This is a genomic window from Mycobacterium sp. 852002-51971_SCH5477799-a (genome assembly GCF_001667145.1).
GTDB lineage: Bacteria > Actinomycetota > Actinomycetes > Mycobacteriales > Mycobacteriaceae > Mycobacterium.
Genome location: NZ_LZIF01000106.1, coordinates 113845 through 161878 on the forward strand (window position 1 = coordinate 113845; position 48034 = coordinate 161878).

At 67.4% G+C, this 48034-nt stretch carries 44 protein-coding genes and 2 pseudogenes (1 of these 46 cut by a window edge); 23 read left to right on the forward strand and 23 right to left on the reverse strand.

Annotation, left to right across the window (positions count from 1 at the left end):
• From ag85A to glf, 6 genes are all read right to left on the reverse strand, one after another.
• Nucleotides 1-244, reverse strand: the 5' end (the start) of a protein-coding gene (gene ag85A, locus A5753_RS16215; RefSeq protein WP_067130043.1) for a diacylglycerol acyltransferase/mycolyltransferase Ag85A. The gene continues 800 nt to the left of window position 1, outside the view; only the first 244 of its 1044 coding nucleotides appear in the window; its start codon is at nt 242-244; its stop codon lies off the left edge, out of view.
• Nucleotides 245-635: 391 nt separating this feature from the next.
• On the reverse strand, nt 636-2609 hold the full coding sequence (gene aftB, locus A5753_RS16220; protein WP_304441439.1) for a terminal beta-(1->2)-arabinofuranosyltransferase: 1974 nt from the start codon (nt 2607-2609) through the stop codon (nt 636-638).
• A complete protein-coding gene (locus A5753_RS16225) occupies nt 2596-3504 on the reverse strand; it encodes a decaprenyl-phosphate phosphoribosyltransferase (RefSeq protein WP_067130049.1) in 909 nt (302 codons plus the stop codon). The genes aftB and A5753_RS16225 overlap by 14 nt, the downstream gene beginning before the upstream one ends.
• Entirely contained in the window at nt 3501-4043 is a 543-nt protein-coding gene (locus A5753_RS16230) for a phosphatase PAP2 family protein (protein ID WP_197694713.1), read from the reverse strand. The genes A5753_RS16225 and A5753_RS16230 overlap by 4 nt, the downstream gene beginning before the upstream one ends.
• Entirely contained in the window at nt 4036-5946 is a 1911-nt protein-coding gene (locus A5753_RS16235) for a glycosyltransferase (protein ID WP_067130052.1), read from the reverse strand. Before A5753_RS16235 ends, A5753_RS16230 begins: the two co-directional genes overlap by 8 nt.
• Complete coding sequence (glf, locus tag A5753_RS16240; RefSeq protein WP_067130054.1) at nt 5943-7154, reverse strand: UDP-galactopyranose mutase; 1212 nt, start codon at nt 7152-7154, stop codon at nt 5943-5945. Before glf ends, A5753_RS16235 begins: the two co-directional genes overlap by 4 nt.
• 255 nt (nt 7155-7409) lie before the next feature.
• Here glf and A5753_RS24905 point away from each other — a divergent pair, with 255 nt between their 5' ends.
• Both A5753_RS24905 and A5753_RS16250 read left to right on the forward strand, forming a co-directional pair.
• The gene (locus A5753_RS24905) at nt 7410-8510 is read left to right on the forward strand and encodes a PirG (protein WP_231990091.1); all 1101 of its coding nucleotides are present in this window, start codon (nt 7410-7412) and stop codon (nt 8508-8510) included.
• A gap of 126 nt (nt 8511-8636) precedes the next feature.
• Complete coding sequence (locus tag A5753_RS16250; protein ID WP_369829324.1) at nt 8637-10280, forward strand: N-acetylmuramoyl-L-alanine amidase; 1644 nt, start codon at nt 8637-8639, stop codon at nt 10278-10280.
• A gap of 6 nt (nt 10281-10286) precedes the next feature.
• On the opposite strand, the gene A5753_RS16255 is transcribed toward A5753_RS16250, so the two are convergent.
• The 4 genes from A5753_RS16255 to A5753_RS16270 are packed head-to-tail and all read right to left on the reverse strand — an operon-like array spanning nt 10287 to nt 13466.
• A complete protein-coding gene (locus A5753_RS16255; protein ID WP_067130063.1) occupies nt 10287-11102 on the reverse strand; it encodes a Cof-type HAD-IIB family hydrolase in 816 nt (271 codons plus the stop codon).
• A 34-nt stretch (nt 11103-11136) separates the two neighbouring features.
• A complete protein-coding gene (locus tag A5753_RS16260; protein ID WP_067130066.1) occupies nt 11137-11922 on the reverse strand; it encodes a 1-acyl-sn-glycerol-3-phosphate acyltransferase in 786 nt (261 codons plus the stop codon).
• Between the two features lie 14 nt (nt 11923-11936).
• Complete coding sequence (locus A5753_RS16265) at nt 11937-12692, reverse strand: 1-acyl-sn-glycerol-3-phosphate acyltransferase (RefSeq protein WP_067130069.1); 756 nt, start codon at nt 12690-12692, stop codon at nt 11937-11939.
• Nucleotides 12693-12698: 6 nt separating this feature from the next.
• Nucleotides 12699-13466, reverse strand: coding sequence for a 1-acyl-sn-glycerol-3-phosphate acyltransferase (locus A5753_RS16270; protein WP_067130072.1), 768 nt, complete (start codon nt 13464-13466; stop codon nt 12699-12701).
• A 150-nt stretch (nt 13467-13616) separates the two neighbouring features.
• Between A5753_RS16270 and A5753_RS16275 the strand changes: the two genes are divergently transcribed.
• Together A5753_RS16275 and A5753_RS16280 are read left to right on the forward strand one after the other, a co-directional pair.
• A complete protein-coding gene (locus A5753_RS16275) occupies nt 13617-15167 on the forward strand; it encodes an MBL fold metallo-hydrolase (protein WP_067130075.1) in 1551 nt (516 codons plus the stop codon).
• Entirely contained in the window at nt 15164-15496 is a 333-nt protein-coding gene (locus A5753_RS16280) for a hypothetical protein (protein WP_067130078.1), read from the forward strand. The genes A5753_RS16275 and A5753_RS16280 overlap by 4 nt, the downstream gene beginning before the upstream one ends.
• On the opposite strand, the gene A5753_RS16285 is transcribed toward A5753_RS16280, so the two are convergent.
• Nucleotides 15493-17067: an NAD(P)/FAD-dependent oxidoreductase gene (locus A5753_RS16285; RefSeq protein ID WP_067130081.1), complete on the reverse strand. Its 1575-nt coding sequence runs from the start codon at nt 17065-17067 to the stop codon at nt 15493-15495. The two genes, A5753_RS16280 and A5753_RS16285, sit on opposite strands and share 4 nt — an antisense overlap.
• Before the next feature lie 61 nt (nt 17068-17128).
• A complete protein-coding gene (locus A5753_RS16290; protein ID WP_067130084.1) occupies nt 17129-17761 on the reverse strand; it encodes a TetR/AcrR family transcriptional regulator in 633 nt (210 codons plus the stop codon).
• Nucleotides 17762-17829: 68 nt separating this feature from the next.
• Between A5753_RS16290 and A5753_RS16295 the strand changes: the two genes are divergently transcribed.
• A complete protein-coding gene (locus A5753_RS16295) occupies nt 17830-18312 on the forward strand; it encodes a DUF2834 domain-containing protein (protein ID WP_067130086.1) in 483 nt (160 codons plus the stop codon).
• Here the strand turns inward: A5753_RS16295 and purT are convergent.
• Together purT and serS are read right to left on the reverse strand one after the other, a co-directional pair.
• On the reverse strand, nt 18293-19492 hold the full coding sequence (gene purT, locus A5753_RS16300; RefSeq protein ID WP_067130089.1) for a formate-dependent phosphoribosylglycinamide formyltransferase: 1200 nt from the start codon (nt 19490-19492) through the stop codon (nt 18293-18295). The genes A5753_RS16295 and purT overlap by 20 nt on opposite strands.
• Nucleotides 19489-20751 (reverse strand): serine--tRNA ligase, encoded by a 1263-nt coding sequence (gene serS / locus A5753_RS16305; protein ID WP_067130091.1) that lies wholly within the window; start codon nt 20749-20751, stop codon nt 19489-19491. Before serS ends, purT begins: the two co-directional genes overlap by 4 nt.
• Before the next feature lie 113 nt (nt 20752-20864).
• Between serS and A5753_RS16310 the strand changes: the two genes are divergently transcribed.
• The 3 genes and pseudogenes from A5753_RS16310 (at nt 20865) to A5753_RS16320 (ending at nt 22932) form a co-directional block, all read left to right on the forward strand.
• Nucleotides 20865-22319, forward strand: coding sequence for a septum formation family protein (locus A5753_RS16310; RefSeq protein WP_067130094.1), 1455 nt, complete (start codon nt 20865-20867; stop codon nt 22317-22319).
• 4 nt (nt 22320-22323) lie between these two features.
• Nucleotides 22324-22740: pseudogene (locus A5753_RS16315) on the forward strand (metallopeptidase family protein); the annotation flags it as partial.
• Nucleotides 22741-22932 (forward strand): hypothetical protein, encoded by a 192-nt coding sequence (locus tag A5753_RS16320; RefSeq protein ID WP_067130100.1) that lies wholly within the window; start codon nt 22741-22743, stop codon nt 22930-22932.
• 8 nt (nt 22933-22940) lie between these two features.
• Here A5753_RS16320 and A5753_RS16325 read toward each other — a convergent pair whose 3' ends face one another.
• On the reverse strand, nt 22941-23627 hold the full coding sequence (locus tag A5753_RS16325) for a histidine phosphatase family protein (RefSeq protein WP_067130103.1): 687 nt from the start codon (nt 23625-23627) through the stop codon (nt 22941-22943).
• Nucleotides 23624-24568 carry a prephenate dehydratase gene (gene pheA, locus A5753_RS16330; RefSeq protein WP_067130106.1) on the reverse strand — a complete coding sequence of 315 codons (945 nt, stop codon included), beginning with the start codon at nt 24566-24568 and terminating at the stop codon, nt 23624-23626. The genes A5753_RS16325 and pheA overlap by 4 nt, the downstream gene beginning before the upstream one ends.
• Nucleotides 24569-24658: 90 nt before the next feature.
• On the opposite strand from pheA, the gene A5753_RS16335 reads away from it, so the two are divergent.
• Both A5753_RS16335 and A5753_RS16340 read left to right on the forward strand, forming a co-directional pair.
• Nucleotides 24659-25453: a DUF2470 domain-containing protein gene (locus A5753_RS16335; protein WP_067130109.1), complete on the forward strand. Its 795-nt coding sequence runs from the start codon at nt 24659-24661 to the stop codon at nt 25451-25453.
• Nucleotides 25454-25506: 53 nt separating this feature from the next.
• Nucleotides 25507-26715 (forward strand): LCP family protein, encoded by a 1209-nt coding sequence (locus tag A5753_RS16340; protein ID WP_369829325.1) that lies wholly within the window; start codon nt 25507-25509, stop codon nt 26713-26715.
• 20 nt (nt 26716-26735) lie between these two features.
• Here the strand turns inward: A5753_RS16340 and A5753_RS16345 are convergent, their stop codons facing one another.
• Together A5753_RS16345 and A5753_RS16350 are read right to left on the reverse strand one after the other, a co-directional pair.
• Nucleotides 26736-27548 (reverse strand): glycerophosphodiester phosphodiesterase, encoded by an 813-nt coding sequence (locus A5753_RS16345; RefSeq protein WP_067130112.1) that lies wholly within the window; start codon nt 27546-27548, stop codon nt 26736-26738.
• Between the two features lie 4 nt (nt 27549-27552).
• A complete protein-coding gene (locus A5753_RS16350) occupies nt 27553-28602 on the reverse strand; it encodes a DUF4328 domain-containing protein (protein WP_156656132.1) in 1050 nt (349 codons plus the stop codon).
• 464 nt (nt 28603-29066) lie between these two features.
• On the opposite strand from A5753_RS16350, the gene A5753_RS24595 reads away from it, so the two are divergent.
• The 10 genes and pseudogenes from A5753_RS24595 to rraA all read left to right on the forward strand — a co-directional run bounded on the left by A5753_RS24595 (nt 29067) and on the right by rraA (nt 35047).
• Entirely contained in the window at nt 29067-29222 is a 156-nt protein-coding gene (locus tag A5753_RS24595) for a hypothetical protein (protein ID WP_197694716.1), read from the forward strand.
• A gap of 148 nt (nt 29223-29370) precedes the next feature.
• The gene (locus A5753_RS16355; protein ID WP_067130118.1) at nt 29371-29994 is read left to right on the forward strand and encodes a superoxide dismutase; all 624 of its coding nucleotides are present in this window, start codon (nt 29371-29373) and stop codon (nt 29992-29994) included.
• A 201-nt stretch (nt 29995-30195) separates the two neighbouring features.
• Nucleotides 30196-30729: a peptidase gene (locus tag A5753_RS16360; RefSeq protein WP_067130121.1), complete on the forward strand. Its 534-nt coding sequence runs from the start codon at nt 30196-30198 to the stop codon at nt 30727-30729.
• A gap of 246 nt (nt 30730-30975) precedes the next feature.
• Nucleotides 30976-31062 (forward strand): annotated as a pseudogene (locus tag A5753_RS25230) (TMEM165/GDT1 family protein); the annotation flags it as partial.
• A 559-nt stretch (nt 31063-31621) separates the two neighbouring features.
• On the forward strand, nt 31622-32020 hold the full coding sequence (locus A5753_RS16365) for a secretion protein EspR (RefSeq protein ID WP_067130191.1): 399 nt from the start codon (nt 31622-31624) through the stop codon (nt 32018-32020).
• Nucleotides 32021-32151: 131 nt separating this feature from the next.
• Nucleotides 32152-32808 (forward strand): DUF6474 family protein, encoded by a 657-nt coding sequence (locus A5753_RS16370; RefSeq protein ID WP_067130122.1) that lies wholly within the window; start codon nt 32152-32154, stop codon nt 32806-32808.
• 26 nt (nt 32809-32834) lie between these two features.
• Nucleotides 32835-33497, forward strand: a complete 663-nt coding sequence (locus A5753_RS16375) for a YcnI family protein (protein ID WP_067130125.1) — start codon at nt 32835-32837, stop codon at nt 33495-33497.
• The gene (locus A5753_RS16380) at nt 33494-33994 is read left to right on the forward strand and encodes a copper resistance CopC family protein (RefSeq protein ID WP_067130127.1); all 501 of its coding nucleotides are present in this window, start codon (nt 33494-33496) and stop codon (nt 33992-33994) included. The genes A5753_RS16375 and A5753_RS16380 overlap by 4 nt, the downstream gene beginning before the upstream one ends.
• 107 nt (nt 33995-34101) lie before the next feature.
• Complete coding sequence (locus tag A5753_RS16385; protein WP_067130130.1) at nt 34102-34536, forward strand: nucleoid-structuring protein H-NS; 435 nt, start codon at nt 34102-34104, stop codon at nt 34534-34536.
• Nucleotides 34537-34561: 25 nt separating this feature from the next.
• The gene (rraA, locus tag A5753_RS16390) at nt 34562-35047 is read left to right on the forward strand and encodes a ribonuclease E activity regulator RraA (RefSeq protein ID WP_067130133.1); all 486 of its coding nucleotides are present in this window, start codon (nt 34562-34564) and stop codon (nt 35045-35047) included.
• Nucleotides 35048-35051: 4 nt separating this feature from the next.
• Here rraA and A5753_RS16395 read toward each other — a convergent pair whose 3' ends face one another.
• A complete protein-coding gene (locus A5753_RS16395) occupies nt 35052-36521 on the reverse strand; it encodes an NAD(P)/FAD-dependent oxidoreductase (RefSeq protein ID WP_067130136.1) in 1470 nt (489 codons plus the stop codon).
• A gap of 41 nt (nt 36522-36562) precedes the next feature.
• Between A5753_RS16395 and A5753_RS16400 the strand changes: the two genes are divergently transcribed.
• The gene (locus A5753_RS16400) at nt 36563-37237 is read left to right on the forward strand and encodes a TetR/AcrR family transcriptional regulator (RefSeq protein ID WP_369829326.1); all 675 of its coding nucleotides are present in this window, start codon (nt 36563-36565) and stop codon (nt 37235-37237) included.
• A 30-nt stretch (nt 37238-37267) separates the two neighbouring features.
• Entirely contained in the window at nt 37268-38482 is a 1215-nt protein-coding gene (dinB, locus tag A5753_RS16405; protein ID WP_067130143.1) for a DNA polymerase IV, read from the forward strand.
• Here the strand turns inward: dinB and A5753_RS16410 are convergent.
• Entirely contained in the window at nt 38479-39486 is a 1008-nt protein-coding gene (locus A5753_RS16410) for a PHP domain-containing protein (protein WP_067130146.1), read from the reverse strand. The genes dinB and A5753_RS16410 overlap by 4 nt on opposite strands.
• 22 nt (nt 39487-39508) lie before the next feature.
• On the reverse strand, nt 39509-39949 hold the full coding sequence (locus A5753_RS16415) for a hypothetical protein (protein ID WP_067130150.1): 441 nt from the start codon (nt 39947-39949) through the stop codon (nt 39509-39511).
• 51 nt (nt 39950-40000) lie between these two features.
• Here A5753_RS16415 and A5753_RS16420 point away from each other — a divergent pair, with 51 nt between their 5' ends.
• Nucleotides 40001-40852 carry an LLM class F420-dependent oxidoreductase gene (locus A5753_RS16420; protein ID WP_067130153.1) on the forward strand — a complete coding sequence of 284 codons (852 nt, stop codon included), beginning with the start codon at nt 40001-40003 and terminating at the stop codon, nt 40850-40852.
• Nucleotides 40853-41246: 394 nt separating this feature from the next.
• Here A5753_RS16420 and A5753_RS16425 read toward each other — a convergent pair whose 3' ends face one another.
• Nucleotides 41247-42713: a glutamate synthase subunit beta gene (locus A5753_RS16425; RefSeq protein ID WP_067130156.1), complete on the reverse strand. Its 1467-nt coding sequence runs from the start codon at nt 42711-42713 to the stop codon at nt 41247-41249.
• Nucleotides 42706-47289 (reverse strand): glutamate synthase large subunit, encoded by a 4584-nt coding sequence (gene gltB / locus A5753_RS16430; protein ID WP_067130194.1) that lies wholly within the window; start codon nt 47287-47289, stop codon nt 42706-42708. The genes A5753_RS16425 and gltB overlap by 8 nt, the downstream gene beginning before the upstream one ends.
• Between the last annotated feature and the right edge of the window lie 745 nt (nt 47290-48034).

The following is a 48034-nucleotide window of genomic DNA, read 5'->3' on the forward strand; positions in this document are numbered from 1 at the left end:
GCAGGTACAACGCCGGCGAGTTGGCGCCACCGCTTTGGAACTGAACCTTGATGTCGCGGCCCATTGCGGCGGACGGAACCTGCAGGTACTCCACCGGCAGACCGGGGCGCGAGAAGGCCCCGGCGGTCGCCGAGCCTCCGACGGCGCCAATCAGGCCCGAGAGCAGCGCCGCACCCGCGGCCGCCACGACGAGCCGGCGCGGCATACCCGCCACGGCGCCACGCAATCTGTCGACAAGCGTCATCCTTGCTTCCTCATCCTTCTTGCGGCCTTTCGGCGCATTTCACCGATCGGTCACTGTCTTGATTGGTCGAACTGCCTGCACGAACCCGAATACACGGCTCCTTATCGGGCCGTCCCGGCCCGCATCATCGCCACGCTAAACGCAGGAGTGCCCGTGTAGTCAACCACACGTTATGCCATTCGGTCGCATCGAGGCACGGGCGCCGACCGTCGAGCGGCCCTCCTACCCAGCGGTTTTCAACCCAAACATGTGTCTAAAAGGCGGTGATTTCACGTGTGCCTCGCGGCGGTCGCCAGCTGGTGAGAGGCCAAATGTGATGTTGCTGCCATTGTTTCGCGGCCGGTGCGCCCTGATTTATTCGGCGTTTGCCGAATTTTCTTCTGCGCGACGCTTACTCGCGAGGCGGGGGCGGCGCCTCGTCGGGCACCGGCAGCCCACACCGGGCCAGTTCGTAGCGCGGCACCCGGTCGATCCGGTATTTGGTGAACTGGAAGGAATTCACCAGGTTGGACAAGAAGCGGTGCGGGGTCATCGGCGCGCGCACCGAGCTGAGCACCGCCTTCGTCTCCGGGCATTGCAGCGCCGAAACCGCCTCGGCAACCCACTGTTGATCCAGGTAGCCCGGAATACCCGGGGGCAGCTTGACCCAAGGGCCGTCGGCGATCACCCAGTCGGGAAAGAGGTTCTTGTCGTGCCCGATGCGGCCGTGCTTGAGCCGTTCGGTGTGTTGCGCAAGCGGATTCGCCAAGCCGATCTGATCGATCACCCTGACATCGAGCCCAACATTCATGCCGACCATGCCGAGGTTGGTGAAGAACACTGCATGCTGGGGCTTTTGCGCGGACTTGTCGCCCGGCGGCGGCTGGGCCTGCGGCACCAAATCCCACTGGGTGTAATTGCCCGACGGCAGCAGCAGCGCACCGTCGGGAGTGTTGTTGATGGCGGTCAGGATGGCCGCCATCCGCGGATAGCCCAGGTAGTCCGCCGCGGTCAGCGGATGCGCGTTACCGGTGGCCTGGGAGTAGAAGCGGCGTTCATCGACGATCCCGGAGTACGTGACGTGAGTGGCGTCATCGCCCATCCCCGGTGAATTCGCCGCCCACAGGGCCCATCCGGCCAGTCCCAGCCACAACGCGCCGGCTGCGCCGGCGACCCAGTTACCTGTCTCGCGCGAATAGTCCTGGCCGTCGGGGACCGCGATCGGGACCACCGCGATCGGAGCCAGCAGACAGAACAGCGGGGCCAGCAGCACCCGGGCGTGCATGAAGTCGCCGCCTTGCCGGATCCAGTAGAGGGCCTGCACCAGCCCGCTGACCAGTACCCACGCCACCACGGCGGGCGGGCTGTGCACGGCACGGGCGAACCGCCCGTAGTTGGGCGCCAGCGCGGGACGCAGGAATGACGGCCGCCGACGGGCGGCGAACAGCAGCAGACCCAGCGGTACGAGTAGCACCAGCGGTATCCACACCGCGTACGGCGCGTCGAAGTTGAAGAGGTAGATCATGCCCTGGGACCACTTGTCGCCGGCCGCGTCCTTGGCCAGCGCGGTGCCCGGCACCAGCAGCCCGTAATAGCCCATCCGGAAGATTTCGTAGGCGACGGGCAGGAAACCCCCGGCCACCACGATCAGCGCCCGGCGGCGCCAGGTCCGGGCGGCGACGAGCATCATGATCAGCGCCAGGCCGCCCATGAGCGCCAGTTCCGGCCGGATCAGCACACTGAACCCGGCAACGAACGCCAGCAGGCCGGCGAACACCTTGTTATCCGCTCGGTTGCGCACCGGTTGCGCCCAGCAGACCATCATCCACCACAACAGCCCGAGATAAGCCAGCGCCAATCCGCTCTCCAGGCCGGAGGTGGCGAAGTCCCGCGCCGGCGGCAGCGCGACGTACACCAGCGCGCCGGCGGGCAACATGATGGCCTTGCGGCCCCGCAAACTGGGCGCGTACAGCCGCGCGGCGCCCAGCATCACCCACGCCACACCCACCACCGAAAGCACCAGCGCGAGCGCGAGCGCGACGTATTCCATGCGCAATGGGCCGCCGATCCAGCTGCCCACATACATCAGGTAGGTCCAGGCGGTGGAGGTGTTGGCCTCCACGCGCTCACCCTGGTTGAACACCGGTCCGTTGCCCGCGAGCAGATTGCGCACCGTGCGCAGCACGATGAGGCCGTCGTCGGCGATCCACCGGCGCTGCCAACTCCCCCAGCCGAACAGGATGGCGACCAGCGCGACGCTGATCCACAGGCTGACCCGCACCATCGTGGTGTACGGAAACACCGGCCAGCCGGGCCGCCTGATCACCGGCCGGGTCCGCATCATGCGCGCTTTGAGAGCCTGCAGTTCGGGGCTAACCGAAGGCAACAGCGGCTCCGACTGTCGCGATCCACGCCAGCGCCAACGCCTGCAACACCCGGTCCCGCAGCGCGATGTCTTCGGGTTCGCCGGCCAGCCCGCCGTCCACGTCGACCGCGTAACGCAGGATCGCGATGGTGAACGGGACCATGGACACCGCGAACCAGGACCCCGAGTGGTGGTCGCGCTCGAACGCCCACAGGCCGTAGCAGATCACCACCGCGGTGGCCGACAGCGTCCAGACGAATCGCAGGTACGTGCTGGTATAGCTCTCCAGCGACTTGCGAATCTTGGCGCCGGTGCGCTCGGCGACCTGCAGCTCGGCGTAGCGCTTGCCGGCCACCATGAACAGCGATCCGAACGCGACGAACAACAAAAACCACTGCGACAACGGGATTTTGGTGGCCGCACCACCGGCGATGGCCCGCAGCAGATATGCCGACGACACGATGCAGATGTCAAGCACCGCTTGGTGTTTGAGACCGAAGCAGTACGCCAGCTGCATCCCGAGGTAGACGGCGATCACCAGCGCCAGGTTCGGGGTCACCAGCCACGAGATGGCCAGCGAGGCCACACCCAGTACCACCGCGAGCATGTAGGCCAGCCACTCGGGCACCACGCCGGCGGCGATCGGGCGGAACCTCTTGGTCGGGTGCTCGCGGTCGGCGTCGATGTCGCGCACGTCGTTGACCAGGTAGATCGACGACGCCGCCAGGCTGAACACCACGAACGCCACGCCCGCCTTGGTCAGTACGTCGGCGTAGTCGTAGCGGACCGGGCCGCCCAGCGCGGCCAGCGGCGCGGCCAACACGATGACGTTCTTCACCCATTGCCGGGGGCGCATCGCCTTGATCACCCCGGTGACCAGATTGCCCGGCGGTCGGGTCACGACGTCCTCACTCATTCGGCTCCACCTCTTGCGACCTCTCCGGCGCGGCGCGCGATCGCCGCGACGACGGCACCCAGGGCGATGCCGAACGCCACGTCGCTGGGGTAGTGCACTCCCAGCAGCATCCGTGACAGCGCCATCGGCGGCACCAGGACCGCGGGCAGCGGCAGACCGGTGGTCCGGCCCAGCAGAATCGCGGCGGCGGTGGTCGAAGTGGCGTGTGCCGACGGGAAACTCAGTTGACTCGGAGTACCGACGTTCACCACGACCGCGGGATCGTGCGGCCGCTTGCGGCGCACGATTCGCTTGACGATGACGGCGGCGGCGTGCGCGGCGAACGCCCCTGCCCCGGCCACCAGCCAGTCCCACCGCCGTTTGGGTGAAAGCAGGGCTCCGAGCGCGGCGACGCCCACCCAGCCCAAGCTGTGCTCACCGAAGTAAGACAGCGCGCGCGCCACGGGTAGCACCCCGGGGCGATCGCTCAATGCGGCCTGGACGGCGACGAGCGCGGCCACTTCGCCGCGCGGCGCCTCTGCGGCGGCGGCCTCATGCATGTTCTGCAGCCGGCTGGGGGCACCGCCCGCTTGCGGGGAGCAACGCCGTCTCCCACTTCTGCTTGCTGGACAACACCGGCAGCGCGCCGCGGTACACCCGGCGCATCTCGTCGAACCGGCTGAGCAGCTTGCGCTGACGGCGCAGCGATGCAAACAACAGCGACAACATCTTTCGCCTGTCCCGCTGGCGGTAGACCACGCCGCAACCGTCGGCCGTGGTGACCGTCACGCCGTCGACCGTGCACAGCCGGAACCAGCGCGCATCCTGGGTCGGCACGTTGAACTCGGGCCGCGTGTGGGATTCCGGGTCGGCCTTGGTCATGTTGTGCAGGATTCCGCGGGCCAGCCGGTAGCCGATCGACACCGGGTTCACCGGCGGCCTCATCGCCTTGGTCTTGTGCTGGGGCGAAGCGAGTTCGCTGGCCGCCGGCAGCACGACGGCGTCCGGGTATTCCTTGCGCAGGCGATGCACCTCGGGCAGCGCGGATTCCAGGATCGAGAAGATGTGTTCGGGTCCCGCGAGGAAGTCGTCGATGGCCCGGTTCTGGATTGCGACCGTCGAATACTCAAGGCAGGCAAGGTGTTTCAGTGTCGCCTTGAGGTGGCTGCGAACCAGGCCGGTGATGTCGCCGTCCCAGTGCAATGCCGCCACCACCAGCCGGTTGCGCAAGTGGAAGTAGGCCTGCCAGTCGATGGCGTCGTCCTTGTCGCTCCAGGCCATGTGCCAGATCGCGGCGCCGGGCAGCGTGACGGTCGGGTAACCGCGCTCGCCGGCGCGCAGCCCGTACTCGGCGTCGTCCCATTTGATGAACAACGGCAGCGGTTGGCCCAGTTCCTCGGCGACCTGGCGCGGGATCATGCACGTCCACCAGCCGTTGAAATCGACGTCGATGCGACGGTGCAGCAGTGCGCTGCGATCGTTCTTGTCGTTCAACGGGAATCTGGCGAAGTCGTGGTCGTACTCGGCGTGCGGCGCGGCGGTCCACATGAAGTTCGCCTGGTTGACGACCTCACCCATGATGTGCAGGTGCGACGGCTCCTGCAGGTTCAGCATCTGCCCGCCGATCAGTGTCGGCGTCTTGGCGAAACGGTTGAGCGCCAGGACCCGCAGGATCGTGTCCGGCTCGATGCGGATGTCGTCGTCCATGAACAGAATCTGTTGGCAGTCCGTGTTTTTCAGGGCCTCGTACATCACCCGGCTGTAGCCCCCGGAGCCGCCGAGGTTGGGCTGATTGTGGATGGACAGCCGGCTGCCCAGGCCCGCGGCCGCCGCCGCGAAGTCCGGATGGTCGCGCACCTTGCGCACACCTTGGTCCGGGACGATCACCGCACCAATCACCTCGTCCACCAACGGATCCGCGGTGAGGTCGGCCAGTGCGTTGACGCAGTCGGCGGGGCGGTTGAACGTGGGGATGCCGACGGCGATGTTGGCCGTGCCCGGAGCGGGCTCGGTGGCATACCAGCCGCCGCTGATCAGGTTGACCTCAGTGTCGGTGGTGATGTCGAACCAGATCCAGCCACCGTCCTCGAAAGGCTTGAGCGCCACCTCGATTTCGACGGTGGCCGGCTGGTCGTCGGTACCGACGAATTGGCGCCCCTCCACGGAGATGCGCACCCCGGTGGCCTTGGTCCGGTAGACGTCGACGCGGCCGGTTCCGGTCAGCTCGACCCGCAGCACCACCGACTGACAGATGGACCACCGTCGCCAGTAGCTGGCCGGGAACGCGTTGAAGTACGTGGCGAACGACACTTCGGACTCTTTGCCGATCTCCAGCGAGGTGCGGCTGGTGGCGTGGGCGCGCCGGGCGTTGGTCGTCGACTCCTCGAGATACAGCTTGCGCACGTCGAGCGGCTCGCCGGGACGCGGCAGGATGATCCGGGACAGCAGGCTCACGGCAGTCACTTGCGCGCGTCTTCCTCTTTGTTCTGGGCTTCGATCAGGGCTGCGCCGTCCCGCAGGTGCGGCGCCAGGACGTTGTCGTACATGTTCAGGGCGCTGGCGATGGCCATGTGCATATCCAGGTATTGGTAGGTGCCCAGCCGGCCGCCGAACAGTACCTTCGACGACGCGGTCTCGGACTTCGCCCGGGCTCGATAGGCGGCCAACAGGGCGCGGTCGGACTCGGTGTTGATCGGATAGTAGGGCTCGTCATCGTCCTCGGCGAAGCGCGAATACTCCCGCATGATCACGGTCTTGTCGGCGGGATAGTCGCGCTCGGTGTGGAAGTGACGGAACTCGTGGATACGGGTGTACGGCACGTCGGGGTCGTTGTAGTTCATCACCGGCGTGCCCTGGAAATCCCCGATGGGCAGCACTTCCACCTCGAAGTCGAGCGTGCGCCAGCCCAGTCGGCCCTCGGCGTAGTCGAAGTAACGGTCCAGCGGCCCGGTGTAGACGACCGGCGCGTCGGGGCTGTCCGCGCGCAGTTGGTCGCGCACGTCGAACCAGTCCGTGTCCAGCCTGACCTCGATGCGCTCGTCGGCGGCCATGTTGCGCAGCCACGCGGTGTAGCCGTCGACGGGCAGGCCCTCGTAGGTGTCGGAAAAGTAGCGGTTGTCGAAGGTGTAGCGCACCGGCAGCCGGGTGATGTTCGCGGCGGGCAGCTCCTTGGGATCGGTCTGCCACTGCTTGGCCGTGTACCCCTTGACGAACGCCTCGTAGAGCGGTCGGCCGATCAGCGAGATCGCCTTCTCCTCGAGGTTTTGCGCGTCGGCAGTGTCGATCTCGGCGGCCTGCTCGGCGATGAGCTCGCGGGCTTCGTCCGGGGTGAAGTACTTACCGAAGAACTGCGACACCAGGCCCAGCCCCATCGGGAACTGGTAGGCCTGCCCGTTGTGCATTGCGAACACCCGGTGGCGATAGTCGGTGAAGTCGGTGAACTGCCGCACATAGTCCCAGACCCGCTTGTTGGAGGTGTGGAACAGGTGCGCACCGTACTTGTGCACCTCGATGCCGGTGGCGGGCTCGGCTTCTGAATAGGCGTTGCCACCGATGTGTGGTCGGCGGTCCACGACGAGGACGCGCTTCCCGAGCTGGGTAGCCACGCGCTCGGCAATGGTCAGTCCGAAGAATCCAGAGCCGACGACGAAAAGATCGAAACGAGCGGTCATCGGTTGCTTAGGGTATCCGACCGCGTGGCCCTAACCCATTTGGCGAGGCCATGCGGCGGCGTTGGCTCCGTGAAGACGGCCGTTGCGGCGCCCGAGTTCTGCCATCACAGTCGGGGTCGCAATTGCCTCACGATTCAATATCACCACTCTAGTAACAGCTTCACCACTCGTACCATCGACTTTGTGTGATTCCCGCCAGATATAGGAGCGGTGGGACGCGCCGACACAACACATAGTCAGATTGAGGAGACTTCCGTGCCGAACCGACGCCGACGCAAGCTCTCGACAGCCATGAGCGCGGTTGCCGCCCTGGCAGTGGCGAGTCCTTGCGCGTACTTCCTTGTTTACGAATCAACCGCCAGTAAGGCGCCAGAGCATCACGAGTTCAAGCAGGCCGCGGTGATGAGCGATCTGCCCGGTGAGCTGATGGGCGCGCTGTCGCAGGGCTTGTCGCAATTCGGGATCAACATGCCCCCTATACCCGCGTTGAATGGGGGTGCTGCCGGCACGCCTGGTCTCGCCAGCCCCAGCCTGGGCGCCCCAGGCCTCGGGACCCCCGGTCTGGGGACGACTGGCCTGACCAATCCGGCCGCGACCAGCCCTGGCTTGACCAGCCCTGGCTTGACCAGCCCTGGCTTGACCAGTCCCGGCTTGACCAGCCCTGGCTTGACCAGCCCCGGTTTGGCGAGCCCTGGCCTGACGAGCCCCGGTACGGCGCCCATGACGCCCGGGCTCACCGCGCCCGGCGCGTTGCCGACCACCCCCGGCGGTGGCGTCGCGACCCCGGGCGCGGGACTCAACCCTGCGCTGTCCAATCCCGGGCTGACCAGCCCGGCCGGGGTCACGCCGGGCCTGGGTGGCCCGACTTTGTCGCCGAGCGAGGTGCCGATCGACTCCGGGGCCGGACTGGACCCGGGCGCCGGTGGCACGTACCCGATCCTGGGCGACCCGTCCACCTTCGGTAACGCTTCGCCGATTGGCGGCGGCGGTACCGGTCTGGGCGCCGGCTCGGGCACCGGTGGCGGTGCCAGTGGCGGCCTGGTCAACGATGTGATGCAGGCTGCCAACCAGTTGGGCGCCGGCCAGGCGATCGACCTGCTCAAGGGCCTGGTCATGCCGGCCATCACCCAGGGCATGCATGGCGGCGCCGGTGCCGCGAGTGCCCTGCCGGGTGCCGCGGGCGCCCTTCCGGGTGCCGCGGGTGCCCTGCCGGGCGCCGCGGGTGCCCTGCCGGGTGTGGCGGGTGCGCTGCCGGGTGCCGCGGGTGCCCTGCCGGGCGCCGCGGGTGCCCTGCCGGGTGTGGCGGGTGCGCTGCCGGCGGCCGCCGGTGCGGTACCGGCACTTCCCCCCGTGTAGTCCAGTCAAACTCTCCACAAGACGGCACCGCAGGTATCTGCGGTGCCGTCGATTATGTGGAGATTCGCCAGCCCGCGACCCGTGTCGTCCCACAAATAACATCAGAAACACACGTAACATCGCCTGGTGTCTCGCAGTCGTGCGCCGACGATGTTGCTCACCGCCATCGCGGCGACCGCAGTCCTCGTCTCGTGGGTGACGGACACGACCCGCGATCGCGGCACCACCGGCCCGCCGTCGTCGCACGGCACCCAACTCGCCGAGCAGCCGCTGATCGGCCTGGGCCCGGGCGTCACGGTTCGCGAAATCAGTCAGGCCACCGCGTTCTCCCTGGTCGCCCTGACCGGCGACCTGGCCGGCACGTCGACCCGCGTGCGCGCGAAGCGCCCCGACGGCAGGTGGGGCCCCTGGTATCAGACCGAATACGAGACGGCGGCACCGGACCCGGCGGGGCCGGACCCCAGCGCGGCGACGGAGGGGCCCCGCGGCACCGATCCGGTGTTCGTCGGCACCACCACGACCGTCCAAATCGCCGTCACCCGCCCGCTCGACGCGACGGTGACCCAAACGCCGCCGGCGCCGCCGAGCGCCAAGTCCGATCTGGGCTACAAACCGGCATCGCGGGAACAGCCCTTCGGGCAGAACATTTCGGCCGTCCTGATCTCCCCACCGCAAGCCCCGGCCAAAACGCGTTGGACGCCACCGGCCGGGGTCTTGATGCCCGGCCAGGCTCCCCCCATCATCAGCCGAGCCGAATGGGGCGCCGACGAGTCGTTGCGATGCGGTAGTCCGCAGTACGACAACGGGATTCGCGCCGCCGTCGTGCACCACACCGCGGGCAGCAATGACTACTCGCCGCTTGAATCGGCCGGGATCGTCAAGGCCATCTACACCTATCACAGCAAGACGCTGGGCTGGTGCGACATCGCCTACAACGCGCTGGTCGACAAGTACGGCCAGGTGTTCGAGGGCAGCGCAGGCGGTCTGGCCAAGGCGGTCGAGGCCTTCCACACCGGCGGGTTCAACCGCAACACCTTCGGTGTGGCAATGATCGGCAACTTCGACGACCTGCCCCCGACCCCCCTCCAGCTCAGAATGATGGGCCGGCTGCTCGGTTGGCGGCTGGGCCTGGACGGCGTCGACCCCAAGGGCACGGTGCAATTGGAGTCGGCCGGTAGCCACTACACCACTTTTCCGGCCGGCTCCATCGCGACGCTGCCGACCATCTTCACCCACCGCGACGTCGGTAACACGGATTGCCCGGGCAACGCCGCCTACGCGCTGATGGACGAAATGCGGGATATCGCATCACATGTCAACGATCCGCCGGAAGAACTACTCAAGGCGTTGGAGGGCGGTGCGATCTACGACCATTGGCAAGCGATCGGCGCGATGAACAGCGTGCTGGGCGCGCCGACCTCGCCGGAAGACGACGCAGAAGGTGATGCCCGCTTCGTCACCTTTGCCCGCGGCGCGATGTACTGGTCACCCGAGACCGGCGCCCAGCCGGTCACCGGCGCCATCTACGACGCATGGGGTTCGCAGAGCTACGAACGTGGGCCGCTCGGGTTGCCGACCAGCGCGGAAATCCAACAGCCGCTGCAGATTACGCAGAACTTCCAGCATGGCACGCTGAACTATGAGCGGCTGACCGGAAATATCACCGAGGTGGTGGACGGGATCACGGTTCCGCTGACGACCGAATCGCCAAGCGGCCCAACGGTACCGACCGAGCACTTCTCGCTGCCGTCGCATCCGACACCGACATAACCGGCGCTAGAGCCACCAGCGTTCCAGCACCCGGCCCACCCCGTCATCATTGTTGGCGGTGGTGATCTCGTCGGCGGCCGCCTGCACATCCGGATGGGCATTGCCCATCGCCACGCCATGTCCCGCCCACCGCAGCATCGGCAGGTCGTTGGGCATGTCGCCGAACGCCACCACCTCCTCGGGAGCGATCTTGCGCGGTCGGGCGATCTCGTCGATGCCGGTGGCCTTGCTGGTCCCCGGCGGCACGATCTCGATCAGGCCGTTGTTGGTGGAGTAGGTGATGGCGGCCCCGGCACCGACGTGCTTGACCAGTTCGGCCGCCATGTCGTCGCTGCGGGCCCCGGAGCGGCGAATGAGCAGCTTGATCGCCGGGGCGCTGAGCAGATCCTGGATCGAGACCTCGGTGTTGTCCGGGTTCAGCCAGGCATGCTCGTATCCCGGCGAGCTGACGAACTGGGGCGTCGCGGTGTCGTGGGCGCTTTCGCCGATGCGCTCGACGGCCAGCCCCGCGCCGGGGATGACACGGGTCGCCAGCTCCGCCAACTCGGCCAGCGTGTCGACGGCCAGGGTGCGGGTGGAGATCACCCGATCCGTCGCGGCGTCATAGATGACGGCGCCGTTGGCGCACACCGAGATCGGTGCGAAGCCGAGCGCGTCGACGACGGGACGGATCCAGCGCGGCGGACGGCCGGTCGCCACCACGAACTGCGCACCGCCGGCTACGGCGGCGCGGATGGCGTCGCGGGTGCGCACAGAGATCTTCTCGTCATCGTCGAACAAGGTGCCGTCGACGTCGCAAGCGATGAGCGCCGGCAGGGTCATCGAAACCGTCCACCTTGGCAGCTGGCCGGACCGCTCAATGCAGCCCGCTCTGGATCTGCCCCGGTCGCGTCACGCCGTCGGTTCCGTACCTGTGCATCCGCTCCCGCAACTCCGACAACCGGAGCGCCCGGGAATCCTCCTGGGTGGGCGCGCTGCCGCCCAGCCGCCGCGGCACCCAGAACTCGTCCTGCGGGTGCGGATATTCCTCCTGCACCGAATACAGCAGGTCGTTCATCGCCGACCGCAACAGCAGGTTGAGTTCCTCGGGCGTGCCCCGCGGCGCCAATGGCGGCCCGGCCGCGACCGTGATCGGGACTTTGTTGCGGAACACCTTCTTGGGATGGTCCTTCGGCCAAATCCGATGAGCGCCCCACACCACGATCGGAACGATCGGCACCTGGGCGTCCAGCGCCATGCGCGCCGCCCCGGTCTTGAACTCGCGCAATTCGAAACTGCGGCTGATGGTCGCCTCGGGATGCATCCCGATCAACTCGCCCTCGCGCATGCGTTGCACGGCCACATCGAAAGCGTCGTGTCCCGACCTGCGATCCACCGGGATCAGCCGGGCGTGATTGATGACGTAGTTGACCGCCTTCACGTCGGCCATCTCCGCCTTGATCATGAAGTACGCCCGCCGGCGGCGCTCACGTACGGCCATCAGCGTCGGCAGCCAGTCCAGGTAGCTGGTGTGGTTCTGCGCCAGCAGAGCGCCGCCGCGCGCGGGGATGTTTTCCAGTCCGTGATAGGTGAACTTGGTCCCCTGCATCGCGACCATCGGCGGGACGATCCATTCCCCCAGCCGGTAAAATCCCTCGGGCATGCCTTCTCCTTCGCCTACTGCGGCGGGTGCTCGGCCCGTTTAGCCGATCGAGCCGCCGCCTCGGTGGCCTCCCTGCGAGCGGCCTCGGCCAGCGTCGGCGCTCCGCCGCCCAGCCGGTGCGGCATCCAATACGCTCCGGGTTCACCCGGATAGTGCTCTTGCGCCCGGTGCAGCAAGGTGGTCATCGAGTCACGCAGGGCAGCGTCGGTCTGCGCGATGTCTTCGCGCGCCCGGATCGGCGCGCCTACCTGCACAGTAATGGGTGTCTTCGCGCGGCCCACATTACGTGGGTGATCCTTGGTCCAGATTCGCTGCGCTCCCCAGACGATCACCGGCACGACCGGGACGTCCGCTTCCAACGCCATCCGCGCGGCGCCGGACTTGAACTCCTTGAGCTCGAAGCTGCGGCTGATCGTGGCCTCCGGATACACCCCCACCAGCTCGCCCTCGCGCAGCCGCTGCACCGCGACCGCGTAGGCGCCCGCCCCGGCGCCGCGGTCCACCGGGATGGTGCGGGTGTGCCTGATCAGGAAATTGACGGGCTTGACCTGCTGCATCTCGGCTTTGATCATGAACCTCAGCCGACGTCCCCGCCGGTGCACGGCGAGCGCGGCGGGCAGAAAGTCGACATAGCTGGTGTGGTTGATCGCCACCACGGCGCCGCCCCGCTCGGGAATCTGCTCCTCACCGCTATAGGTGATCCTGGTGCCGGTGGCCTTCACCAGAAGATGAGCCAGAAGCTCCAGAGCGCGGAAGGTCGGCTCCACGATCGATCGCTACTCCGGCGCCCCTGCGGACCGGGCCCGCCGAGCCGCCCGGGCGGCCGCCTCCTCGGCCTCGAGCTGGGCCGCTTGCGCCAGGGACGGGGCCCCTCCGCCCAACCGGTGGGGCACCCAGAACTCCCCGGCAGGGTGCGGCCCGTACATTTCCTGCGCGCGCTCCAGCAGATGCTGCATGCGCGAATGCAGCAGCCCCTTGAGTTCCTCGATGCCCAGCGTCGGCTCGATCGGTTCGCCGACCAACACCGTGATCGGCACTTTCGGCCGCCACAGCTTCTTCGGATGATCCTTGGTCCAGATCCGCTGGGCGCCCCAGACGATGTGCGGAACGATCGGCACCCCGGCCTCGACGGCCATGCGCGCGGCCCCCGATTTGAATTCCTTGATCTCGAAGCTGCGGCTGATCGTGGCTTCGGGGTAGACGCCGACCAGCTCGCCGTCCTTGAGGTTCCGCACGGCGTCCTCGAAGGAGGCCGCGCCGTCTTGCCGATTCACCGAGATGTGCCGCAGGCTGCGCATGATCGGCCCGGTGATCGTGTGGTCGAAGACCTCCTGCTTGGCCATGAACCGCACCTTGCGGCCCAGGCCCTGCTTGTACGCCGGCAATCCCGCGAAGGTGAAGTCCAGGTAGCTTGTGTGGTTGATCGCTACCACCGCGCCGCCGCTTTTCGGCAGGTTCTCGACACCCGCGACGGTGATTTTCAGACCCTGGACGCGCCACACCAGGCGGGCGAGTTGGATGACAGTCCCGTAAACCGGTTCCACAGCACCTCAGCCTAATGCTCCCCGCCGTGCGCCGTCACCGGACGGCGTTGGCGGGCCGAGCGTGGCTGCTCGCGCTAAGCTCGGGGGCTGAAAAGCCGTCATCCCCGGCCGAGGCCGTAACGGCCTTCTACCGGCCCCAGGAAGGTATCAGTGCAGGTCACCAGCGTCGGCCACGCCGGATTTCTGATCCGGAGCCAAGCGGGCAGCATCCTTTGCGACCCCTGGGTCAACCCTGCGTACTTCGCGTCCTGGTTCCCGTTCCCGGACAACAGCGCCCTGGACTGGGACCAACTGGGTGACTGCGACTACCTATATGTGTCGCACCTGCACAGGGACCACTTCGACGCGAAAAATCTGGCCGAGCACGTCAACAAGGACGCGGTGGTGTTGCTGCCGGACTTCCCGGTGCCTGATCTGCGAAATGAGTTGCAGAAACTGGGTTTTCACCGCTTCTTCGAGACCAGCGACTCGGTCAGGCACCGCCTCAGCGGCGCGGGCGGCGACCTTGACATCATGATCATCGCCCTGCGGGCACCGGCGGATGGCCCGATCGGTGACTCGGCTCTGCTGGTTTCCGACGGCGCGACAACGGTTTTCAACATGAATGACGCGCGGCCGGTGGACCTGGACGTGCTGGCGTCGGAGTTCGGGCACATCGATGTGCACCTGCTGCAGTACTCCGGGGCCATCTGGTATCCGATGGTCTACGACATGCCGGCCCGCGCCAAGGAGTCGTTCGGCGTCCAGAAACGGCAACGTCAGATGGACCGCGCCCGCCAGTACCTCGCCCAGGTCGGGGCGACGTGGGTGGTCCCGTCCGCGGGACCGCCCTGCTTCCTGGATCCCGAGCTACGCGACCTCAACGACGACCACGGCGATCCGGCCAACATCTTCCCCGACCAGATGGTGTTCCTGGACCAGATGCGCCGGCACGGCAACGAAGGCGGGCTGCTGATGATCCCCGGTTCGACCGCCGACTTCACCGGCTCCACCCTGAATTCGCTGACTCATCCGCTGCCGACCGACCAGGTCGAGGCCATCTTCACCACGGGCAAGGCGGACTACATCGCCGAGTACGCCGAGCGGATGGCGCCCGTCGTCGCCGCGGAGCGGGCCAGCTGGGCACCCGCGAGCGGGGAGCCGCTGCTCGAACCGTTGCGCGCGCTGTTCGAGCCGATCATGTCGCAGAGCGACGAGATCTGCGACGGGATCGGCTACCCCGTCGAATTGGTGCTCGGGCCCGAGACCGTGATCCTGGACTTTCCTAAAAGGACTGTGCGGGAACGTATTCCGGACGAGAAGGTTCGCTACGGATTCGCGATAGCGCCGAAGCTGGTCCGCACCGTGCTGCGCGACGGCGAGCCGGACTGGGTCAACACCATCTTCTTGTCGACCCGTTTCAGGGCCTGGCGGGTCGGCGGCTACAACGAGTACCTCTACACGTTCTTCAAGTGCCTGACCGACGAACGCATCGCCTACGCCGACGGCTGGTTCGCCGAGACGCACGATGACTCGGCTTCCGTCACGCTGGACGGCTGGGAGATTCAGCGCCGCTGCCCACACCTAAAGGCCGACCTGTCGAAATTCGGTGTGGTGGAAGGAAACACGCTGACCTGCAACCTGCATGGCTGGCAGTGGCGGCTGGAAGACGGGCGCTGCCTGACCGCGAAGGGCCACCAGCTGAGGAGTTCGCGGGCGTGAACGACTCCTATGATGACGGCCTGGTCCAGCTGGACCGTGCGGCGATCACGTTGCGCCGCTACCACTTTCCATCGGGAACGTCGAAGGTGATCTCGCTCGAGGCGATCCGCGGCTACAAAGCCGAGCAGCTGGGTCTTTTCACCCACCGGTTCCGGATATGGGGCAGCTCGGACTTTCGCCGCTGGCTGCCGCTGGACATCAGCCGGCCGTTCAAGTCGACATTGATCACGCTGGACGTCCCGGGCACCCGGCCCTCACCCGCGTTCACTCCGGTGCGCCCCGACGAATTCACCGCCCTGTTGGACGAGCTGCTGGGCCAGCGCGGTTAAGACGCCTTTGCGCTGTCCCGGTCGGCGAGCGCTTGTCGCGCCGCGTTGTAGCCGGGAATGAAGGTGATTCCCGGCCCGCCATGGCAGCCCGCGCTGCCCAGATAGAGCCCTGCGATCGGGATCGGCTGGCCGAGGAAACCCCGCGGCCCGGGCCGGTTGGGACCGATCTGGTTGGCATTCAACAGGCCGTGGCAGTAGTCGCCGCCGGGGGCGCCGAACATTACGCCCATGTGTTTGGGCGTGAAGATGGTGTGCCGGATGATGCCGCGTTCGAAATTCGGGGCGAGCCGGGTGATCTTGTCGATCACCCGCTGGCCCATTTCCACCTTGGCCTGCCCGTAGTCCACATCGCCCTCGATCGGGAAGAACAGCGCGAACGCGGACGCGGCATGCTTGCCCTCCGGCGCGAGGCCCGGGTCGTTCTGCGACGGGATCTGCAACACGACCGTCGGGTCGGTCGGGACGATTCCGCGCCGCGCGTCCTCCCATTGCTGCTGAACTTCTTCCGGCGTGCAGAACAGGCCGATCGAGGCCTGCATGGCCGGCTCGTTGAGGGCCTCGTAGGGCGCGGCGAAGGCGGGAGCCTCCTCGAGCGCGAAGTGCATCTGCAGGTAACTGCCGCGGTGGTCGATGCGCGCGTAGCGTTCGCGGATGTCGGCGGGCAACACGGCGGGATCGATCATCTCGTTGAGCGTGACGTCCGGCGCGACGCCGGAGACCACGATCGGGGCATTCAGCGTTTCCCCCGCCTCGGTGCGCACGCCGGTCACCCGCCCGTCGGCGACCAGGATCTCAGTCACCTTGGTACGCAACCGAAGTTCGCCGCCGTGGCCGGCCAGCACGTCGCACAGGTGCGAGGTGAGCGCGCCGATGCCGCCGCGCAGCTTTTTCATCTGCATGGTGTCGCCGTCGGGAACGCCGAGGCCGAAGGCGAGCGCGGCCGCGCTACCCGGCGTGCACGGACCTCGATACAGCGTGTTCACGGCCAGCACGGTCATCGAGCCGCGCAGCGCCCCATGCTTCTGGTGGTCGGGCAGGTAACGGTCCAGCACATCGGTGACCGATCCGAACAGCATGTCGTCAATCGCCGAGCGCTCGAATTCGTTTGTGGCACAGGCATACATCTCGTCGATGCTCTTGGGTGGCGTCCCGGCCTCGAATCGGCCCAGCGCGCGGGTAGGCCCCTGACTCCAGGCCATCAGCCCCGCCATACCGTTGACGGCGTCCGCCCCGTGCACCTCGTTGAGGTGGGTGAACAGCTTGAGTGGGTCGCTGTACTGCACCAGCGGATCGTCACCCACACCGCGCACCGCCACCGACATCACGTCCAGGTCGATCGTGGGAATGGTGTCCAGGCCCAGCTCGTCGACCACTACCTGCGACGTCGGGAATTGCACCGAGCCGGCGATCTCGAACTGGTATCCCTCGAAAAGCTCTACGGTGGAAGCCATGCCGCCCGCATACAGCTTGGGATCCAGGCACAGGGTCTTCAGTCCGGCCTTCTGCAGCAGCACGGCCGCGGTCAGCCCGTTATGGCCGGCACCGATAACTATCGCGTCGTAATCAGTCATGTCCTGCCCTCCGGAATGGAGGCTCGCACGACGGCAAAGTTTTGTCAATTATGACGAAACTTTATGGTCGCGCCGCCGTGACCCAGGAATCGGTGATCCCGGCTCGCAGCGACTCCAGCGCCGCATGGCACAGCCGCGCGAGTTCGCCCAGAGAGCGCTCGTCACTGACCATCCAGACCTCCATCGCGCCGAACACCGCGGCCGCAATGCATCTGGCGGTCACCGCGGCACGCACTCGTTGGTCCGCCGTCGGATGCGCGCCGTTGGCCCGGCGGCCGCGCCGCTGCAACTGCGCGCCGATGGCGTCGGCGAAGTCGGCCTGGACCTCCCGGATGTGCCGAACGATGCGGCCGGGATCCAGCTCGTCTTGGCGCAACGCGGCGATTTTGGTCACGGCCTCGACGTCATAGGGGAAAGAGAAGATGGCCGCCTGCACCGAATCGATGATGGGTTCGTCTGCCGGCCTGTCGTCCAGCGCGGAACGAAACCAATGCAGGCCGGTGTAGTCGGCGAACAACAGATCGTGCTTGGAGCTGAAGTGGCGGTAGAACGTCCGCAGTGACACCCCGGCGTCGGCGGCGATCTGCTCGGCCGACGTGTCCTCCACACCCTGGGCGAGAAATCGCACCAGGGCGGCCTGGCGTAACGCCTCGCGCGTGCGTTCGCTGCGCGCCGTCTGAGCGGGCCTGACCATGGGAAGAAGGTAGCAAAAATCTTTTGACATTATTGACAAAACTTTCAACTGCGCGCGACACTTCGCGCATGGCCTCCATCATCATTCACTTCCTGCTGGGACTTGCCTGCATCGCCGGCATCATCGCCTCCAACCCGAAGATCTACGCCAGACCCCAAGGCGGCCCGTGGCTTTCGCGATTGGAATGCGTGTATTACGTCGCCGGCATAGCGTCGATCGTGTTCGGATACTGGTTCAACATCCATTTCGTGATGGCCGCGCACGGCCAGGGCAACCTGATTTCCGGGCCGGCCAGCTACCCGGAATTCATCAAGGGCCAATTCGCCACGCCGGCCTGCGGCTCGGGGAATCAGGATTACATGATCGCGAATGTCATTCTGATGCCGGTGTTTACCATCATCGACGGCCTCCGGCGCGGCATCCGGCGCCCGTGGCTGTTCTTCCTGTCGAGTTTCTTCACCAGCTTCGCGTTTCCGTTCGCGTTCTACTTCGCGACGATGGAACGCCAGCGCCGGCACGAGCGCGCTGCGGTCACACCGGTCGCGGCCTGACCCGACGCGCCGCCTCGACAGCGTTGCGCCGCGCCGTGTCCACGTCATCGGCGTGAGCCAGCGCGACACCCATGCGCCGTTTGACGAAGCTCTCCGGCTTCCCGAACAGGCGCAGATCCGTGCGCGGTACCCGAAGCGCCTCGTCCACTCCGTCGAAGACCACGCCCTTGGCGTCCACACCGCCGTAGATCACCGCGCTCGCGCCGGGCGTCTTGCACGTCGTGTCCACCGCAAGGCCGAGAATGGCGCGAGCGTGCAGCTCGAATTCGTTCTGCCACTGGGTGATCATCGTGACCATGCCGGTATCGTGCGGCCGCGGGCTGACCTCGTTGAACCACACCTGGTCGCCCTTGACGAACAGCTCGACCCCGAAAATGCCTTGCCCGCCCAGCCTTTCGGTGATGGCACGGGCGATCAGCTGCGCGTTTTGCAGCGCGGCGGCCGACATCGGGTGCGGTTGCCAGCTCTCGACGTAGTCGCCGCTGACCTGCCTGTGGCCGATCGGCGCGCAGAAATGTGTGCACACCTCGCCGTCGTCACCGCGCGCCCGCACCGTCAAAAGTGTTATCTCGTAATCGAAGTCGACGAATCCCTCGACTATTACGCGGCCGTGGCTGACTCGGCCCCCGGCCATCGCATAGGCCCAGGCCGCCGCGACATCCCCGGGCCCGTCGAGCTTGCTCTGACCCTTGCCCGAGCTGCTCATCACCGGTTTGACGACGCAGGGGTAACCGATGACCTCGGCGGCGGAATGCAATTCGGCCAGCGAATCGCAGAACCGGTACGGGCTGGTGGGCAGGCCGAGGGTCTCGGCCGCCAGGCGCCGGATTCCCGCACGATCCATGGTCAGCCGCGCCGCGAGGGCGGTGGGGATCACCCGCACGACGCCGGCCGCTTCCAGTTCCTCGAGCACGCCGGTGGCGATGGCCTCGATCTCCGGGACGACCACGTCCGGCCCTTCGGCCTCGATCAGGGCCTTGAGCTGGTCCGGATCCGACATCGTGATGGTCCGCGCGTGATGGGCGACCTGCTGGCCCGGCGCGTTGTCGTAGGAGTCGACCGCGATGGTCTCCACGCCTAGGCGCTGCAGCGCGATCAGCACCTCGCGGCCGAGTTCGCCGGCGCCGAGCAGCATCACCCTGGTCGCGTTCGGCGACAGAGGCGTTCCGATGGCGGTCATCGAGCGACGGGCTCCAACACCGCGGCACCGACGAACGGCACCAGTGCCTCGGGCACCCGCACGCTGCCGTCGGGCTGCTGGTGGTTCTCCAGGATCGCTACCAGCCAGCGCGTGGTGCCCAGCGTTCCGTTGAGGGTGGCCGCGGTCTGCGGTTTGCCCGCCTCGTCGCGATACCGGGTGGCCAGCCGGCGTGCCTGGAAGGTGGTGCAGTTGGACGTCGACGTCAGCTCGCGGTAGGTGCCCTGGGTGGGAACCCAAGCCTCACAATCGAATTTGCGGGCGGCCGACGAGCCGAGATCGCCCGCGGCGACGTCGATCACCCGGTACGGCACCTCGATTCGGGCCAGCATGTCGCGCTGCCAGCCCAGCAGCCGCTGGTGTTCGGTCTCGGCGTCGGTGGGCGTGCAGTAGACGAAGGCCTCGACCTTGTCGAACTGATGCACCCGGATGATGCCGCGGGTGTCCTTGCCGTAGCTGCCGGCCTCGCGACGGAAGCACGTCGACCATCCCGCATACCGCAGCGGGCCGCCGGACAGGTCGAGGATCTCGTTCATGTGATAGCCGGCCAGCGGCACCTCCGAGGTGCCCACCAGGTAGAGGTCGTCGGCCTCGACCCGGTAGACCTCGTCGGCGTGCGCGCCGAGGAACCCGGTGCCGGCCATCACCTCCGGGCGCACCAGCACCGGCGGAATCATCGGACTGAAGCCGTTCTCGACGGCCAGCCGCAGCGCGAGCTGCAGCAGGCCCAGCTGGAGCAGCGCGCCCTTGCCGGTCAAAAAGTAGAACCGCGACCCGGACACCTTGGCCCCACGCTGCATGTCGATGAGCCCGAGCGATTCACCTAGCTCAAGGTGGTCCTTCGGGTCGTCGATCGCGGCGGGCTCGCCGACCACGTCGAGGACGGCGAAGTCGTCCTCCCCACCCGCGGGCACGCCGTCGATGACGACGTTGGAGATCGCCATGTGCGCCGCGGTGAAGGCCGTCTCCGCGTCGGCCTGGGCTGTTTCGGCGGCCTTCACCTGCTCGGCCAGTTCCTTCGCGCGCGCCAGCTTGGCCGGGCGCTCCTCGGGAGACGCCGCGCCCACGCTCTTGCTGGCGGACTTCTGCTCCGCCCGCAGACCGTCGGCCGACGAGATCGCGCCCCGGCGGGCGGCGTCGGCCGACAACAGGGCGTCTACCAGTGACGGGTCCTCCCCGCGACTGAGTTGGGAGCGGCGCACGGCGTCGGGGTCTTCCCGGAGCAGCTTCAGGTCGATCACGGCCCTGAGACTACTTTCACCGCGTCCGGCCGACTGCCAGAGCATCCATCCCGCGAGCGTCACAGGACTCACATCCATAACTTTCGTCAACCATCTCAGGCGCTGCTGTCAGAATGGAGCGGATGTCGCAAGCGCCCGAGAAAGAACTGTCGGAAGGCCACGCGGTCGAGTCGTCCGTCGCCTCGACCGATGAGTCGTCCGCTCACGAGCCGTCGGCCTTCCTCTGGCCGCGCAGCCTGCAGGCCAGGGCGACCCGGCGCGCGTTGCTGCTGACCGCGCTCGGCGGCCTGTTGATCGCGGGGCTGGTCACCGCGATCCCGGTCGGGGGCCCCGGATCGGGACGGTTCCTCGACAGCAGCCCCGTGCGCAGCACCGGCACCAAGAGCGACGCCGCCTTCAACCGCGCCGGCACGGGGGAATGCCTGATGTGGCCGGACACCACCCCGGAATCTTCGAAGATCGTCAACTGCGGCGACGACCACAAGTTCGAGGTCGCCGAATCCATTGACATGCGGACGTTCCCGGGCGCCGAGTACGGACCCAACGCCGCCCCGCCGACGCCCGCGCGCATTCAGCAGATCACCCAGGAGCAGTGCGAAGCCGCCGTCCGCAATTACCTTGGCCCCAAGTTCGATCCGAACAGCAAGTTCACCGTCAGCCTGCTGTGGCCCGGCGACCGAGCCTGGCGCCAATCCGGCGATCGCCGCATGCTGTGCGGCCTGCAGCTGCCGGGCATGAGTAATCAGCAACAGGCCTTCAAGGGCAAGGTCGCCGACGTCGACCAGTCCAAGGTGTGGCCGGCCGGCACGTGCCTGGGTATCGATTCGGCGACCAACCAGCCGACCGATGCGCCGGTTGACTGCGCGGCGCCGCACGCGATGGAAGTCACCGGCACCGTCAACCTGGGCGAGAAGTTCCCCGGCGGCCTGCCCGCCGAGCCGGACCAGGACGGCTTCATCAAAGACTCGTGCACGAAGATGACGGACGCGTATCTGGCGCCGGTCAAGCTGCGCACCACCACCCTGACGCTGATCTACCCGACGGTCCCGCTGGCCAGTTGGACGGCGGGCAGCCGCGAAGTGGCCTGCAGCATCGGCGCCACGCTGGGCAACGGCGGCTGGGCCACCCTGCTGAACAGCGCCAAGGGTCACCTGCTGATCAATGGTCAACCGCCGCTGCCGCCGCCCGACATTCCCGAAGAGCGGCTCACCATGCCGCCGATTCCCCTTCAGGTTCCGGCGCAGCCGCCGTCCACCCAGACCGGTCCCGGCACCGGCTCGGCGCCGGAAATGCCGCCGGACAACCAGCACCTGCCCGGCCAGCAGCCGGCTCAGCAACCCCAGCAGGCACCGCAGCAGCAGGCTCCCGCCCAGCAGGCTCCGCCGCCGGCGGATAACAGCGCCCCGCCGGCCAATCCGGCACCCGAGGCGCCCGCGCCGGCGCCCCAGCCCGCGCCGCCGGCCAATCCGGCACCCGAGGCGCCCCAGCCCGCGCCGCCGGCGAACGCCGCGCCACCGGCCAACCCCGCGCCGCCGGCGCCGCCAGCCGAGCCGCCGCCGGGAGGCTAGCCGGGTGTCCGTGCGGATGAATCCGCAGCGTTTCGACGAATTGGTCTCCGACGCCCTGGACCTGATCCCGCCCGAGCTGGCCGCCGCCATGGACAACGTCGTCGTCCTGGTCGAAGACCGCCATCCCGAAGACGCCGAACTGCTCGGGCTGTACGAGGGGGTGGCACTCACCGAACGAGACTCCGACTACTTCGGCTCGCTGCCGGACGCCATCACCATCTACCGCGAGGCGCTGCTGGACGTGTGCGAATCCGACGACGAGGTCGTCGAGGAGGTGGCGATCACGGTCATCCACGAGATCGCGCACCACTTCGGCATCGACGACGACCGGTTGCACGAGCTGGGCTGGGCCTGAGCACGCCGCCGGATTTCCGGGCGCGGCATCCCGGATTTGTCCGCGCCGGGTGCTATGAACTCACCTATGAGCATTGACTGCCGCGACTGCCGGGCAGGCTTAGACCACTGTCACGGCACCATCATTCGCCATGCGCTGCACCGGTCGGAATGCACGGAGCCGGACTGCTTCACTCCCGAGGTGTTGTTGCACGCCTTCGTCATCGACTGCGACGCCGTCGGCTGCGCATGCACCGAAGTGATCGCGCTGGCCGTCTGACCGAGAGGTCAGCCCATCGGGTCGGTGCTTGACCGCACCGCGTCCGCGACCGGGGTCGCTTCCTCCTTGGAATAGAACGGCGGCGTCAAGCTACCCCAGCGCACACAACTCCACCGCCCATCGGTGATCGGGGTCAGAGCCACCGATTCGGTGTTGTCCAGGTGATTGTCCAGCGCGAAGTCGGCCTCCACACCCGCCAGCACCGCGGCGGCCAGCCGAATCGCCGCTCCGTGGCTGACGAGAACGATGTCGCCGTGAAAGTCGTGGTTGTCGAGGTAGCGCAGGCGCAGGTCGGTGAGCACCGGCAGGTAGCGGTCCAGCACCTCGTTGCCGGTTTCGCCACCGGGCAGCGCGACGTCGAGCTCGCCGTGGTGCCAGCGCTCGTAGATCGCGTTGAACTCGGCGACCGCGTCGTCGTCGTTGCGGTTTTCCAGCCGCCCGACCTGGACCTCGTGGATGCCGGCCATCTCGATGGCGGGCATCTCGAGCTGGCTGCCGATCACCGCGGCGGTCTGCAACGCCCGGGTGGCCGCCGAGTGCGCGAGCATCGCCGGCCGCCCCGAATGGAGTGCGAACGCGCGGGCCTGGTCGCGGCCCAACGGGGTCAGCTCCGCGCCCGGCGGGCGTGTGTCGAGCCGGCGCTCGACGTTCCCGAAGGACTGGCCGTGTCGCACCAGGATCAACCGACCGCTCACCGCTGCGACCCCCGCGCGTCGGGCTTCCCGTTACGCAGCTGAGTGAGCCAGCGCGCCGCCTCGTCGGCCGGCGGCGGCAACGCTCCGGCTGGTGAGCCGGTGGGCCAGGACCCTAGGTATCGCACATCAGCACAACGACGGTGCAGCGCTTTGAGTGCCTCGGCGACGGCGTCGTCGTCGATATGGCCCACACAATCGGCGAAAAACCGGTAGGTGCCCAGTCCGGTTCTGGTCGGCCGGGATTCGATGCGGGTCAGGTCTATGCCACGGACGCCGAACTCGGCGAGCACGGCCAGCAATGCGCCGGGCGCGTTGTCGATCTGCAGCACCACCGAGGTGCGATCCGCTCCGGTGCGCGCCGGCGGTGGCCCCGGGCGACCGACCAGGAGGAAGCGGGTGCGGGCGTTGGGTTCGTCGACCACCCCCCCGGCCAGCGTGGCCAGGCCCCAGCGCTCGGCGGCCAGCGGGGAGGTCACTGCGGCGTCGACGTGGCCCTCGGCCACCTGGTGGGCGGCGTCGGCGTTGGAGTACGCGGGTCGCAGCTTGGCGTCGGGGAGGTTGGCGGCCACCCAATGGCGCACCTGGGCCGCCGCCACACTGAAGGCCGCCAGCGTCCGCACGTCCGCGGCGGCGCGGCCGGGTGTGACCACGATGCTGAATGCGACGTTCAGCGTGGTTTCGGCGAACACCTGCAGGGGCGAGCCGATGGCCAGGCTGTCCAGTGTGGGCGTGACGGAACCGTCGATCGAGTTCTCGATCGGGACGCAGGCGTAGTCGGCGGCCCCGTCGCGCACGGCGTCCAGCGCCGCCGAGTTGCTGTCGACCGGCGAGGCTTGGACGGCGCCCAAGCCGTCTTCAGGGACCAGGCCTGCGGCGGTGATCTGTCGCAGCGCCGCCTCGGTGAACGTCCCCTCTGGACCGAGGTATGCGATGCGGGCCACGTCCCAACCCTAGCGGCGTGCAGGCCAGAAAACCCTTGCGACGCCACGCCGCGGTAAGTTAACTTAGGCTTACCTAAATGAAGGATGAGAATGGTATTACCGCTGAGCTGCCCCGCCCCGACCACCGCCGAACGGGTCCGCAGCGCCTGCGTGCGCGCCGGCGGCGCGCTGCTGGCCATCGAGCATGCCGACCCGGTCGCCACCCCCGTGCACCATCTGATGGACCACGGATCCGTTGCGCTGGCGGTTCCCGTCGAACGGGGACGCGAGCACACGCGCCCCATCTCGGGCTCCCCAGCGCTGCTCGAGCTGACCGACTACGCGCCGCTGCCGCTGCGTGAGCCCGTCCGTTCGCTGGTCTGGGTGCGCGGGCACCTCCAGGAGGTGCATTCGACCGAAGTCCTCGACACGCTCGACCTGATCGCCGCCGAGTGCCCGAATCCGGCCCTGCTGAGCATCGACACCCCGCGATGCGCCCCAGCCGACGGTGAAGAGCCGCGCTACACGTTGCTGCGGCTCGAGATTGCCTCGGTGGTCGTCACCGATGCCACCGGCGCGGAGCCGGTCAGCGTGGCCGACCTGCTGGACGCCCGGCCCGACCCGTTTTGCGCGCTCGAGTCGAACCTGCTGTGGCACTTGGACACCGCCCACAGCGATGTGCTGGCGCGACTGGTGTCCAGGCTCCCGGCGTCCCTACGCCGCGGGCACGTGCGACCCCTCGGGCTGGACCGCTACGGCGTGCGGTTCCGCGTCGAGGGCGACGACCGCGATCACGACGTCCGGCTGCCGTTCCACAAACCGGTCGACGACATGACCGGTCTGAGCCGGGCCATCCGCGTGTTGATGGGGTGCCCGTTCATCAACGGGCTCCGCGCGCGCGGCTAGGCGAAGTCGCGGCGTAACAGCGCAGCGGGGCCCGCGGCACGTACGTTAACCGGGTGAACGGCGACCGATCACCGCAGCCTCGGAGACCTCCGGGATCGAGCCCGTCCGCGCATCCGCGTGCCGGGCAACCGGGCCCGGAACCGTCCCAGGTGATCCGCCGCCCTGGCGCGCCTTTGCCGTCACCGACCGCCCAGACCCGGCCGCTGCACCGACAAACAACACCGCCCCCGCCTGCCGCCGCCTCGTCAACATCCCGGGTCGCGCCGCCCCGGCCGCCAGTGCCGAACCGCAAGCGAGGCAAGCTCCGCTGGGTTCGCAAGGTGGTGACGGTCCTGCTGGTGGGCGTGCTGCTGATCGGTGCGGGCCTCATCGCCGGGGCAGTCTGGTTCGACTACAAACTGCACCGCGAGCGGGTGCTCGCCGACTATCCCGGCCGCCCCGCAGCCGGCCGCGGCACCAACTGGCTGGTCGTCGGGTCGGACAGCCGCCAGGGACTCAGCGCCGAGCAGCAACAGGACCTGGCCACCGGCGGCGACATCGGTAACGGCCGTACCGACACGATCCTGCTGATTCACGTGCCGGGTTTCGGATCCGCAGCGCCGACGACCATGGTGTCGATACCGCGCGACTCCTACGTGCCCATCCCGGGCCACGGCAAGGACAAGATCAACGCCGCGTTCGCAGTGGGCGGTGCGCAACTGCTGATTCAGACGATGGAGCGCATCACCGGGCTGCGCCTCGATCATTACGCCGAGATCGGTTTCGGCGGGTTCGCCGCGCTGGTGGACGCGCTCGGCGGGGTGACCGTATGCCCGAAGGCGCCGTTCGACGACCCGTTGGCCGGCATCGACTTGCCGGCCGGCTGCCAGACCCTGACCGGCCGAAACGCGCTCGGCTACGTCAGGTCACGCGACACCCCGCGGGCCGACCTGGACCGGATGGCCAATCAACGGCAGTTCGTGGCGGCGCTGCTGCATCGGGCCGCCAGTCCCGCGGTGTGGCTCAATCCGTGGCGCTGGTACTCGGTAACGCGCGCGGCCGCCGACGCCCTGACCGTCGACCAGTTCGACCACGTCTGGGATCTGGCCCGGCTCGGCTGGGCACTGCACGGCACGGCCGCCGCCATGACCGTCCCGATCGGCGAGTTCACCAGCGGCGGTGCCGGCTCGGTCGTGGTGTGGAACCACGAGGAGGCGGCCAGGTTGTTCCAGGCGTTGGCATCAGACGCGCCGGTACCTTCCACATCGGGCGAGCAGCAGTAGCGGTCGACCTAACCGCTGCCCTAGCCTGCACGATTGCCCTGCAGCCATGCTTTGGTGCGACCCGGGTGGTGCGTCGCGAGCCAGGCCACCCCGACGTCGCGGCAGAAATCGATGTCCTCGTAGTCGTCGACGTTCCAGCAGTAGACTGCCCTGCCCTGGGCGATGGCGCGGTCGGCGAGTCGCGGATAGTCCTTCAGCGTCGTCACCGAAGGCCCCACGGCCGTGGCGCCGATGGCGGTGGGTGCACCGCTGGTCAAATAGCGCGCGGTCCTGCCGAGCAGCACCGTGGGCAGCAGCGGGGCGGCTCGCCGGATCCGCCACACCGCGGACGCCGAGAACGACATCACCACCGCGCGGGACCGGTCCGCCGAGGCGGGCGCGGCGATGCCGAAACGATGCAGCGCGGCGAGCAACTTGGTCTCCACCAATGATCCGTATCGCACGGGGTGTTTGGTTTCGATGAACAGCTTCACCGGACGACGCCAATCCAGAACGAGTGAAACCAGCGCGTCCAGCGTCAACAAACTGGTGTCACCGTGCGTGCCGTCTTCTCGCCAGCTGCCGTGCCACGCCCCGTACTCGAGCTCGCGCAGCTCGGCCAGCGTCATGGTGCTGACCAAACCCGCCCCGGTCGAGGTCCGGTCCAGCCGGCGGTCGTGCACGCACACCAGATGTCCGTCGCGGGTCAATCGCACGTCGCACTCGACGCCGTCGGCGCCTTCTTTGAGGGCGAGGTCATAGGCGGCCAGCGTGTGTTCGGGCCGCGCGGCCGAGGCGCCGCGGTGGGCGACGACATAGGGGTGCCCGGCGAGCACCTCGTCGGCCCACGACATACCCCTATGCTGCCGGTTCCTGCCCCTTCAACTCAACTGGGTCAGTCGAGGCCGGTGCGGCAGGCCGGTCATCGGGAACCGCGACCCAGCGATGCGCGGGGCGCGCGACGGGTTTGCGCTGGAATCCCTCGAAGACGCGGGTGGCGGCGGCCAGCGTGGCGGCCGCGAACAGGTACGCGAAGACCATCAGGACGGTGTTGTTGGCGATGCCCTGGGCATCGGTGGCGAAGCTGGTCGCGATGGCCGCGATGGACACGGCGTAACTGCACACCCACGCGCCCCACCACTGCAGGATCGTCGTGCGCAGCCGGGCGTAGTGCTCCTCGAGTAGTGCCAGCTCGATCACGTACACCGGGGCCCACAGCAGATTGGCCAGCGGCACGACGCATCCCGCCCACAACGCCCGCGGCGAACGCTGCTCGGGCAACCCGTAGTGGGCGAACACGGCGGCGCGGCGGGCGATCATCCAGCGGATCAGCTGCACACCCGAGGCGATCACCGCGGCACCCGCGCCCACGCTGGCGAGCACGCCAAGCCAGTCGGCTCCCATGGCGACCCAGGAGTTCAGCAAGGTGTTCCGGTTGATCACCTGCAGCACGTACCGCACCACGTAGACCAGGGCGGCGATGCTGAGCACCAGCACGCTGACGAACGACGTGGTGCGCACGATCTGCGCGGGCGGCCCCGCCTGCGGGGGTGCTGCGGCGACGGCGGGCGTCTGCTCGACGCGGTCGGCCAAGCTCCAGCGCGGTATGACGGCGTAGCGCGGCGTGGGCCCTAACGGGCGGCGGCCCCGCCGGGTCGGCGGCGCCGCTCCGGGCCGCACGGCTATCCAGCGGTAGCCGGGCGGTAGCCGCGGCGGCGTGCGCTGCCAACTCGGCGGCGGCGCCGACGGGCGAGCCTGCGCCGGTGCGGCGGACGCACTCCATCGCGGGTCGGCCGGCGGGCCATCATGCGTGGGCGCCATCAGGGCCCCGCGGCACCGCGGACACCACTCGCGCTGTCGATCGCGCACGTTCCAGCGCGTGCCGCACTGGGAGCACACCTGGATCACCGGACCAGACTAACGCCGTCCCGGCGCGTGCCGAGGAACACGGGCCGCGGGCCCGCGCGAGCGCTCGTGCTTGACAACCGTAGGAGCCAGCTCGGCAACCGACCGAGCCGCCAAAGACTATCCACAGTTTCCACAGGTTTATCCACAGCCCTGACGTGGGTACAACAAGCATCGCTACAGCCTCTGGCGGCAGACCGTATTGTCTCTGTGGATAACAAGCCGGGCTCGCGACACCGTCGAGACAGCCCCAGACCGGCCATTGAGCGAAATCACTTGCCTTGCTAAGCAATGGCACGGCCGTGCCAGCTGGCGACCCGTTTCCCCCGGGTGTCCTGCGGTTATCGCCAACCCACAGCTCAGCGCATCATTTTCTCAACCTCGCCACGAAGCGCTATGATCGCGTTCGCAAAACGTATTTGTGACTCACCTCACTGAGCCGAGGTGACCGGGGTGGAAGGCGAGTGATGGCCACGCATTCGTTTGGTCCGGCTGCACCGGACCCGTCGAAGTCGTATTGCGGTTCGGCGGCGTGGAATCACAGCTATAGCATCGCCGCCCTGCGCGCCGGGTTGATCGCCCTGGCGTTGCTCGCGGTGCTGGTGATCATCGTCTTGTCTTGAATCGCCGCCGAGCGGGTATCCGCGTTCCGGCTCACAAGCGTCGTTCTTGCGGAGCGCGCGGTCATGGAGCAGGGTTGATAACGGCTGGCCGCCGGCAGGCGGTCCCGCGCGACTGAGCTTCAAGACGACAATCGAAGAAAGGAATGCCGTGGCTGAATACACTCTGCCCGACCTGGACTGGGACTATGCAGCGTTGGAACCGCATATCTCGGGGCAGATCAACGAGATCCACCACAGTAAGCACCACGCCACTTACGTCAAAGGCGTGAACGACGCTGTGTCCAAGCTCGAAGAGGCCCGCGCCAACGAGGACCACGCTGCGATCTTCCTGAACGAAAAGAACCTCGCTTTCCACTTGGGCGGTCACGTCAATCACTCGATCTGGTGGAAGAACCTGTCGCCGGACGGAGGCGACAAGCCGACTGGTGAACTGGCCGCCGCCATCGACGACGCGTTCGGATCCTTCGACCGATTCCGCGCGCAGTTCAGCGCTGCCGCCAACGGGCTGCAGGGGTCGGGCTGGGCGGTCCTGGGCTACGACACCCTGGGTAACCGGCTGCTGACCTTCCAGCTGTACGACCAGCAGGCCAACGTTCCGCTGGGCATCATCCCCTTGCTGCAGGTCGACATGTGGGAGCACGCCTTCTACCTGCAGTACAAGAATGTCAAGGCGGATTACGTGAAGGCTTTCTGGAACGTCGTCAACTGGGCGGACGTGCAGAAGCGCTACGCGGCTGCGACGTCGCAAACGCAGGGCCTGATTTTCGGCTGACTTTCATTTCGATCGGCGGGGGCGTCGCGCGGTTTGCGCGGCGCCCCAGTCGTTTTTTCTGACCATTGACCGACCGCGGAACAGCTTGCGTCCGCGTCGCTGACCGTGTCGTGTTGCACCGCGCCTAAACCGCAGGCATGCTGAATTATTCGGGCTTACCAGTGTGGTTATTCCAAGCGGAGGCGTCGCGCGGAGGTCGAAATGGAAAGTGGGTCGGACGGGCCTATCGGGGTTTCCCCGTTCCATTCTCGTGGGGCCTTGAAAGGTTTCGTGATCTCCGGGCGCTGGCCCGACTCGACCAAAGAATGGGCCCAGCTGCTCATGGTCGCGGTCAGAATCGCGTCTTTGCCCGGATTGCTTTCCACCACAACGGTCTTCGGAGCCCGTGAGGAATTGCCGGACGAGCCCGAACCCGGCACGGTTGGGCTGGTGCTGGCCGAGGGCACGGTATTCGGTGAATCCGCTATCCAGCCAGGCTATTTCGCAGATCATCAGCCGCCGGCCCTGCTGATGTTGCACCCGCCCTCGGAAACGACGCCGTCACTGCCCGAATGCACCGGGGCCGCCTCGGGATGCGTACTGCTGCCCGGATTGCCATATTTGGGACTCGAGCATCGGGCGGCATGGGTGGAAGCGGAGGCGGACGGCACCGTTACCTCGATGGTGAGCCGGGTCGGTGTCGACCCGATCACTCATCCCGATACGGCAATACTGGCAATGCTGCTCGCGGCATAACGAAATGCCCGATAACAGTTCGGGTCTCGAATGCCGCAAATACGGCTGACCGAACTCCGCCGGCTCGCTGGCGTACGCCGAATGGGCCCATTAACCTGAGACGGTTAGCGAAGGGGAGTAGCCCCCAATCGTCGAGTCGACATACTGGCGCACAGCCCGGCCGGCGGACCGGTTCAACCGGTGGACGAGACCTTCGACCGGAGTTCGACGACTTGTCGTCGACGACGTGTCGAAAGGTCGTCCGACATGCTCGCCGCCACGCTGTTGACCCTGGGAGTGGTGTTCGTCGCCGAACTCGGCGACAGGTCCCAGCTGATCACGATGACCTACGCGGATCCTGTTCGACAGCGCTCTGGCCTGGCGCGGGGTCGCCGTCGCCGCGACCCTCGCCGTGGCGATCGTCGCCCTCGTATCCGCGGTCGCGCAGACGTCGCGGCGCCGCCGAACCGCCGCGGCGATCGGCGCCGGACGACCGCGTGCCGGCTAAGTAAACGGCCTCGCCCACCGATGTCCGGTGCCGTTTCCCGGGCACCGGGGCCGCGTTTCGCGCTCGGCAGCAAAGGGTGCGCTAAATCGTCCCAGGTTGCTGATCCGTTGCGGTGCGGTCGCTCAGCACGGCGCGGCATATTGTCGCCCCCGTCAGCAGGCCATTCGCCCGCCACTTCGGAACGACCGGCCGATTCTGCGGATAACCTGTGAGTTCCATCGATTTAGTGGACACCCCAGCGAATCAGTTAGACGCTCGTCAAGTGAGGGGTTGGTAGGCGCTAGCTATGCCCATCGGCGTTCCCTCGGGGTTTGCACCTGGATACGGTTACCAAGCCTCGCTACCATGATCAGCAAATACACCTAGGTAATAGTTCACTTCTACAGCCAAGTGGAGGTCATATCGATGAGCACGACGTTCGCTGCTCGCCTGAACCGCCTGTTCGACACGGTGTATCCACCCGGGCGCGGGCCGCACACGTCCGCGGAAGTGATCGCGGCGCTCAAGGCGGAGGGCATCACGATGTCGGCTCCCTACCTCTCCCAACTGCGTTCCGGCAACCGCACCAACCCTTCGACAGCGACCATGGCCGCTCTGGCCAACTTCTTCCGGATCAAGTCGGCCTACTTCACCGACGACGAGTACTACGAGAAGCTCGACAGGGAGCTGTCGTGGTTGGCCACGACGCGCGACGACAATGTGCGCCGCATCGCGGTGCGCACGGCCGAGCTTTCCCCCGAGGCGCAGCGTGAGGTCTTGGAGCGGGTCAACGAGTTGCGCCGGGCCGAGCACTTGGACGCCTGACGCCCAGGCGTGGCCACCGGGCCTAAAGGCCGGCCCTGCAGGGCTGCCGCCCGCCCATTCCGATTAGGGTTGGCTCAGCGGATCGCGCACCGCGAGCGCTGATCCACGAGATAACCGGGAGGCGGCCGGGAATGGGCCTGTTCGGCAAGCGAAAGAGTCGCGCGACGCGTCGCGCTGAAGCCCGCGCGATCAAGGCCCGCGCGAAGCTCGAGGCCAAGCTGGCCGCGAAAAACGAGGTTCGGCGCGTCAAGTCCGCTCAACGGACGGAGGCCAAGGCGCTGCGTGCGCAGCTCAAGGCGCAGCGCGACACCGACCGCAATGCATTGAAAGTCGCTGAGGCCGAACTCAAAGCCGCGCGGGAGGGCAAGATTTTCTCACCGACACGAATCCGGCGCGTGCTCACGGTGTCTCGGCTGCTCGCGCCGATCCTCACCCCGCTCATCTACCGTGCGGCGGTCGCGGTCCGCGCGCAGATCGATCAGCGCCGCGCGGATCAGCTCGGCGTTCCGCTAGCCCAGATCGGCCAGTTCTCCGGTCACGGCGCCCAGCTGTCCGCGCGCATCGCCGGGGCGGAAAAGTCGCTGCGGATGGTGCAGGACAAGAAGCCCAAGGATGCCGAGACCAAGCAGTTCGTGACCGCGATCGCCGAGCGGCTCACCGATCTGTCGGCGGCGATCACCGCCGCGGAGAACATGACCGTCGCGCGGCGCCGAGCGGCCCATTCCGCCATCTCTTCGCAGCTCGACGGCATCGAGGCGGACCTGATGGCCCGCCTCGGGCTGAGCTGACCACCCGCACGGAACGCAGCACCGGCATGTCAGTTCGAAGCAGGTGGATCTCGCGCAGTCTGATCGCGCTCTGCGGGGCCGCCGCCCTGTATGCCGGGGCGGCCGCCCAAACCCCCGCCGCCAGGGCGCACGTGCACGCCAGCAGCGATAACGCGGTACGCGGAGCCATGGCGATCGTCACGTTCCAGGTGCCGAACGAATCGAACACCGAGTCGCTGACCACGGCGTTGACCATCACGCTGCCCAACGTCTCCTCGGCCCGCACCGAAAGCCTGCCCGGCTGGACGGCCAAGCTCGACCGCGACGCCGCCTCGGGCACCGTGCGCTCGGTGACGTGGACGGCCACCCTCAACGGCGGAATCGGACCAGATCAATTCGGGCTGTTCCGGTTGTCGGTGAAGTTGCCCGACACCGATACCGTCAGCTTCCCCGCCGCGCAGACCTACGCAGACGGGACCGTCGTGAACTGGAATCAGCAGCCGCTGCCCGACGGGAGCGAGCCGGAGCACCCGGTGCCCACGCTCAGCCTCGCCGCCACCCCGGCGCACCAACAGCACGGGCCGCCGAATCCCGCGCCCGCCGCGGCGCGGTCGACCGCGGCCGACAACACCGCGCGGCTGCTGGGCGGCGCGGCTCTGGTGGTCGCGGCCGCAGGCGTCGCGATCGCAATGGCCCGCCGACGGGCATGAGACGCCTGGCGGTTGGTGCGTGCGTCGGCGTCATGCTCGTAATCGCCGCGCTGACCGCGCCGGCCGCGTCGGCACACGCCACCCGCATATCCACCGATCCCGCGGCCGATGCGGCGCTGACGGCCGGTCCGCAGCGGGTGAGCGCCACGTTCAACGAGCAGTTGCAGACCACGTTCGCGGCCATGACGGTGGTCGGACCCGACGGCAACGTGTGGTCCGCTGGCGAGCCCGCCGTCCAGGGTGCGGTGGTCGGCATCGCCCTGCGCGCACTCGGGCCGGCGGGGACCTACACCGTGAACTACCGCGTCACGTCCGCCGACGGCCACGTGGTGTCCGGGTCGTGGTCATTCAGGCTCACCGTGCCCGGCACCGGCACGCCTGGTCCCCCCGCGGCAAGCCCGGACGTCGGGGGCGCGCTCCCGGTCTGGCCATTCGTGGTGATCGCGGTGGCGCTCGTCGCCGGCGGCGCGTGGTGGGCGGCGCGGGGCCGACGGTGAGAGCGGCGGCGGCCACCGGCGTCCGAGGGGCACCGAGGCGTCCTGGCATGATGGGACCTTGAACCCGGTGGGGGAACGACGACAGAGGAAGCTCAAGGAGCGGCCGCATGGCAGACCCGCAGGACCCGATCAACAGCGCACCCGACGGCGCCGGCACCCCGCCGGAGAAGAAACCGCCCGCCAAGGCGGCGAAAAAGGCCGCGAAAGCGCCGGCCAAGAAAGCACCTGCGAAAAAGGCGCCGGCCAAGAAGGCACCCGCCAAGAAGGTGCCGCCAAAGAATGTCGAACCCGCACCGCCGAAACCGCCGGACCAGCCGGCCGAGCAACCAGCTGTGCAGCAGCGCGCCGAAAGCAACGGCGATCTGACCGCTGCCGCCAAAGACGCTGCGGCACAGGCGAAGTCCACGGTGGAGGCCGCAAATAACCCGGTCTCTCCCGCGGTCGCGGGCCCGTCGGCGGGTCAGTCTCCGGTGCCGCTCATCGTTGCCCTGGCCGTCAGCCTGTTGGCCATCCTGCTCATCCGCCAGCTCCGCCGCCGCTGACCGGCAAGCGCCTAACGTGTCAGAAATGACGGTGTCCTTTCGGCCGACCGCCGACCTCGTAGACAGCATCGGTCCCGACGTACGCAGTTGCGACGTGCAATTCCGCCAGTTGGGGGGCCGGACCGAATTCGCCGGGCCGATCCGCACGGTGCGGTGTTTTCAGGACAACGCGCTGCTGAAATCAGTGCTCTCGGAACCGGGCGGCGGTAGCGTCTTGGTCATCGACGGCGACGGCTCCGTGCACACCGCGCTGGTCGGCGACGTCATCGCCGAGCTGGCCCGCTCCAACGGCTGGGCCGGGCTGATCGTCAACGGCGCGGTGCGCGACTCGGCCACGTTGCGGGGCATGGACATCGGCATCAAGGCGTTGGGCACCAACCCCCGCAAGAGCACCAAGACCGGTGCGGGCGAACGCGATGTCGAGGTCAGCCTGGGCGGGGTGACGTTCGTGCCGGGCGAAATCGCCTACAGCGACGACGACGGGATCGTCGTCGTCGCCTCGGCAGAGTGAACCGCTAAACCGCTACGGGGGCGGGCTTTTTCGCGAACTTCAAGCCCTCGTCATCGACCTTGCCGCGCCGGATCGTGCGCATGTCGATGAAGTAGTTCTGCTTGAGCCGCCACGGTGCCCGCGAACCAGACTTGGGCAACAGGTGCATCGAGCGCCGGAAGTAGCCGGGAGTGAAATCCATGAACGGCAGCTCGTCGACGTCGCCGCCCGGATGCTGGGGCTCCACGAAGTCAAAACCCTTCGCGTCCATGTAGTTCAGCAATCGGCAGACGAATTCGGAGACCAGGTCGGCCTTCAGCGTCCAGGACGCGTTCGTGTATCCGAAGGTGATGGCGAAGTTCGGCACACCGGAGAACATCAGGCCCTTGTAGGTCATCAGCGAGGTCAGGTCGATGTCCTCACCGTTGCGGGTCGGCTTCACCCCGCCCAGCAACTGCATGTTCAAACCCGTTGCGGTGACAATGATGTCGGCCGCCAGCTCCTCACCCGAGGTGAGCTTGATACCGGTCTTGGTAAACCGGTCGATGGTGTCGGTGACGACGTCGGCCTTGCCGTGCCGGATGGTCCGGAAGAAGTCGCCGTCGGGCGCCAGGCACAGCCGCTCGTCCCAGACGTTGTAGCGCGGGCCGAAGTGCTTCTCGACGTCGTAGCCCTCCGGTAGGCGCCGCTGTGCCATGGTCATCAGCGTCTTACGCATGTAACCGGGGGCCTTGCGGGACAACTGGTATTGAAAGGTGCTGAACGCGATGGCTTTCCAACGGTTGGCCATGTGCGCGAGGTGGTCGGGCAGCAGCCGGTTGGCCTTGACGGCGAAGGGATCGACGCCCGGCAGCGAGCCGATGTAGGTCGGGGAGCGCTGCAGCATCGTCACGTGCCCGGCGCCCGAATTGACCAGGGCGGGGATCAGGGTGATCGCGGTGGCGCCGGATCCGATGACGACGACGCGCTTGCCCGCGTAGTCGAGGTCCTCCGGCCAGTGTTGCGGATGGACGATGGTGCCCCCGAAGTCGTCGGAACCGGGGAAGGTGGGCGAGTAGCCCTCGTCATAGTTGTAGTAGCCGGTGCAGGCGAACAGGAACGAGCACGTGATCTCGCTCTGGCTTCCGTCGTGTTCGACGGTCACGGTCCAGAGGTTGTCGGTGTCTGACCAGTCCGCGGCCACCACGCGGTGGCGGTAGCGGATGTTCTGCTCGATCCTGTTCTCGACCGCGGTCTCCTTGATGTAGGCCTTGATCGACGCGCCGTCGGCGATCGACTTCGCCGAACGCCATGGCTTGAACCGGAAGCCGAGTGTGAACATGTCGGAGTCCGACCGGATCCCCGGGTATTTGAACAGGTCCCATGTCCCGCCCAGGTCGGCGCGGCGTTCGAGGATGGCGTAGCTCTTTGTCGGGCAGCGTTCCTGCAGGTGCCAGGCCGCGCTCACGCCAGAGATGCCGGCGCCCACGATGAGGACGTCAAGGTGCTCAGTCATGACGCCAACGCTATCAACACCGTGTTGAGTCAGTCAACACCATGTCGAAACTTTCAACACCGTGTAAAGTAGCGGCCGTGACTACCGTCGGTTCCGCCCGCACCCACCGAGGCAGGCGTTCTGCGCGCCCCTCCGGCGACGACCGTGAACTGGCCATCCTGTCCACCGCCGAGCGGCTGCTAAGAGAGCGCTCGCTCGCCGACATCTCGGTCGATGACCTGGCCAAGGGCGCCGGACTGTCCCGGCCGACGTTCTACTTTTACTTTCCGTCCAAAGACGCGGTGTTGTTCACCCTGTTCGAGCGCGTGATCATGGAAGCCGACTCCGCGCTGGAGACCATGGTCGCCAATCCGCCCGCCGACTTGAAAGCGTTGTGGCGCATCGGGATCAATGTGTTCGTCGAGACGTTCGGGGCGCATCGGGCGGTGTCGCTGGCCGCCGACGCCGCGCGCACCAACAAGGACGTCGGCGAGCTGTGGTCGCGCTTCATGGAGAAATGGGTCGAGCACACCACCACCGTGATCGAAGCCGAGCGGGCCCGCGGCGCCGCGCCGGTGACGCTGCCGGCCCGCAATCTGTCGGCCGCGCTGAACCTGCTCAACGAGAAGGTCATGCTCAGCTCGTTCGCCGACGGGCGACCGTCGGTGCCCGACGAGCAACTGCTCGACACGCTGGTGCATGTCTGGGTCAGCAGCGTCTACGGCAAGGCCTGCTGACCAGCACCTGTCGGGACAGTATGCGAACATATGTTCGTGCGGTGCGATGCTTCCATCCTGCACGCGGACCTCGACTCGTTCTACGCGTCCGTCGAACAGCGCGACGACCCCACCCTGCGCGGGCGCCCGGTGATCGTGGGCGGAGGTGTGGTGCTGGCCGCGAGTTACGACGCCAAGGCCTACGGCGTGCGGACGGCCATGGGCGGGTCGCAAGCGCGGCGGCTGTGTCCGCGCGCCGTCGTGGTGCCCCCGCGGATGAGCGCGTACTCGCGCGCGAGTGATGCGGTCTTCGAGGTGTTCCGCGATTGCTCCCCGATCGTCGAGGCGTTGTCGGTGGACGAGGCCTTTCTCGACGTCGGCGGGCTGCGCCGGGTCAGCGGCACGCCGGTCGCGATCGCCGAGCGGCTGCGGGCCGATGTGCGTGACCGCGTCGGGCTGCCGATCACCGTCGGCGTCGCCCGCACGAAGTTCCTCGCCAAGGTCGCCAGCCAGGAAGCCAAGCCCGACGGGCTGCTGCTGGTGCCGCCCGATCAGGAGCTGGCGTTCCTACGGCCGCTGCCGGTGCGCCGGCTCTGGGGTGTCGGCGCGGTGACCGCTGAGAAACTGCGCGCGCACGGCATCGTGACCGTCGCGGACGTCGCCGAGCTCAGCGAGTCCGCACTGGGCTCGATGGTCGGCGGTGCGATGGGCCGCCAGCTGTACGCGTTGTCCCGCAATATCGACCGTCGTCGTGTGACCACCGGCGTGCACCGCCGGTCCGTCGGCGCTCAGCGGGCGCTGGGGCGCGCCGGAAATACGATGTCGGACAACGAAATCGACGCGGTGGTGGTGAATCTTATCGACCGCATCACCGGCCGCATGCGGGCGGCGGCACGTACCGGTCGCACGGTGATGCTGCGGCTGCGCTTCGACGACTTCACGCGCGTGACCCGATCGCACACGTTGCCGTGGGCCACCTCGTCCACGGCGCCTCTCCTGGCCGCCGCACGTCGATTGGTCGCGGATGCCGCGCCGCTGGTCGCCCAGCGCGGCCTGACTTTGGTCGGATTCGCGGTGTCGGGCATTGACCGCGGCGGCTCCCAACAGTTGATGCTGCCGTTCGGCGACCTGAAGCGTCGCGTGCCCGGCGATGACATCGACGCGGCCATCGACCGGGTGCGCCGGCGCTACGGCAAGTCGGCGCTCACGCCCGCGGTGCTGCTGGGCCGCGATCCGGGCTTCGAAATGCCGCACCTACCGGACTAATTTGAGCCGGTCCACTCCAGTAGCCGCTCGGCTGGCCAGGTGTTGACGATCCGGTCGACGGGAACCCCCGCGTCCAGCGCCCGCTGCGCGCCATAGCCCAAAAAATCCAGCTGGCCGGGCGCGTGGGCGTCGGTGTCGATGCTGAACACGCATCCGATCTCCAGGGCCAGGTTCAGCAGCCGGCGGGGCGGATCGCGGCGCTCGGGGCGGGAGTTGATCTCGACCGCCGTGCCGTGGTCGCGGCATGCGGTGAACACCGCCTCGGCGTCGAACTTGGATTCCGGCCGGATGCCGCGATTCCCGGAGACCAGCCGGCCGGTGCAGTGGCCCAGCACGTCGGCGTGCGGGTTGGCCACGGCGCGCAGCATCCGCCGGGTCATCGCGGGCGCATCCATCGACAGCTTGGAATGCACGCTGGCCACCACGACGTCGAGGCGCTCCAGGAGCTCGGGTTCCTGGTCGAGGCTGCCGTCCTCGAGGATGTCGACCTCGATGCCGGTGAGGATGCGCATCGGCGCGAACTTCTCCTGCAAGCCCTCGATGACGTCGAGCTGCTTGCGTAACCGCTCGGGCGAGAGGCCGTTGGCGATCGTCAGTCGCGGCGAGTGATCGGTCAGTGCGCAGTACTCGTGGCCCAGCGCCGCCGCGCTGGCCATCATCTCCTCGATCGGCGCCGAGCCGTCCGACCAGTTGGAATGCAGATGCAGATCGCCGCGCAGCGCGGAACGGATGTCACCGCCGCCGAGATCCTCTGCGGTGGAACGGAGTTCGACCAACAGGTCCGGTTCGCGGCCGGACCACGCCTGGTCGATGACCTTGGCGGTCTTGGGGCCGATGCCCGGCAACGTCTGCCAGCTGTTGGCCTGGCCGTGACGCTCGCGGGTCGCTTCGTCGAGGGCCTCGATGATGTCGGCCGCGTTGCGATAGGCCATCACGCGCCTGGGATCGTGCCGGCTCCGGTCCTTGAAGTAGGCGATCTGCCGTAACGCCGCTACCGGATCCATGACTCCAGTGTGCCCGCCCCGCTCACCAGAGCTGGCCGGCGACGAACCCGGCGAGCAGCACGCCGAACCCGCCGATCTCCCCGGCGATCAGCAGCGTCATCGCGACCGCGATGCTCCGGTCGGCGTGTTCGAACTGGTTGACGGTGTCGCGGCGCGCCCCGTGGTAGATGTAGGCCAGGATGGCCGCCACGAAAAAGAAGACGACCACGCCCGCGGCCGTCAGGTTCACCCACACCGGCCAGGCGCTCAGCTGAACGAAGACGGCCAGCAGCAGCGTCGCGAACGAATACAGCAACGCGGCGCGGTGAGCGATGTCGACGTAGGGATGCGCAAGGTGGGTCTCCGACGTCATCATCTCGCGGTATTTCCACACGCCCAGAATCAGCGCAAGCAGGAAGATCAGGCCCGCCGCCAGCAGGGTGATCTTGGTGTCTATTCCGAGGGAGCCACACACAGCAGTCATCGCGCGCCTGAGTTTAGTTGCCCTTCATAAACCCCGGCTAACGTCATTGGCATGCGATTCGCTTTCAAGACTTCCCCGCAGAACACCACCTGGGCACAGATGCTCTCCGTCTGGCAAGCGGCCGATGACATCGAGGTCTACGAGTCCGGGTGGACGTTCGACCACTTCTACCCGATCTTCTCCGACAGCAGCGGGCCCTGCCTGGAGGGCTGGACGACGCTGACCGCGCTCGCGCAGGCCACCAAGCGGCTGCGGGTGGGGACTTTGGTGACCGGTATCCACTACCGCCACCCCGCGGTCCTGGCCAACATGGTTGCCGCGCTGGACATCATTTCGAACGGACGGCTCGAGCTGGGGATCGGCGCCGGCTGGAACGAAGAGGAGTCGGGCGCCTACGGCATCGAGCTGGGCAGCATCAAGGAACGCTTCGACCGCTTCGAGGAGGCGTGCGAGGTGCTGACCAGCCTGCTCAGCCGCGAGACCACGGACTTCGACGGCAAGTTCTACCAGCTCAAGGGCGCCCGCAACGAGCCCAAGGGGCCGCAGCGGCCGCACCCGCCGATCTGCATCGGCGGCAGTGGGGAGAAGCGCACCCTGCGGATCACCGCCCGCTACGCCCAACACTGGAATTTCGTGGGCGGTCCGCCCGACGTCTTCGCCCACAAGCGTGACGTGCTGGCCTCGCACTGCGCGGACATCGGCCGCGATCCCAAGGAGATCACGCTCTCGGCACACCTGCGCCTGGAGCCGGACCTGGACTACGGGAAAGTCATCGAGGACGCGGCCGGGCTGGCCGCCGAAGGCTTGGATCTGGGCATCGTCTACCTTCCCCCGCCGCACGACCCGGCCGTGCTGGAACCGCTCGCCGAGGCGATCCGCGACTCGGGTCTATGGGAGCGGTGATGCCGCTCTCACGGCGCAGCCCGGACTGTCCGGCGAAAATCCCTCCGGGCACACTCTGAGCAAACCCGCCGCGCGCCAGTCGAGGCGCCGGGCGGGCGGTCAGGCGCCGAAGAGCAGTAAGTCCTGAGCGGTCACCAAGCGCTCGTGTTTGGCAGGAAATTCCCGACTTTTCACCGGGTGACGCAACCATGACCAGGCGATTCGCCCCATCCGTGTCCGAGGTAATGGGTGGATATGCACAAGAATCTCTCCTGCGATCGGTCCGTTCAACCGGGAAACCGGTGTGACCCCCATGTGAGCGGGCTCACAACGGGTTATTAGACACCTGCCGTCTGGCAAACAGTGGGAGACTCGCCGGGCAAATCCGGCCGCGTTTCTGGTGTGACTGCTGTTACTACTGAAGCGGCACGGCGGTCGGCTTGACCGGCGCCGGCAGTGCGGTCGACCCCATCAGGAATCGGTCCGCCGCGGCGGCCGCGGCCCTGCCCTCAGCTATCGCCCAGACGATCAACGACTGGCCACGACCCATATCGCCGGCAACGAAGACGCCCGACACCGACGTGTCGAAATCGGCGCCGCGGGCGACGTTGCCGCGCTCGGTGAACTTCACCTCGAGGTCGGTGAGTAGGCCCTCCTTTTCGGGGCCGACGAATCCCATCGCCAGCAACACCAGGTCGGCCTCGAGTTCGAACTCGGACCCCTCCACCTTGAGGAACTTGCCGTCTTGCATCGTCACCTCGTGCGCCTTGAGCGCCGTCACGTGACCGTCTTCGCCGACGAACTCCTCGGTGTTGACCGAGAACACCCGCTCGCCGCCTTCCTCGTGCGCCGAGGACACCCGGTACATCAGTGGGTAGGTCGGCCACGGGGTGGACGGCGCGCGCGTCTCCGGCGGACGCGGCATGATCTCGAACTGGTGGATGACTTTCGCACCCTGCCGGTGCGCGGTGCCCAGGCAGTCGGCGCCGGTGTCCCCGCCGCCGATGATGACGACCTTCTTGTCTTTGGCGGTGATCGGCGGCTCCCCGTCGGGGCCCAGCACGTCGTCGCCCTCCTGCACGCGGTTACCCCACGGCAGGTATTCCATCGCCTGGTGGATGCCGTCCAGCTCACGGCCGGGGATCGGCAGATCACGCCCTGCGGTGGCACCGCCGGCCAGCACCACGGCGTCGAAGTCGGCGCGCAGTTGCTCGGCGGTGATGTCGACGCCGACATTGACCCCGGCCCGGAATTCGGTTCCCTCGGCTCGCATCTGGTCCAGCCGGCGGCCGAGGACACGCTTTTCCATCTTGAATTCCGGGATGCCGTAGCGCAGCAGTCCACCGATGCGATCGGCCCGCTCGAACACGGTGACCGTGTGGCCGGCGCGGGTCAGCTGCTGGGCGGCGGCCAAACCCGCCGGCCCGGAACCGACCACGGCGACCTTTTTTCCGGTCTTCTCCTCCGGCGGCAACGGCCGCACCCAGCCTTCGTCGAAGGCCTTGTCGATGATCTCCAGCTCGATCTGCTTGATCGTCACCGGGTCCTGGTTGATGCCGAGCACACAGGCCGGTTCACAGGGCGCCGGGCACAGCCGCCCGGTGAAGTCGGGAAAGTTGTTGGTGGCGTGCAGCCGTTCGATGGCATCGCGCCACCGGTCCCTGCGCACCAGGTCGTTCCATTCCGGGATCAGGTTGCCCAGCGGACAACCGTTGTGGCAGAACGGAATACCGCAGTCCATGCAGCGGGTCGCCTGTTCGCGCAAGGTCTCGTTGTCGAATTCTTCGTAGACCTCGCGCCAGTCGCGCAGCCGCAGCGGGACAGGCCGGCGCTTCGGCAATTCCCGATGCGTGTATTTCAGGAAACCGCTCGGATCAGCCATGCGCGGCCGCCATGATCGCCTTGTCGATATCCACGCCGTCGCGTTCGGCTTCGGCGATGGCCTGCAGCACCCGCTTGTAGTCTCGGGGCATCACCTTGGCGAAATGCCGCTGATGTTGCGGCCAGTCACCCAGGATCCGCTGGCCGACAGCGGAATCGGTGGCATCAACGTGTGCCTGAATCATGCCGTGCAACCACTCGTAGTCATCTTCATCCAAGGTCTCGAGCGCGACCATCTCGGCGTTGAGATTGCCCGGGAATTCGCCCTGCGGATCGTAAACGTAGGCCACGCCGCCGGACATGCCCGCCGCGAAGTTGCGGCCCGTGCGGCCGAGGACGACAACCTTGCCGCCGGTCATGTATTCGCAACCGTGGTCGCCGACGCCCTCAACGACGGCGTGCGCCCCGGAGTTGCGGACGGCGAACCGCTCGCCGACGACGCCGCGCAGGTATGCCTCGCCGCTGGTCGCGCCAAACAGGATCACGTTGCCGCCGATGATGTTGTCCTCGGCGACGTAGTCCTGGGGCGCGTCGTCCGAGGGCCGAACCACGATCCGGCCACCGGACAGGCCCTTGCCGACGTAGTCGTTGGCGTCGCCGTAGACGCGTAGCGTGATGCCGCGCGGCACAAACGCACCGAAGCTGTTGCCCGCGGAGCCGTCGAAGGTGATGTCAATGGTTCCGTCCGGCAACCCTTGTCCGCCATAGGCTTTGGTGACCTCGTGGCCGAGCATGGTGCCCACCGTGCGGTTGACGTTGCTGATGGTCGTGGAGAACCGCACCGGCTTTCCGGAGTCCAGCGCCTCGCGGCTCATCACGATCAACTGCTGATCGAGCGCCTTGTCCAGACCGTGGTCTTGGCGTGAGCTGCAGTACAGGTCCTGGTTCATGAACGCCGATTCCGGCTCGTGCAGCACCGGGGCCAGATCCAGCCGGTGGGCCTTCCAGTGGGCCCGCGCCAGCGTCATGTCCAAGGAGTTCACCTGGCCGACGGCCTCGTTGATCGTGCGGAAGCCCAACTGCGCCATGTACTCACGCACCTCTTCGGCGATGAACATGAAGAAGTTCTCGACGAACTCGGGCTTGCCGGTGAAGCGTTCGCGCAGCACCGGGTTTTGAGTGGCCACCCCGACGGGGCAGGTGTCCAGGTGGCAGACCCGCATCATGATGCAGCCGGAGACCACCAGCGGCGCGGTGGCGAAGCCGAATTCCTCGGCGCCGAGCAGCGCGGCGATCATCACGTCGCGGCCCGTCTTGAGCTGACCGTCGACCTGAACCACGATCCGGTCGCGTAATCCGTTGAGCAGCAACGTCTGCTGCGTCTCGGCAAGCCCGAGCTCCCACGGTGCACCGGCGTGCTTCATCGAGGTCAGCGGGGTGGCGCCGGTGCCGCCGTCGTGCCCGGAGATCAGCACCACGTCGGCGTGGGCCTTCGACACACCCGCGGCCACCGTGCCGACGCCGTTCTCCGAGACCAGCTTGACGTGCACCCGCGCGGTCGGGTTGGCGTTCTTCAGGTCGTGGATCAGCTGCGCCAGATCCTCGATGGAGTAGATGTCGTGGTGCGGCGGCGGCGAAATCAAGCCGACACCGGGCGTGGAGTGGCGAACCTCGGCCACCCAGGGGTACACCTTGTGCCCCGGAAGCTGGCCGCCCTCACCGGGTTTCGCACCTTGGGCCATCTTGATCTGGATGTCGGTGCAGTTCGTCAGGTAGTGCGACGTGACGCCGAACCGCCCGGAGGCAACCTGCTTGATCGAGCTGCGCCGCCAATCGCCGTTGGGATCGCGGTCGAACCGCTTGACGTCCTCGCCGCCCTCCCCGCTGTTGGACCGGCCACCCAGCCGGTTCATTGCGATGGCCAGCGTCTCGTGTGCCTCGGCCGAGATCGAGCCGTAGCTCATCGCCCCGGTCGAGAAGCGCTTGACGATTTCACTGGCGGGCTCGACCTCATCCAGGGGAATCGGCGGATTGACCCCGGCCCGGAACTTGAGCAGGCCGCGCAGCGAAGCCATCCGCTCGCTCTGGTCGTCGACCAGACGGGTGTAGTCCTTGAACACCTTGTACTGGCCGGTGCGCGTGGCGTGCTGCAGCTTGAAGACGGTCTCGGGGTTGAACAGGTGGTACTCGCCCTCGCGGCGCCACTGGTATTCGCCGCCCACCTCGAGCTCGCGGTGGGCCCGCTCGTCCGGGCGGTCCAGGTAGGCCAGTGCGTGCCGGGCGGCGACGTCGGCGGCGATGTCGTCCAGGGTGACGCCCCCGATGGGGCAGCTCAAACCGGTGAAGTATTCGTTGAGCACGTCCTCGGAGATGCCGACCGCCTGGAACAACTGGGCACCGGTGTACGACGCGACCGTCGAAATGCCCATCTTGGACATGACTTTCAGCACGCCCTTGCCGGCGGCCTTGATGTAGTTGCTCAGCGCCGTCTTGCGGTCGATGCCCTCGATCACGCCGCGATCGAGCATGTCCTCGATGGACTCGAACGCCATGTACGGGTTGATCGCCGCGGCGCCGAAGCCGACCAGTGCGGCCATGTGGTGGACCTCGCGGGCGTCACCGGTTTCCACCACCAGGCCGACGTGGGTCCGGGTACGGTCGCGCACCAGGTGGTGGTGCACCCCCGCCACCGCGAGTAGCGACGGGATCGGCGCCAGCCGTTCGTCGGATTCGCGGTCGGACAGGATGATCACTCGCGCGCCGTCGGCGATCGCCGCCGAGGCCTGCGCGCGCACCTCCTCGAGCGCGGCGGCCAGCCCGGCGCCGCCCTCGGCGACCGGGTACAGGCAGTGAATCACCTTGGAACGCATGCCGTGTGGACGGCCATTGACCTCGGCCTCGGGGTCCAGGTTGACCAGCTTCGCCAGCTCCCGGTTGCGCAGAATCGGCTGCGACAACGCGATCTGGTGACATGAGCGCTCGGTCGGCGTCAGAAGGTCGCGCTCGCCGCCGGTGGTGCCCTGCAGACTGGTCACCACCTCCTCGCGGATGGCGTCCAGCGGCGGGTTGGTCACCTGCGCGAACAGCTGCTGGAAGTAGTCGTAGAGCATCCGGGGCCGCTGCGAGAGCACCGCGACCGGCGTGTCGGTGCCCATCGATCCGATTGGCTCCGCGCCGCTGCGCACCATCGGCGCGACCAGGAGGTTGAGTTCTTCGTAGGTGTAGCCGAATATCTGCTGGCGCTTGACCAGTCGGTCATGCGGCATCCGCTTGTAGTTGCCCTGCGGCAGGTCGTCGAGCGGGACCAGGTTTTTGTCCAACCACTCCTGGTACGGGTGCTCGGCGGCCAGCTCCGCCTTGATCTCCTCGTCGGCGACGATGCGGCCCTGCGCGGTGTCCACCAGAAACATGCGCCCGGGCTGCAACCGCATCCGGCGGACCACCTTGGCCGGGTCCAGGTCCAGCACGCCGGCCTCGGACGCCATGACCACCAAGCCGTCTTCGGTGACCCAGATTCGCGAGGGGCGCAAGCCATTACGGTCGAGCACGGCGCCGATGATGGTCCCGTCGGTGAACGTTATCGACGCGGGGCCGTCCCACGGCTCCATCAGCGAGGCGTGGTACTGGTAGAACGCCCGCCGCGCGGGGTCCATCGTCTCGTTGCGTTCCCAGGCCTCGGGAATCATCATCAACACCGCGTGGGCCAGGCTGCGCCCGCCCAGGTGGAGAAGTTCGAGGGCCTCATCGAAACGCGCGGTGTCGGACGCGCCCGGCGTACAGATCGGGAACAACTTCTCGACGTCGGCCTCGGTCCCGAAAACGTCGGTCTTGATCAGCGCCTCGCGGGCGCGCATCCAGTTCTCGTTGCCGGTGACGGTGTTGATCTCACCGTTGTGCGCGACGCGACGGAAGGGGTGCGCCAGCGGCCACGACGGGAAGGTGTTGGTGGAGAACCGGGAGTGCACTATGCCCAGCGCGCTCGTCAACCGATCGTCTTGCAGGTCAAGGTAAAACGCCTTGAGCTGAGGCGTGGTCAGCATGCCCTTGTAGACGAGTGTCCGACCGGAAAGGCTTGGGAAATATACGGTTTCGCGACCGGGCCCATCCTGGCCAGGACCCTTGGTGCCCAGTTCGTGCTCGGCGCGCTTGCGCACCACGTAGGCGCGGCGCTCCAGCGTCATGCCGGATGCGCCCGCCATGAATACCTGCCGGAAGGTGGGCATCGCGTCGCGGGACAGGGCGCCCAGCGAGGAATCGTCGATGGGCACGTTGCGCCAGCCCAGCACCGTCAGGCCCTCGGCTTCGGCGATCTTCTCCACCGCGGCACACGCCGTCGCGGCGTCCTTGGACGACTGCGGCAGGAACGCGATGCCGGTGGCGTAGCTGCCCTCGGCGGGCAATTCGAAGTCGACGACCTCGCGCAGAAAACCGTCGGGGACCTGAAGCATGATGCCGGCGCCGTCACCACTGCGAGGCTCGGCGCCCTGGGCACCCCGGTGCTCGAGGTTCAGCAGCGCGGTGATTGCCTTGTCCACGATGTCGCGGCTACGACGGCCGTGCATATCGACGACCATGGCAACCCCGCACGAGTCGTGCTCGAACGCGGGGTTGTATAACCCGACGCGCTTGGGCGTCATATGCACCTGACCCTTCACCTGAACGTTCCGCGCGGCCGTTTCCAGCGGCCCCGACGAGGTCGCACCCTTGAGGTTGCGGGCTGGAACCCCTTCGGTCTTGTCTCGATGGGCTGTGCCCCAGGCGGAGATGATCCTGTTAGGGATGCCCGTGCAGCTTTGAACGGCGGCCTGGAACCGGTCTCGACAAGTCGTAAAACGATATGACAATACCCGCCTGACATGCCAACTTCGTCAAGTCTAACCGCCGGTTGGCAGCGTCGTAAATTTCGCTGCTGCGGTTGAGCTCCAATTATGCCCACCCCCGGTCCGGGGCCGCGATTTCTTTCCGCAGCTGCGGGTCTGCCGGGAGGTGCCGACCCGAAGCCGCCCCGCTCTGCGAGTTTGCTGACGACGTCGCTGGGCCGGTCGGCGACGTCGCTGGCGGCGGGTATGAGCTTGCTCAACGCCCAGCCGGGCGCGCCACGGCCGCGCGTTGCCGGACGCGCCCGTGTTTGCGCATTCGCGTACGGCGCGCGACAGGAGATACTGGACGGAAATGATCACACCCGGCGTCGCAGGTTGGACGGTGGCGATGATCACGTAGCGCGGTCGTTGCCGCCGCCCCATCGGCGCGACGATCGACCACCCGGCACGCGAGGAGCCCATGAACGAGCGCGACGAATTCCTGCGGGACCGTCTGCAGCCCGAACGGCCGAGCCCCCCCGCGCCACGCCCGTCCGGTCCCTTGCCGCAGCAACCCCTGTCT

What these genes read in the sequence shown, in the direction of transcription:
- rraA (WP_067130133.1), top strand. Translation starts at nt 34,562, where the DNA reads ATGACGGTGTCCTTTCGGCCGACCGCCGACCTCGTAGACAGCATCGGT.
- A5753_RS16255 (WP_067130063.1), bottom strand. Translation starts at nt 11,102, where the DNA reads ATGACCCTGCCGGCGCTCATCGCTTGCGACGTCGACGGCACCTTGTTC.
- gltB (WP_067130194.1), bottom strand. Translation starts at nt 47,289, where the DNA reads ATGACGCCCAAGCGCGTCGGGTTATACAACCCCGCGTTCGAGCACGAC.
- A5753_RS16425 (WP_067130156.1), bottom strand. Translation starts at nt 42,713, where the DNA reads ATGGCTGATCCGAGCGGTTTCCTGAAATACACGCATCGGGAATTGCCG.
- A5753_RS16370 (WP_067130122.1), top strand. Translation starts at nt 32,152, where the DNA reads ATGGGCCTGTTCGGCAAGCGAAAGAGTCGCGCGACGCGTCGCGCTGAA.
- A5753_RS16410 (WP_067130146.1), bottom strand. Translation starts at nt 39,486, where the DNA reads ATGGATCCGGTAGCGGCGTTACGGCAGATCGCCTACTTCAAGGACCGG.
- A5753_RS16310 (WP_067130094.1), top strand. Translation starts at nt 20,865, where the DNA reads ATGGAGCGGATGTCGCAAGCGCCCGAGAAAGAACTGTCGGAAGGCCAC.
- A5753_RS16345 (WP_067130112.1), bottom strand. Translation starts at nt 27,548, where the DNA reads ATGTCGTGGGCCGACGAGGTGCTCGCCGGGCACCCCTATGTCGTCGCC.
- glf (WP_067130054.1), bottom strand. Translation starts at nt 7,154, where the DNA reads ATGACCGCTCGTTTCGATCTTTTCGTCGTCGGCTCTGGATTCTTCGGA.
- A5753_RS16365 (WP_067130191.1), top strand. Translation starts at nt 31,622, where the DNA reads ATGAGCACGACGTTCGCTGCTCGCCTGAACCGCCTGTTCGACACGGTG.
- A5753_RS16395 (WP_067130136.1), bottom strand. Translation starts at nt 36,521, where the DNA reads ATGACTGAGCACCTTGACGTCCTCATCGTGGGCGCCGGCATCTCTGGC.
- purT (WP_067130089.1), bottom strand. Translation starts at nt 19,492, where the DNA reads ATGACCGCCATCGGAACGCCTCTGTCGCCGAACGCGACCAGGGTGATG.
- A5753_RS16290 (WP_067130084.1), bottom strand. Translation starts at nt 17,761, where the DNA reads ATGGTCAGGCCCGCTCAGACGGCGCGCAGCGAACGCACGCGCGAGGCG.
- A5753_RS16285 (WP_067130081.1), bottom strand. Translation starts at nt 17,067, where the DNA reads ATGACTGATTACGACGCGATAGTTATCGGTGCCGGCCATAACGGGCTG.
- A5753_RS16360 (WP_067130121.1), top strand. Translation starts at nt 30,196, where the DNA reads ATGGAAAGTGGGTCGGACGGGCCTATCGGGGTTTCCCCGTTCCATTCT.
- A5753_RS16260 (WP_067130066.1), bottom strand. Translation starts at nt 11,922, where the DNA reads ATGCCCGAGGGATTTTACCGGCTGGGGGAATGGATCGTCCCGCCGATG.
- A5753_RS16415 (WP_067130150.1), bottom strand. Translation starts at nt 39,949, where the DNA reads ATGACTGCTGTGTGTGGCTCCCTCGGAATAGACACCAAGATCACCCTG.
- dinB (WP_067130143.1), top strand. Translation starts at nt 37,268, where the DNA reads ATGTTCGTGCGGTGCGATGCTTCCATCCTGCACGCGGACCTCGACTCG.
- A5753_RS16295 (WP_067130086.1), top strand. Translation starts at nt 17,830, where the DNA reads ATGGCCTCCATCATCATTCACTTCCTGCTGGGACTTGCCTGCATCGCC.
- A5753_RS16380 (WP_067130127.1), top strand. Translation starts at nt 33,494, where the DNA reads ATGAGACGCCTGGCGGTTGGTGCGTGCGTCGGCGTCATGCTCGTAATC.
- A5753_RS16335 (WP_067130109.1), top strand. Translation starts at nt 24,659, where the DNA reads ATGGTATTACCGCTGAGCTGCCCCGCCCCGACCACCGCCGAACGGGTC.
- A5753_RS16225 (WP_067130049.1), bottom strand. Translation starts at nt 3,504, where the DNA reads ATGAGTGAGGACGTCGTGACCCGACCGCCGGGCAATCTGGTCACCGGG.
- A5753_RS16320 (WP_067130100.1), top strand. Translation starts at nt 22,741, where the DNA reads ATGAGCATTGACTGCCGCGACTGCCGGGCAGGCTTAGACCACTGTCAC.
- A5753_RS16400 (WP_369829326.1), top strand. Translation starts at nt 36,563, where the DNA reads ATGTCGAAACTTTCAACACCGTGTAAAGTAGCGGCCGTGACTACCGTC.
- A5753_RS24595 (WP_197694716.1), top strand. Translation starts at nt 29,067, where the DNA reads ATGGCCACGCATTCGTTTGGTCCGGCTGCACCGGACCCGTCGAAGTCG.
- A5753_RS16385 (WP_067130130.1), top strand. Translation starts at nt 34,102, where the DNA reads ATGGCAGACCCGCAGGACCCGATCAACAGCGCACCCGACGGCGCCGGC.
- A5753_RS16230 (WP_197694713.1), bottom strand. Translation starts at nt 4,043, where the DNA reads ATGCATGAGGCCGCCGCCGCAGAGGCGCCGCGCGGCGAAGTGGCCGCG.
- A5753_RS16375 (WP_067130125.1), top strand. Translation starts at nt 32,835, where the DNA reads ATGTCAGTTCGAAGCAGGTGGATCTCGCGCAGTCTGATCGCGCTCTGC.
- A5753_RS16420 (WP_067130153.1), top strand. Translation starts at nt 40,001, where the DNA reads ATGCGATTCGCTTTCAAGACTTCCCCGCAGAACACCACCTGGGCACAG.